The 53,571-nt window shown below is 72.2% G+C and carries 47 protein-coding genes and 2 pseudogenes; 26 read left to right on the top strand and 23 right to left on the bottom strand.

The annotated features are described in order from the left end of the window. The coding region (locus DI269_RS10805) for a FecCD family ABC transporter permease (protein WP_112135631.1) at positions 1-738 on the bottom strand (738 nt) is incomplete at its 3' end. A 136-nt stretch (positions 739-874) separates the two neighbouring features. On the opposite strand from DI269_RS10805, the gene DI269_RS10800 reads away from it, so the two are divergent. Then, positions 875-1,189, top strand: a complete 315-nt coding sequence (locus tag DI269_RS10800; protein WP_112135629.1) for a DUF6355 family natural product biosynthesis protein — start codon at positions 875-877, stop codon at positions 1,187-1,189. A 36-nt stretch (positions 1,190-1,225) separates the two neighbouring features. Here DI269_RS10800 and DI269_RS10795 read toward each other — a convergent pair whose 3' ends face one another. The 3 genes from DI269_RS10795 to DI269_RS10785 all read right to left on the bottom strand — a co-directional run bounded on the left by DI269_RS10795 (position 1,226) and on the right by DI269_RS10785 (position 6,595). After that, entirely contained in the window at positions 1,226-3,892 is a 2,667-nt protein-coding gene (locus tag DI269_RS10795; protein ID WP_112135626.1) for a tetratricopeptide repeat protein, read from the bottom strand. 31 nt (positions 3,893-3,923) lie between these two features. Then, positions 3,924-4,772: an SDR family oxidoreductase gene (locus DI269_RS10790; protein WP_112135624.1), complete on the bottom strand. Its 849-nt coding sequence runs from the start codon at positions 4,770-4,772 to the stop codon at positions 3,924-3,926. Positions 4,773-4,999: 227 nt separating this feature from the next. Further along, entirely contained in the window at positions 5,000-6,595 is a 1,596-nt protein-coding gene (locus DI269_RS10785; protein WP_112135622.1) for a serine/threonine-protein kinase, read from the bottom strand. 260 nt (positions 6,596-6,855) lie between these two features. Here DI269_RS10785 and DI269_RS10780 point away from each other — a divergent pair, with 260 nt between their 5' ends. The 5 genes from DI269_RS10780 to DI269_RS10760 are packed head-to-tail and all read left to right on the top strand — an operon-like array spanning position 6,856 to position 13,183. Next, positions 6,856-8,283, top strand: a complete 1,428-nt coding sequence (locus DI269_RS10780) for an HAL/PAL/TAL family ammonia-lyase (RefSeq protein WP_112135645.1) — start codon at positions 6,856-6,858, stop codon at positions 8,281-8,283. Then, positions 8,280-9,128, top strand: a complete 849-nt coding sequence (locus DI269_RS10775; RefSeq protein ID WP_112135620.1) for a hypothetical protein — start codon at positions 8,280-8,282, stop codon at positions 9,126-9,128. The genes DI269_RS10780 and DI269_RS10775 overlap by 4 nt, the downstream gene beginning before the upstream one ends. 11 nt (positions 9,129-9,139) lie before the next feature. Further along, the gene (locus DI269_RS10770; RefSeq protein WP_112135617.1) at positions 9,140-9,808 is read left to right on the top strand and encodes an O-methyltransferase; all 669 of its coding nucleotides are present in this window, start codon (positions 9,140-9,142) and stop codon (positions 9,806-9,808) included. Between the two features lies 1 nt (position 9,809). Further along, entirely contained in the window at positions 9,810-11,975 is a 2,166-nt protein-coding gene (locus tag DI269_RS10765) for an SDR family NAD(P)-dependent oxidoreductase (RefSeq protein WP_112135615.1), read from the top strand. After that, positions 11,972-13,183: a wax ester/triacylglycerol synthase domain-containing protein gene (locus DI269_RS10760; protein ID WP_112135612.1), complete on the top strand. Its 1,212-nt coding sequence runs from the start codon at positions 11,972-11,974 to the stop codon at positions 13,181-13,183. The genes DI269_RS10765 and DI269_RS10760 overlap by 4 nt, the downstream gene beginning before the upstream one ends. Before the next feature lie 6 nt (positions 13,184-13,189). On the opposite strand, the gene DI269_RS10755 is transcribed toward DI269_RS10760, so the two are convergent. Further along, a complete protein-coding gene (locus tag DI269_RS10755; protein WP_112135609.1) occupies positions 13,190-13,681 on the bottom strand; it encodes a VOC family protein in 492 nt (163 codons plus the stop codon). Between the two features lie 192 nt (positions 13,682-13,873). Between DI269_RS10755 and DI269_RS10750 the strand changes: the two genes are divergently transcribed. From DI269_RS10750 to DI269_RS10735, 4 genes are all read left to right on the top strand, one after another. Further along, entirely contained in the window at positions 13,874-14,791 is a 918-nt protein-coding gene (locus DI269_RS10750) for a LysR family transcriptional regulator (protein ID WP_157974897.1), read from the top strand. Positions 14,792-15,006: 215 nt separating this feature from the next. Then, on the top strand, positions 15,007-15,405 hold the full coding sequence (locus DI269_RS10745) for a hypothetical protein (RefSeq protein ID WP_112135605.1): 399 nt from the start codon (positions 15,007-15,009) through the stop codon (positions 15,403-15,405). Then, a complete protein-coding gene (locus DI269_RS10740; RefSeq protein WP_112135603.1) occupies positions 15,402-16,295 on the top strand; it encodes an NAD-dependent epimerase/dehydratase family protein in 894 nt (297 codons plus the stop codon). Before DI269_RS10745 ends, DI269_RS10740 begins: the two co-directional genes overlap by 4 nt. Before the next feature lie 57 nt (positions 16,296-16,352). Then, positions 16,353-17,516, top strand: a complete 1,164-nt coding sequence (locus DI269_RS10735; protein WP_112135600.1) for an NAD(P)/FAD-dependent oxidoreductase — start codon at positions 16,353-16,355, stop codon at positions 17,514-17,516. A gap of 46 nt (positions 17,517-17,562) precedes the next feature. Here DI269_RS10735 and def read toward each other — a convergent pair whose 3' ends face one another. The 4 genes from def to DI269_RS10715 all read right to left on the bottom strand — a co-directional run bounded on the left by def (position 17,563) and on the right by DI269_RS10715 (position 20,886). Beyond that, positions 17,563-18,120 (bottom strand): peptide deformylase, encoded by a 558-nt coding sequence (gene def, locus DI269_RS10730; RefSeq protein ID WP_112135597.1) that lies wholly within the window; start codon positions 18,118-18,120, stop codon positions 17,563-17,565. A 47-nt stretch (positions 18,121-18,167) separates the two neighbouring features. Continuing rightward, the gene (locus tag DI269_RS10725) at positions 18,168-18,722 is read right to left on the bottom strand and encodes a hypothetical protein (protein WP_112135594.1); all 555 of its coding nucleotides are present in this window, start codon (positions 18,720-18,722) and stop codon (positions 18,168-18,170) included. An 83-nt stretch (positions 18,723-18,805) separates the two neighbouring features. Beyond that, entirely contained in the window at positions 18,806-19,795 is a 990-nt protein-coding gene (locus tag DI269_RS10720) for an aldo/keto reductase (protein ID WP_112135592.1), read from the bottom strand. A gap of 104 nt (positions 19,796-19,899) precedes the next feature. Then, complete coding sequence (locus DI269_RS10715; protein WP_112135589.1) at positions 19,900-20,886, bottom strand: aldo/keto reductase; 987 nt, start codon at positions 20,884-20,886, stop codon at positions 19,900-19,902. Positions 20,887-21,018: 132 nt separating this feature from the next. Between DI269_RS10715 and DI269_RS10710 the strand changes: the two genes are divergently transcribed. Both DI269_RS10710 and DI269_RS10705 read left to right on the top strand, forming a co-directional pair. Continuing rightward, positions 21,019-21,525 carry a SigE family RNA polymerase sigma factor gene (locus tag DI269_RS10710; protein WP_112135587.1) on the top strand — a complete coding sequence of 169 codons (507 nt, stop codon included), beginning with the start codon at positions 21,019-21,021 and terminating at the stop codon, positions 21,523-21,525. After that, positions 21,525-22,877, top strand: a complete 1,353-nt coding sequence (locus DI269_RS10705) for a hypothetical protein (protein ID WP_112135584.1) — start codon at positions 21,525-21,527, stop codon at positions 22,875-22,877. Before DI269_RS10710 ends, DI269_RS10705 begins: the two co-directional genes overlap by 1 nt. 11 nt (positions 22,878-22,888) lie before the next feature. On the opposite strand, the gene DI269_RS10700 is transcribed toward DI269_RS10705, so the two are convergent. Continuing rightward, positions 22,889-25,672, bottom strand: coding sequence for an AfsR/SARP family transcriptional regulator (locus DI269_RS10700; protein ID WP_112135582.1), 2,784 nt, complete (start codon positions 25,670-25,672; stop codon positions 22,889-22,891). A 119-nt stretch (positions 25,673-25,791) separates the two neighbouring features. On the opposite strand from DI269_RS10700, the gene DI269_RS10695 reads away from it, so the two are divergent. Then, complete coding sequence (locus DI269_RS10695) at positions 25,792-26,253, top strand: hypothetical protein (RefSeq protein WP_112135580.1); 462 nt, start codon at positions 25,792-25,794, stop codon at positions 26,251-26,253. 127 nt (positions 26,254-26,380) lie between these two features. Here the strand turns inward: DI269_RS10695 and DI269_RS10690 are convergent, their stop codons facing one another. The 3 genes from DI269_RS10690 to DI269_RS10680 form a co-directional block, all read right to left on the bottom strand. Next, complete coding sequence (locus DI269_RS10690) at positions 26,381-26,845, bottom strand: hypothetical protein (protein WP_112135577.1); 465 nt, start codon at positions 26,843-26,845, stop codon at positions 26,381-26,383. 90 nt (positions 26,846-26,935) lie between these two features. Further along, positions 26,936-27,655, bottom strand: coding sequence for a TetR/AcrR family transcriptional regulator (locus DI269_RS10685; protein WP_112135575.1), 720 nt, complete (start codon positions 27,653-27,655; stop codon positions 26,936-26,938). Positions 27,656-27,687: 32 nt separating this feature from the next. Further along, a complete protein-coding gene (locus DI269_RS10680) occupies positions 27,688-28,905 on the bottom strand; it encodes an FAD-dependent monooxygenase (RefSeq protein WP_112135572.1) in 1,218 nt (405 codons plus the stop codon). Positions 28,906-29,108: 203 nt separating this feature from the next. On the opposite strand from DI269_RS10680, the gene DI269_RS10675 reads away from it, so the two are divergent. The 4 genes from DI269_RS10675 (at position 29,109) to DI269_RS10665 (ending at position 31,349) form a co-directional block, all read left to right on the top strand. Next, positions 29,109-29,609 carry a DUF6973 domain-containing protein gene (locus DI269_RS10675; protein ID WP_112135570.1) on the top strand — a complete coding sequence of 167 codons (501 nt, stop codon included), beginning with the start codon at positions 29,109-29,111 and terminating at the stop codon, positions 29,607-29,609. A gap of 48 nt (positions 29,610-29,657) precedes the next feature. Beyond that, complete coding sequence (locus DI269_RS26990; RefSeq protein WP_157974896.1) at positions 29,658-29,831, top strand: hypothetical protein; 174 nt, start codon at positions 29,658-29,660, stop codon at positions 29,829-29,831. A gap of 138 nt (positions 29,832-29,969) precedes the next feature. Beyond that, the gene (locus DI269_RS10670; protein ID WP_157974895.1) at positions 29,970-30,635 is read left to right on the top strand and encodes a GAP family protein; all 666 of its coding nucleotides are present in this window, start codon (positions 29,970-29,972) and stop codon (positions 30,633-30,635) included. Between the two features lie 102 nt (positions 30,636-30,737). Then, positions 30,738-31,349: a maleylpyruvate isomerase family mycothiol-dependent enzyme gene (locus DI269_RS10665; RefSeq protein WP_112135566.1), complete on the top strand. Its 612-nt coding sequence runs from the start codon at positions 30,738-30,740 to the stop codon at positions 31,347-31,349. Positions 31,350-31,430: 81 nt separating this feature from the next. On the opposite strand, the gene DI269_RS10660 is transcribed toward DI269_RS10665, so the two are convergent. The 4 genes from DI269_RS10660 to ligA form a co-directional block, all read right to left on the bottom strand. After that, positions 31,431-32,585 (bottom strand): FAD-dependent monooxygenase, encoded by a 1,155-nt coding sequence (locus DI269_RS10660; protein WP_112135563.1) that lies wholly within the window; start codon positions 32,583-32,585, stop codon positions 31,431-31,433. A 112-nt stretch (positions 32,586-32,697) separates the two neighbouring features. Then, positions 32,698-33,297, bottom strand: coding sequence for a TetR/AcrR family transcriptional regulator (locus DI269_RS10655; protein WP_157974894.1), 600 nt, complete (start codon positions 33,295-33,297; stop codon positions 32,698-32,700). A 102-nt stretch (positions 33,298-33,399) separates the two neighbouring features. Continuing rightward, positions 33,400-34,782 (bottom strand): serine hydrolase domain-containing protein, encoded by a 1,383-nt coding sequence (locus DI269_RS10650; RefSeq protein ID WP_157974893.1) that lies wholly within the window; start codon positions 34,780-34,782, stop codon positions 33,400-33,402. A 65-nt stretch (positions 34,783-34,847) separates the two neighbouring features. Further along, the gene (gene ligA / locus DI269_RS10645; protein WP_112135556.1) at positions 34,848-36,941 is read right to left on the bottom strand and encodes an NAD-dependent DNA ligase LigA; all 2,094 of its coding nucleotides are present in this window, start codon (positions 36,939-36,941) and stop codon (positions 34,848-34,850) included. 83 nt (positions 36,942-37,024) lie between these two features. Here ligA and DI269_RS10640 point away from each other — a divergent pair, with 83 nt between their 5' ends. Beyond that, entirely contained in the window at positions 37,025-37,972 is a 948-nt protein-coding gene (locus tag DI269_RS10640) for a DUF418 domain-containing protein (RefSeq protein WP_112135554.1), read from the top strand. Here DI269_RS10640 and DI269_RS10635 read toward each other — a convergent pair. The 3 genes from DI269_RS10635 to DI269_RS10625 form a co-directional block, all read right to left on the bottom strand. Continuing rightward, positions 37,936-41,031 (bottom strand): hypothetical protein, encoded by a 3,096-nt coding sequence (locus DI269_RS10635; RefSeq protein WP_112135552.1) that lies wholly within the window; start codon positions 41,029-41,031, stop codon positions 37,936-37,938. The two genes, DI269_RS10640 and DI269_RS10635, sit on opposite strands and share 37 nt — an antisense overlap. Positions 41,032-41,107: 76 nt before the next feature. Further along, positions 41,108-42,673, bottom strand: a complete 1,566-nt coding sequence (locus DI269_RS10630) for a multicopper oxidase family protein (protein ID WP_112135550.1) — start codon at positions 42,671-42,673, stop codon at positions 41,108-41,110. Further along, positions 42,666-43,130 carry a hypothetical protein gene (locus DI269_RS10625; RefSeq protein ID WP_198667318.1) on the bottom strand — a complete coding sequence of 155 codons (465 nt, stop codon included), beginning with the start codon at positions 43,128-43,130 and terminating at the stop codon, positions 42,666-42,668. Before DI269_RS10625 ends, DI269_RS10630 begins: the two co-directional genes overlap by 8 nt. An 85-nt stretch (positions 43,131-43,215) precedes the next feature. Between DI269_RS10625 and DI269_RS10620 the strand changes: the two genes are divergently transcribed. Continuing rightward, on the top strand, positions 43,216-44,097 hold the full coding sequence (locus DI269_RS10620) for a LysR family transcriptional regulator (RefSeq protein ID WP_112135547.1): 882 nt from the start codon (positions 43,216-43,218) through the stop codon (positions 44,095-44,097). Positions 44,098-44,110: 13 nt separating this feature from the next. On the opposite strand, the pseudogene DI269_RS10615 reads toward DI269_RS10620, so the two are convergent. Both DI269_RS10615 and DI269_RS10610 read right to left on the bottom strand, forming a co-directional pair. Then, a pseudogene (locus DI269_RS10615) lies at positions 44,111-44,572 on the bottom strand (NmrA family NAD(P)-binding protein); the annotation flags it as partial. A gap of 22 nt (positions 44,573-44,594) precedes the next feature. Next, complete coding sequence (locus DI269_RS10610; protein WP_112135544.1) at positions 44,595-45,173, bottom strand: CGNR zinc finger domain-containing protein; 579 nt, start codon at positions 45,171-45,173, stop codon at positions 44,595-44,597. A 47-nt stretch (positions 45,174-45,220) separates the two neighbouring features. Here DI269_RS10610 and DI269_RS10605 point away from each other — a divergent pair, with 47 nt between their 5' ends. Next, positions 45,221-45,937: a metallophosphoesterase gene (locus DI269_RS10605; RefSeq protein WP_112135542.1), complete on the top strand. Its 717-nt coding sequence runs from the start codon at positions 45,221-45,223 to the stop codon at positions 45,935-45,937. Beyond that, positions 45,937-46,560, top strand: a complete 624-nt coding sequence (locus tag DI269_RS10600; RefSeq protein WP_112135540.1) for a LysE family translocator — start codon at positions 45,937-45,939, stop codon at positions 46,558-46,560. The genes DI269_RS10605 and DI269_RS10600 overlap by 1 nt, the downstream gene beginning before the upstream one ends. A 63-nt stretch (positions 46,561-46,623) precedes the next feature. Here the strand turns inward: DI269_RS10600 and DI269_RS10595 are convergent, their stop codons facing one another. Continuing rightward, on the bottom strand, positions 46,624-47,535 hold the full coding sequence (locus DI269_RS10595) for a peptidase inhibitor family I36 protein (RefSeq protein ID WP_112135538.1): 912 nt from the start codon (positions 47,533-47,535) through the stop codon (positions 46,624-46,626). 283 nt (positions 47,536-47,818) lie between these two features. On the opposite strand from DI269_RS10595, the gene DI269_RS10590 reads away from it, so the two are divergent. The 5 genes and pseudogenes from DI269_RS10590 to DI269_RS10570 all read left to right on the top strand — a co-directional run bounded on the left by DI269_RS10590 (position 47,819) and on the right by DI269_RS10570 (position 53,239). Then, on the top strand, positions 47,819-48,508 hold the full coding sequence (locus DI269_RS10590; RefSeq protein WP_112135535.1) for an aspartate/glutamate racemase family protein: 690 nt from the start codon (positions 47,819-47,821) through the stop codon (positions 48,506-48,508). Between the two features lie 93 nt (positions 48,509-48,601). Further along, on the top strand, positions 48,602-50,620 hold the full coding sequence (locus DI269_RS10585) for a right-handed parallel beta-helix repeat-containing protein (protein WP_112135533.1): 2,019 nt from the start codon (positions 48,602-48,604) through the stop codon (positions 50,618-50,620). Positions 50,621-50,674: 54 nt separating this feature from the next. Next, the gene (locus tag DI269_RS10580) at positions 50,675-51,364 is read left to right on the top strand and encodes a hypothetical protein (RefSeq protein WP_198667317.1); all 690 of its coding nucleotides are present in this window, start codon (positions 50,675-50,677) and stop codon (positions 51,362-51,364) included. A 38-nt stretch (positions 51,365-51,402) separates the two neighbouring features. After that, positions 51,403-51,495, top strand: a pseudogene (locus DI269_RS29055) (short-chain dehydrogenase); the annotation flags it as partial. A gap of 208 nt (positions 51,496-51,703) precedes the next feature. Then, entirely contained in the window at positions 51,704-53,239 is a 1,536-nt protein-coding gene (locus tag DI269_RS10570) for a hypothetical protein (protein ID WP_112135531.1), read from the top strand. Positions 53,240-53,571: the final 332 nt, after the last annotated feature.

The raw sequence follows: 53,571 nt of genomic DNA, 5'->3' as shown, positions 1-53,571 counted from the left end.
GGTGAGGCCGACGCGGTGGCCGAGCCCGGCCGCGGTCTCCTCGCCCAGTTGCAGGCCGTCGAGCCCGCGCGCGGCCAGCAGGGCGAGCGCGAGGCCGCCCAGCACGAACGGGGCCATGCCGAAGGCGACGTCCGCGCCGCGCCCGGCGAGCGAGCCGACCGCCCAGAACCGGTACTGGTCGAAGGACTGCACGTCGGTCGCCAGGACCGCGTACACGACCGCCGCGAGGCTCGCGTCGATCGCCGCCCCGGTCAGCGCGTACGTCGCGGGCCCGCCGCCGGTGGTGCGGGCCGCCACCGTGGAGACGGCGTACCCGACGACCCCGGCGAGGAGCGCCCCGGCGATGCCGAGCCACACGTACTGGCCGATCCCGGTGAGCCCCAGGACGTTCAGGCCGATCACCACCCCCAGGCTCGCCCCGGCCGCGACGCCGAAGATCCGCGGGTCGGCCAGGGGGTTGCGGGTGAGCGTCTGCATGAGGACCCCGGCGACGGCCAGGCCCGCCCCGGCGAGGAGGCCGACGACGGTGCGCGGCAGGCGCTGGTCCCACACGACGGTGGCCGCGATCGGGTCGGCGCGGGTGAGCCCGGCCCACAGTTCGGCGGGGGACAGGTCGCGGGCGCCGAACGCGAGCGACGCGATGACGATGAGCCCCAAGAGGATCGCGGCCGCCAGGCACGCGGCGGCCCGGCCGCGGGCGGTGGCGGCGGGCCGGGGGAGTCGGAGGGCGACGGGCACCGTCCCACAATAGGGGAGGCTAACCTAACCGGCCAGCGGCACTGTCGCGAATGTGGCGATTGCCGCGAATATTTGTCCTAAATGCCCGGTGTTAGCCTGCTCGCGTCCATCGACACCGACGCAAGGAGCAATTCCGATGAGGATCATCCAGGCCGCGGCCCACCTGCTCGCCGCCAGCGCCCTGGCAGCCGCGGGCACCATGGCGATCGCCAGTCCGGCCGCCGCCCAGCACTGCGGCTGGCAGGGCGACGGCACCCAGGACTACAACCACTGCGGCGACACGAACGTGATGCTCACCGTCGAGCACGTCTTCGGCGACGACGACCACTTCTGCGCCCGGCCCGGCATGAACAACATCAACGCCGGCGACTCGCCCTACAACACCTGGCGCACGACGTTCGCGTACTACGCGGGCGGGCCCACCAACTGCTGGTACGGCTGGCACCGCTAGTCCGATCCGCGGCCCCGGAGCGCGCTCCGGGGCCGGCTACTCCCCGGCCAGGTCGTCCGGGACCGGGGCGCCGATCTCGGCGTACCGCGCGCGGGCCCGATCGCGGCGCCTCAGGAACGCCTCCTCGTCGCCGCCGGCCAGCGCGATGCGCGCGAGGAGCCGCAGGGACTCGGCCTCGCCGGGCTGGTGCCCGGTCTGCCGGTGGAGTTCCTCGGCCTTGGTCGCCCGGTCGGCGGCCGCGGCGGGCCGCCCCTCGTGCAGGTCGATCTCGGCGAGGACGTTGAGCGCCCGGCCCTCCAGGAACCGGTAGTCGGCCTCCCTGGTGGTCCGGAGCGCCTGCGCCGCAGCCGCTTCGGCGCCCGCGGCGTCGCCGCCGCGCAGCAGCGCCCCCGACCGCTCCACCATCGCCTCGACCCGGTGGAAGACCGTGGCGTCGTGCTCGGTCATCGCGAGCACGCGGTCGTAGAGGGCGACCGCCTCGCGGTGCTCGCCCATGCCGTCGTAGGCCGCGGCGAGGGTGACCATGTCGGCCGCCCGGTTCCGGTGGTCGTCCTCGCCGACCTGCTCGGCGACCGCCTGCTTCGCGAGTTCGAGTGCTTCGGCCGCCTCCCCCGAGGCCAGCAGGAGCCGCGCGGTCGCGCCGGGCAGGTCGCGAGTCCGGTCGATGCTGACGCTGCGGCGGCTCAGCTCGACGGCCTCCTCCAGGTGGGCCGCGGCCGCGTCGAGGCGGCCGCGGTGGATCTCGATCTCGGTCAGGTGCGTCAGGAACAGGACGGTGATCGGGTCGTTCCCGGTGTCCTTCACGATCTTCAGGCCCTGTTCGAGGTAGTCGATCCCCGTGTCGAGCTCGCCGAGCAGGGCGTGGTGGAGCCCCAGGAGGTTCAGGTTCGTCGACTCGGCGCGGTGCTCGCCGATCGCCCGGAACTCGTGCAGCGCGGCGTAGGCGTGGACCAGCCCCTCGCGCAGCCGGCCCTGGTAATAGCAGGCCTTCGCCAGGTTGCCCTCGGCCGACGCCGCGCCGGCGGGCCAGCCCGCCGTGCGCGCGAAGCCCGCGGCGGCGCGGAAGTGCTCGATGGTCTCGTCCATCCGGTTGCAGCGCATCAGCCCGCACGACAGCGCCATCTCCGCCGCGGCCTGACCGAGCGGATCGCCCGCTGCATTCGCCGCCGCGACGGCGGCCGTGCCGATGCGCACGCCGTCGTCGCCGAGCATGTGGAGCCAGAAGTAGCCGCGGGTCGCGTCGGCCACGAGCCACGCGAACCGCGGCCTGCCGTGCGCGGCGGCGACCTCGACGGCGGCGATGAGGTTCTCCCACTCGTCCTTCAGCCACCGCGCGGCCGCCTCGGCGGTCAGTTCGTATGGCGCGCTGCGGTTCTCAGGCAGCGGCAGCGCGACCATCGCCGGGTACAGCGCCGACCGGCAGGCGTCGGCGCCGTTGAGGTACCAGTCGAGCAGGCGGTCCAGGGCCGCGTCCTCCGGCTCGGCGTCGAGGAGTTCGGCCGCGTACAGGCGCAGGAGGTCGTGGAGGCGGTAGCGGCCGCCGTGCAGCGGCTCGACCAGGTGCGCCTCGGCGAGCGCGCGGAGCGCCTTCCGCGCGTCGGCTTCGGCGCCGCCGTGGAGACCGATGGCCGCGGCCGCGCTGAAGTCGGGCCCGGGGTTGAGCGCGAGCAGGCGGAACAGCCGTGCCGCCGCGGGCCCGAGCGCCTGGTAGGACCAGGAGAACACGGCGCGGAGGTCGACCGCGTCCTCCCCGGCGGTGAGGGCGTCGAGCCGCGAGGACGCCAGCTCGGCGGCGATCTCCCCGAGCGCGAGGCCCGGCTGCGCCGCGGCCCGGGCCCCGGCGATCGCCAGCGCCAGGGGCAGGTCGGCGCACGCGGTCAGGATCTGTTCCAGCGCTTCGGGTTCGGCCGCGAGCCGTTCGGCCCCGAGCTGGCGTTCGAGCAGCGCGGCCGACTCGTCGCGGTCGAAGGCCCCGAGCCCGATGATCCGCGCGCCGTGCGACGCGGCGAGGCCGACGAGCTGGTGGCGGCTGATGACCAGCGTGTGCACCTGCGCGGCGTCGGGCAGGAGCGGGCGCACCTGAGCGGCGTCGCGCGCGTTGTCGAGGATCAGCAGCCGCGGCTCGGCCCCGATGAGGCTGCGGTACAAGGCGAGTTGCGCATCGGCCTCGGCCGGGACGCGCCCCGGCTCCACCCCCAGCGCGCCGAGCAGCTGCCGGACGGCCTCAGCCGGCGCGGTCGGCGCCGCGCCCGGCGCGAACCCGCGCAGGTCGAGGTAGAAGCGCCCGCCGGGGAACCGGTCGGCCGCGCCGTGCCCCCAGTGCAGGGCCAGCATCGTCTTGCCGACGCCGCCGACCCCGGTCAGGACGACCAGCGGGCTCGACCCCTCGGCCGCCGCGTCCAGGCGCGCCAGGTGCTCCCGCCTGCCGGTGAACACGGCCGTGCCCGAAGGGAGCGTCATCGGGGTGACCTGCGGGGCCGGGGCCGCGTCCCCGGTCAGCAGCGCGCGGCCCTCCTCGTCCAGGTCGAGCGCTTCGATCAGGAGCCGCAGCGTCTTCGGCTGCGGCCGGACCTTCCCCGACTCGATGTCGCGCACGGTGCGGGTGCCGACGCCCGACTTGAGGGCCAGCTCTTCCTGCGTCATCATCGCCCGCAGCCGCAGCGGCCGGAGGTTGACGCGGGCACGGGGCAAGGGGTCGGCCATGCGCGCAATGATAGGCCGACCCGGGCGCCCCTCAGGCCAGGTGCGCCCAGGAGCCGGGCTCGGCGCGCAGGAACTCTTCGAGCGTCCAAGGGCGCGTGCCGGTTACGTGCTCTATGGTGTGGCTGGTCACGGAGGTCTCGCCGGTGGCGACGGCCTTGTACGACCCGGCCCATCCGTCGATCTGCCACTCCTCGGCGCCCGCGCGCGAGGCGCGGGCCTCCTCGTCGGTCTCGGGGGCGTACCGGATCTCGCGGCCGGTGACCTCGCCGAGGATGCGCGCGGACTCGTCCATGGTCAGCGGCACGGGACCGGACACGTCGTAGATCCGGTCGGCGTGGGCCGCGTCGAGCAGCGTCTCCACGGCGAGGCGGGCCACGTCCCGGCGCGCGACCCAGGCGACCCGGCCCTGCCCGGCCGGTCCGCGGATCACCCCGTCCTGGACGAAGAGCGGCAGCATGTCGGCGTACAGCGCGTTGCGCAGCGCGGTCAGGCGCAGCCCGGACTCGATGATCAGTTGTTCGGTCTGGGAGTGCTCGCGGGCGAAGGTGAACGTCGCCAGCGGCGAGGCGCCCATGAACGAGGTGTAGACGACCCGCTCGACCCCGGCCGCCACCGCCGCGCGCACCGCGCTGCGGTGCTCGGGCATCCGGTCGCGGCTCTCGTGCGCCGACACCAGGAACAGCGTGTCCACTCCAGACAGCGCGGTGCGCAGTGCGGCCTCGTCCTCGAACGAGGCGACCGCGACCTCCGCGCCGCTCAGCTCCGGCGCGCGCGAGGCGTCCCGCACGATCAGCCGCTGCGCCGCGCCGCGATCGGCGAGCATCCGGGCCACGCGCGACCCCAGTTGACCGGTGGCACCGGTGACGGCGATGGCTCCCACGCCCGAACCCCTTCCCTCTGCGTCCATGACCACTTAGCAGTACCAGAGTCCCGCGGCACCCGCTCGCGGACCGCGCACCCGGCCCCGATTCCTCACGCCTCGGGACGCCCGGCGAGGTCGTCGGCCATGCGCCGCTCCGGCGCCGGCTCGGTGAGGCGCTCGCCGGTCACGGTCCAGCCGGTGCGGAAGTCGTTGCGGTGACGTGAAAGCGAGGCATGGTTCGGAGGCTAGAAGAGCTCCCCGGTCCACGTGTAGGAGGGGTCGGCGTACCAGGACGATTCGCAGTCGCTCTGGGCGTAGCCGTCGTTCACGCACTCCTGGACGTAGACGTCCTTGTCGGTCGGCTCGTCGTCGCCGTAGAGCACCCCGGTCCAGGTGTAGGAGGAGTCGGCGAACCAGGACGCGTCGCACTCGGCCGCGCTGTAGCCGTCGTACTGGCACTCCTGGACGTAGACGTCGCGCTGGCCCGACACGTCGGACGAGGTCGTCTCCTCCGTCTCGTACGTTTCGTAGGTCTCATAGGTCGGAGTCGGCTCGTCGGTGTAGAGCTGCCCGGTCCAGGTGAGCGACGGGTCGTTCGGCCAGGACTCCTCGCATTCGGCCTCGGAGTACCCGTAGTCCCGGCATTCCTCCACATAGGTCGCATGCTCCGGCGACTGACCCTCGTCGTCATCGTCGTTGTTCGCCCGGTCGGCGGCCCACGCGACGGTCGAGATGACGGCGACGACGAGCACGACCGCCGCTCCGACTCCGACCCTCGCCGGCGTCGACGGGTCCGTCGGAGGCTTCGGCGGCTTCGGCCGATCGTCGATCGGCGGCCGGGGCGGGACCGGGGGAGCGACGGGCTCCGGCTGCGGGGGCTCGTCCACGACCCAGGTGCGCCGGTTCGGGTCCGTGACCAGCGTGGGGCCGTTGTCGATCCGCGTGGCGCCCTCCCCGGTGTCGTCGAGGAGCCGCGCGATCGCGGACTCCTGTTCCTCCGCCAGCGCCGTTACCGCGTCGGGCCAGGGCCGGGAGGACGGGGTCACCGGTCCGATGAGCTGAAGCAGCTCCGCCGGTGTCGGCCGGTCGCCGGGGTCGGCGGCCAGGCACCGCTCCACGAGGGCGCGGACCCGCACGGGCACACCGTCGAGGTTCGGATCCGCCCGCACGACGTTGTTCATCGTGGCCAATGTGGACGCGCCAGTGAACGGACCCGTTCCGGTGCAGGCCATCACGAGCACCGAACCGAGCGAGAAGACGTCGGATGCGGCCGTCAGCGGCTCCGACTGCGTCTGCTCGGGCGACATGAACCCCGGCGTGCCGATGAGCGCGCCGGTGCGCGTCAGGTCGGAGCCCTCGGCGGCGCGGGCGATCCCGAAGTCGATGACCCGCGGGCCGCTTCCCTCCAGGATCACGTTGCCCGGCTTGAGGTCCCGGTGGATCACCCCGGCCGCGTGGATCGCCTCCAGCGCCGAGGCCAGCCCGGCCGCCAGCCGGATCACCGCCGCCTCCGGCAGCGGACCGGCGCCCTTGACCGCCTCGTCCAATGTGGGCCCGCGCAGGAACTCCGAGGCGAGCCACGGGACCGGATCGTCGGGCTTGGCCTGGACCACCGCCGCGGTGTAGAGCCCCGAGACCTGCCGCGACTTGCGCACCTCCTCGCGGAAGCGGGCGAGGAACTCCTCGTCCTCCCTCAGCCATTCGCGGATCACCTTCACGGCGACCAGCCGCCCGTCGTGGCCGGCCCCGAGCAGCACCCTCCCCATCGCACCCCGCCCGAGCTCGGCGAAGACGCGGTAGGGCCCGATGCGGTCGGGATCGTTGGGTGACAAGCGCTGCATGGCATCTCCGAGCGGGCAATCCGGTTCCGGCACGTCCGGACGCTCCGGGCCGTGCCACGTCCGGACCACTCCACCACGTCCTGTCACAGATCCGTCCTCGCGGAAACCGCACACCAGATCGCTACGTTATGTAGTTAGATGACTACCAAAAGTGATCGCATCGATTCCGGGAGTGATGCCGCGTGACCTCGACCAGCGCGATCGAACGCAATGCCGCACGACTGCTGCACACCGACGGCACCGCCCTCGAACCCCGCGCCCTGGAATGGGCGGCATCGCCCCTGCGCGTGGAGGTCGCCGACGAGGAGCGCATCCGCCGCGGGCACCGCTTCTTCGAGGAATGCCTGCTCGACGGGCGGCCCGTCTACGGCGCCACCACCGGGTTCGGCCCCCTCGTCGTCTACTCAGGACGGTCCGATGCCGCCGACCAGTGCCGCAACGTCCTCGACCACCTCATCGCCGGCCAAGGCCCCGACCTCGAACCCGACCTGGTCCGCGCCGCCATGCTGGTGCGCCTCTGGTCGCTCGCCGCCGGCCGCTCGGGCGCCTCCATGCGCGTCATCGAAGCGCTCACCGCCGCCCTCGCCACCGACCTCGCGCCCGCCGTGCCGCGCCTCGGCTCCCTCGGCGCCAGCGGCGACCTCGTCCCGCTCGCCTACCTCGCCCGCGCCCTCGAAGGCCAGGGCCACGCCTACCTCGCCGGCCAGCGCATGCCCGCCGGGCGGGCGCTGGAGCGGGCCGGACTCCGCCCGCTCGTCTTCCAGGGCCGCGACGCCCTCGCGATGGTCAACGGCACCTCCCTCACCACGGCCGCAGCCGGACTCGCCCTGCTGTCGCTGCACCGCTCGGCGAAGGCCGCGGTGCTCCTGACCGCCGCGCTGGCCGACGTCCTCGGCTGCACGCCCGCGTTCCTCGACCCCGAACTGCTGACCGCGTTCGGGCACGGCACCACCGCCGACGTCGGCCGCGACCTGCGCGGCCTCCTCGCCGGCAGCGACCCGCGGCCCGACCGGCCGCTCCAGGAGCCCTACAGCATCCGCTGCACCCCGCAGCTGATCGGCGCGGCCGTCTCGGCCATGGGCTACGCCGACGAGGTGGTCCGCGCCGACCTCGGCGGGGTCAGCGACAACCCGCTGGTCTTCCCCGAGCAGGAGGCGGTCGCCCACGGCGGCAACTTCTTCGGGCAGCCCGCCGCGTTCGCCGCCGACCTGATGACGATGGTCGGCACGCAGCTGGGCAACCTCGCCGAGCGGCAGCTCGACCTGCTCATCGACCCGCGGCGCAACGGCGGCCTGCCGCCGATGCTCTCGCCCGACCCGGGGCGCCAGCACGCGCTCCAGGGCGTCCAGGTCGTCGCGACCGCGATGGTCGCCGACATGCGCCGGACCGCGCACCCGGCCTCGGTCCAGAGCCTGCCCACCAACTGGCACAACCAGGACGTCATCCCGTTCGGCACCCAGGCGGCGTTCAACGCCCTCGACCACGCCCGGTCGCTGCGCCTGCTCCACGGCGCGCTCGGCGTCGCACTGCGCCAGGCGGTCCACCTCGGCGAGCGCCCGACCGGGCCCGGGGTCACCGACCTGGTGGACCGGCTCTGCGCGGTCGTCGACCCCGTCGACGTCGACCGCCCGCTGGACGCCGACGTCCGCGCGGCCGCCGACGTCCTCGACGCCGCGGCCGGCTCATGACGGCCGGATGCCGCTCGATCGCACCGGCGCGCCCCGATGCGGCGATCGAGTCGCTGGTCCTGCCCGAGCCCGGCGAGCCCGTCGCCGACTGCCGCGGCTGCGACCAGCCCGTCGCCGCCGAGCACGCGCTGCTCGGCGGCCGCGAGGCCGAAGTCCTGCGCTCGCCGGCCGATCCGCACGAGCGCGCCCGCTACCGGTGGACCGTGGGGCACCAGGCCATGTTCTGCGTCTGGCGGCACCTGCGCGACAGTCTGGAGGCGCTCGCCGCCGCCTCCCCGCAGGAGGACATCGACTGGGCTGCAACGGGGTACGAGGTCGGGGCGGTGCTGTTCCTCTACAGCGGCGGATGCACCCGCGAGGAGTACGAGGCGACGGTCCGCCGCGACATGGCCGGGCACCACCCGGCCTTCAGCGGCGAATGGGCCCGGGACCACATCGGACTCCCGCGGCTCCTGCGCTCGATCCTCGACTGCCAACCCGAGCAGCGCACCGAGCGCCTGGCCCGCGCCGCCCGCGCGAACCGCGACGCCCACATGGCCGTCGCCTCGCGCCTCGTCCCCGGCGGCGGCTCGCTCCTCCAGAAGGCCGGACGCCGTCCCGGCACGGCGGCGAGCGCGGCCGAGCTCGACCTCCACGACGAGTTCTTCACCGTCCGCCGCGCCGCGGTCTGCGACGGGGCGCTGAACGCCCAGCTGACGCGCCGCCTCGCCCAGATCGCCGCCGACCTGTCGGCGCACGGCATGCCCGAGCCGCCGCCAGATCGCTCCGATGACCTTGCGCCCCTGCTGGAGCGCGTTCCCGACCTGTTCAACGACTACCTGCGACCGCTGCGACCGACCACCTGAGGAGTTCCATCATGGACGCCATCGCCGAGTTCAAGAGCATCATCCTGACCCCGCAGATCTACGGCTACCTGCTCGACCAGGCCGAGCCCCCGACCGCCGCCCAGCGCGCCATCATCGAGCGCACCGCCGCGCTCGGCGGCCCCGCCGAGATGCGCATCCCCCACGAGCAGGGCGTGTTCCTCACGCTCCTCGCCCAGATCACCGGCGCCCGCCGCGTCGTCGAGGTCGGCACGTTCACCGGCTACTCGGCCCTCAGTCTCGCCCTCGGCATGGACGAGGGCGGCACCGTCATCACCTGCGACGTCTCCGAGGAGTGGACCGGGATCGCCAGGGACGCATGGGAAGCGGCCGGGGTCGCCGACCGGATCGACCTGCGCATCGGCCCCGCCGCGCAGACCCTCCGGGCCCTGCCCCGGGACGCCGACATCGACCTGGTGTTCCTCGACGCCGACAAGACCGGCTACCTCGACTACTGGGAGCAGCTCGTGCCGCGCGTGCGCCCCGGCGGCCTGCTGCTGGCCGACAACGTGCTCTACGCCGGCGAGGCCGCCGAACCCGACGCGACCGGGAACGCCGCCGCGATCCGCGAGTTCAACGACCGCGTCCGCGCCGACGACCGGGTCGCCTCGGTCCTCCTGCCGATCGCCGACGGCTTGACCATCGCCCGGAAGCGCGCCTGAGATGCCCCGCCCGGGCACGCTCCCGCACCTGGTCGACCTCCGCGCGCACCCGGGCGACCGGCCCGCCCTCATCGAGGGCCGCACCGGCCGCGTCCACACCTATGCCCAACTGGCCCAAGCGGTCGAGGACTGCGCGGCCCGGCTCACCGCGGCGGGACTGCGACCGGGTGACCTCGTCGCCCTCGCCGCCGATGAGGCCGCGGCGTTCATCGCGGGCTACCACGGCACGCTCCAAGCCGGGGGCGTCGTCCAACCGCTGGACCCGCGAGCCGCGACCGAGCCGACTGCACAGTGGATGATCACCGACGAGGGCCTCGCCCGCACCGGCGCCGGTGCGGGCAAGGGCCCGGCCCCGGCCGCGGTCGTGGCCGCCTCCAGCGGCACGACCGGCGCCAGCAGGCATGTCGTCCTCACCCACGCCAACCTCACGGCCAACCTCGAACAGATCCACGAAGTCCACCAACTGAACAGCGACGACACCGTCCTGGCGGTCACGCCCCTGCGCCACATCTACGGCATGCAGATGGCCATGAACCACGCCCTCATGACCGGCGCGGCCCTGCTGACCGTCCCCACCCCGCTCGACCTCGACGTCCTTTTGGGACTGGCCCGCGAGCACCGGGCCACGGTCGCTTACCTCGTGCCCGCGGTGATCGCCCGGCTCGCCGAACGCACCGGCCCCGCGGCGCCGCTGCCGCACCTGCGCGCCGTCGTCAGCGGCGGCGCCCCGCTCACCGCCCCCGAGGCCCGCGCGTTCACCGCCCGCTGGGGCGTCCCGGTCCTTCAGGGCTACGGCTCGACCGAGGCCGGCTGTGCCCTCTTCGTCCCCGACAATGCCCCCGACGCCCCGCCCGGAACGGTCGGCCGCCCCCTCCCCGGCACCGAGGTGCGCCTCGCGCCCGACGGCGAACTGCTCGTGCGCGGCCCCCAGATCGCCGCCGCCCACCTCGACGGCAGCCCCGTGACCGACGAACACGGCTGGTGGCACTCGGGCGACCTCGCCCGAATCGACAACGGCTGGTACGCGATCAGCGGGAGGACCAAGGACATGATCAAGTACAAAGGACACCAGGTCGCGCCGCAGCGCCTCGAACAGCTCCTGCTCGCCCACCGGGCCGTCGCCGACGCCGCGGTCGTCGGCGTCCCCGACCCCCTCGACGGCGAACTCCCCAAGGCCTTCGTCGTCCTCCACCGACCGCACCCGCTCTCCGACCTCCTCGACCACGTCGCCGACGCCGTCCCGCCGCAGCAGCGCCTGCGCCTGATCGAAGCCGTGGAACAACTGCCGCGCAACGGCATGGGCAAGCTCCAGCGCACCGAACTCACCGACCGCCACCGCATCGACGGCCGATCGGTCGTCCTGACCGGCGCCGGCACCGGACTCGGCCGCGTCTACGCCCTCGCCCTCGCCGAACGCGGCGCCCGCCTGGTCCTCATCGGACGCCGCAAGGACGCCCTCGACGCGGTCGCCGCCGACATCCGCGACCAGGGCGGCACCGCCATCACCGTCCCGGCCGACGTCACCGACCCGGGTGCGATGGACGAGGCCGCCCGCCGCGCGGCCGCCGAATTCGGCGGCGTCGACCTCCTCGTCAACAACGCCGGCATCGCCGGACCCCATGGGCCCGTCTGGGAGACCGACGACGACGCCTGGTGGCGGGCCATGGAGACCAACCTCCACGGCACCGTCCGCGCCTGCCGCGCCGTCCTCCCGCACATGATCGCCCGCCGCCGCGGCCGCGTGGTCAACATCGTCAGCCACGCGGGCCTCGCCACTTGGCCGAACGCCAGCGCCTACTCCGTCTCCAAAGCGGCCGTGATCAAGTTCGGCGAGAACCTCGCCGCCGAGACCCGCCGCCACGGCGTCACCGTCCTCAACTACCACCCGGGCCTCCTCGACGTCGGGCTCACCCGCGAGCACCGCCTCAGCCCGCACTCGGGCAACGAGTGGAGCGACCGCCTCGGCGACTGGGTCAGGCGCGAGCACGCGAACGGCCGCTTCGACTCGGTCGACCGCTCGGTCCATCAACTGCTCCGCCTCGCCGCCGGCACCGCCGACTCGCTCACCGGCACCTACATCGCCGTCGGCGACGACATCGAGGACCGCCACCGCGAAGCGCTGCGCGCCAAGGAGATCGAACTCGACGGCAACTGGACGGAGGGATGACCGGCGGCCGATGCCACCGGACCTCCTCCGTCCTCGACGACGTCTTCGTCCAGTACGAGCGGTTCTGCGGGACGAGCGTGGCGATCGGCCTGCTGGCCCGCTTCCACGGCGCGCCGCCGACGCTGGAGCGGCTGCGGGACCACCTGCGCGCCCGGCTGGGCGGCACGCCGGAACTGCGGTGGACGTTCGCCGAATCCGAATCCGGCTGGCGCCGTTCGCGCTGGCGAGAATCGTCCGCAGTGGACTGGGCGGCGGCGGTCCGGGACCTTCCGGTCGCGGAGGGGACCGGTGAGGCGGGTCTGCGGGCGGCGGTAGAGCGGGCCTGCGAGGAGCATCTCGACCCGGCGCACCGGCCATGGCGGTGCCTGCTCGTCCGCGGCTTCGCCGACGGCGAATGGGCGCTCCTGCTCCAGGTTCACCATGCGCTGACCGGCGCCGTCGGACTGGTCGAACTGCTCCGCCGCGCCCTGGGGCGGGCGCCGGTCCGAGCGGCGCCGCCGGTCCCGCGCTCACCGGCGTCGCGGCTCCGGGCATGGGCGACACTGCTTCGCGACGGACCCGGGTTCCTCGCCCATGCGCGCCGCACCGCGGCGACGGCCCCGCCCGTGCCCGAGAGCGGCCGGCGGATCACCTGGCAGTCCCTCGACACCGATCACCTGCGTCTGCTCGCGCGCCGGCACGGCGCCACCGTCAACGACGTCGTCCTGGCACTCGCACCCGAACACCTTGCGGCGCTGCCGCTCACGGTGCGCCCGCGCCGCTGGCGGGCGCTCGTCCCCGTCGACTGCCGCGATCGGGCGGCCCCGGTCGGGCTCGGCAACCACCTGTCGCTGATGCGCATCGTCCTGCCGTGCGCGGGAGACGACCGGGGCGACCGCATCGCCGCCGTCGCGGCCGCGACGGCCCGCGCCAAGCAGGGGCCCGCCGTCCGGGCCGTCCGGGCGGCCGTGGAGGTCCTCCCGCCCCGGCTGTACCGGTCCTGCTTCGGCCAGGTCCTGGCCCCCGGCTACGCCGACCTGTTCATCAGCAACTGGGGCGCCGTCGAAGCCCTCGCCTACCAGGGCGAGCCCGTCCGCGAACTCGTCCCGCTCATGTGGCGGCCGAGAGACCACCGCCTCTCGACCGCCTTCCTCACCTACGGCGGCCGCACCTGCTTCAGCCGCACCGTCGCCGCCTACGAGACGGGCCCGGTCGTCCCCGGCGGCTGAGCCCGTTCAGTCGATGCCGGGGTCGTCCATGACCTGGGTCTGCGCGAAGGCATCGGCGTACGCCGGGTCGCCCATGCGCCGCATGACCTCCTCGGGCTCCGGCGCCTCGACGCGCTGCTGGAGCCACCAGAGGTTGCCGAGCGGGTCGCGCAGGCGGGCGATGCGGTCGCCCCAGGCCTGGACGTCGGTGACGGGGGTGACGAGGGTGGCGCCCGCGTCGAGGGCGCGGGCGAGGACGGCCTCGGCGTCGTCGACCCACAGCCGCATCATGGCCGGGGTGTCGGTGGTGAACGGGGAGTCGAAGGCCATGACGATCGCGTTCCCGATCCGGGCCTCGGCGTGCCCGATCAAGCCCGGCTTCGGGCCGGGCACGCGGCCGAGCTCCTCGGCGCCGAAGGCGGCCTTGAGGAAGTCGAGCAGTGCGGCGGTGTCCTTGGTGACGATCCAGGGCGTGACGGAGGTGTATCCCTCGGGGATCGGGTCGAGCGTCGCGGTCATGGCGGTCTCCTTCGGTAGGTCGGTCCTAATATCCGCCAGTTTAGCAGAACGGAATAATATGTTCCCTTAGGATGGCCGGCATTCCGATGGCCTCGCCCTCGTTCGACGAGCGCCGCGAGGGTCGTTCATACTCGGTGTTCAGAACGGCTGAGCGATTGTTCGGCGAGGTTGAACATCGAGGGAGAGTTTTCCGTGGAGCGCCAGGAGATCGAGACGTTTCTCGTGCTCTGCGAGGAGCTGCACTTCGGCCGCACCGCCAAGCGCCTCCGCGTCTCCCCGGCCCGCGTGACCCAGCTCATCCAGAAGATCGAGCGCCGCATCGGCGCGCCCCTGTTCGAGCGGAGCACGCGCGGCGTGACGCTCACCGACCTGGGCCGCCGGTTCCAGCGCGACCTGGCCCCCGCGCACGAGGCCGTCGAAGAGGTCGTCCAGCGCACCATCCAGGCGGCCAAGGGGATCAGCGGCGTCCTGCGGCTGGGCTTCCTCGGGGCCGCGAACGGGCACCAGCTGGTCGAGCTCGCCCGCCGGTTCGAGGCGCGCCGCCCCGGCATCGCCGCGCGCCTCGTCCTGGAGTCCGAGGTCGGCGACCACATGCGGCCGCTGCGCGAGGACCGCGCCGACGTCCTCGTCGTGCCCCTGCCCGTCCGCGAGGACGGCATCGTCGTCGGGCCGGTGGTCCTGCGCGAGCCGCTCTTGATGGCCGTCCCCGAGGACCACCCGATCGCGCGGCGCGGCCGCGCCACCCTCGAAGACCTCGCCGACAACCCGGTCGTCGTCGCGGCGGGCGACCCCGAGGACTACTGGATCGACACCTTCGTGCCGCCGCGGACCCCTTCGGGGCACCCGATCGAACGCACCCACCTTGTCGAGAGCCTCCAGGCGGGCATCCTCCTGGTCGTGTCCGGGAAGGGCATCGGCCCGATCCTCGCCCAGTTCGCCCAGTACAACCAGCGCCCCGGCATCGCGTACGTGCCGCTCCAGGACGGCCCGGTCGTCGAGTCGGCGCTGGTCTGGTCCGCCGCCCGCGAGACCGAACTCATCCGCGACTTCGCCCGGCTCGCCGAGGCCAACGGCCCGGTCGCACTCGACTGGCCGCCGACCGCCGTGTAGCGCACCCCGGCGCGCCGGTATGGCGTGATCGCGAAACAGTCCTTGAACCTCGGTGAACGCCATGTGCCGCCTGCCAGCGGCTTCACCGGCGCTGAACGGTGTGTTCAGCGCTTCGCCATTGCCGCCGCCTCCCGATGGAATTCACAGTGGATTCCGCAGGCCCGCATTCCGCGAGCCTGCGTCCACCGCAATCACGAAATCCATGAGGAGCCACCTTGGGCACGGGCAGAACCGATGCGGGACCGCGAAAGTCGGTCCCGGTCGTCGTCATCACCTTGCTGTGCGCCGCCAGCGTGCTGGTCTTCGGCGTCTGGGCCTTCTTCGCGCCCGTCAGCTTCGTCGAATACGTCAACTACGCGCCCTACAACGAGCACCTGACGCACGACGCCGGCGCCTTCCAGATCGGCATCGGCTTCGGCCTGATCGCCGCCCTGGTCTGGAACGACGCCCTGGGCGCGGCGCTGGTCGGCTTCGTCGCCGGCAGCGGCCTGCACACCTGGTCGCACTTCACCGACCGGCACCTGGGCGGGCACGGCACGGACGTGCCGCTGCTGGGCGCCACCACCCTGCTGGGCATTATCGCGCTCGTCCTGCTGACGCGGAGGAAGGCATGAGAGTCCTCCTGGCCGGCGCCAGCGGCGCCGTTGGAACCCCGATCGTCAAGGCGCTCATCAAGTCCGGGCACGAGGTCGTGGCCCTGACCCGCCGCCCCGGCGGCGCCCCCGCGGGCACCACCGAGCTGGTGGGCGACGCGCTCGACCGCGACGGGCTGCTCGCGGCCGTGCGCGGACTGGAGGCCGACGCGGTCATGCACCAGCTCACCGCCTTGAAGAAGGCCCCGATGCGCCACCGGGACCTGGCCGCGACCGACCGCCTGCGCACCGAGGGCACCGCGAACCTCCTCGCCGCCGCCCGCGCCGTGGGCGCCCGCCGCTTCGTCACCCAGTCGAACCTCTTCGGGTACGGCTACGGCGATCTCGGCCCGCGCGTCCACACCGAGAAGGACGTGTTCGGGCAGGGCGGGTACGGGCGCTTCGACCCGCACATCGCCGCGCTGCGGTCCACCGAGCAGCAGGCGTTCGCCGCCGAGGGCATCGACGGGATCGCCCTGCGGTACGGCGCCTTCTACGGCGCCCCAGGCGATCCGGTCATCGAGATGCTCAAGGGGCGGAAGCTCCCGGCCCTGAAGGGCGGCCCGATCTCATTCATCCACGTCGAGGACGCCGCCGCCGCGACCGTCGCCGCCCTCGAACACGGCCGCGACGGTGAGGCGTACAACGTCGTCGACGACGAGCCCTCCCCGTGGCGCGACTTCTTCCACTGCGCCGCCGCGCATGTCGGCGCCCCGGCGCCGATGTCCCTGCCCGGCTGGACGGTCCGGCCGATCCCGCTGCTCCACGCGATCATGACCGGCTCCTACCGCCTGTCGAACGCCAAGGCCAAGAGCGAACTCGGCTGGGCCCCTTCGCTGCCGACGTACCGCGAAGGCATCGCCGCGATGTGAGCCGGACGGCCCGCGTCCTAGAACCAACCCCGAACCCCGGAACGAACGGACACTGAAATGAAGCACCGCATCCTGATTCTCGGCGCCGGTTACACCGGCATGATGGCCGCGACCGGCATCGCCCTGCGCAACAAGACCTCCCAGGTGACCCTGGTCAACCCGACCGACCTCTTCAACGAGCGGCTGCGCCAGCACCAGGCCGCGGTCGGCCAGGACCTGGGCGCCCACTCCATCCCCGACCTCGTGGCCCCCGCCGGGGTGGCGTTCGTCAAGGGCCGCGCCGCCCGGATCGACGCCGAACAGCGCCTGGTGGTCCTTGAGAGCGGCCGCGAACTCGCCTACGACGTCCTGGTCTACGCCCTGGGCTCGGCGACCCCGCGGGTCGCCAACGCCTTCACCATCGACGACCCGGCCTTCGCCGAAACGCTGCGCGCCAACGCCGAAGGCGTCCTGACCGTCTGCGGCGCGGGCCTGACCGGCATCGAGGCGGCAGCCGAAGCCGCCGAGGCCTACCCCGGGATGCAGGTCCGCCTCCTCAACCGGGGCGAGCCCGCGGGCATGATGGGCCCGAAGGCCCGCGCCTACCTGCGCCGGTCGCTCTACCGGCTCCGTGTGGAAGTCCGCACCGGCGTCACGGTCGCCCGCGTGCTGGAGGGGGCGGTGGAACTCGAAGGCGGTGAACTCGTCCCGACCGATGTGACGCTGTGGACCACCGGCGTCGCCTACAACCCGCTCGCCGCAGAAGCCGGGATCGCCGTCGACGCGCACGGGCGCGTCGAGGTCGACGCGACCCTCCGGTCCATCTCGCACCCCGAGGTGTTCGCGATCGGCGACGCCGCCGCGATCCGCCAGGGCTACGGGGTCATCCACGGCACCTGCCAGTCGGGCATCCCCTCGGCGGCCCACACCGCCGAATCGGTCACCAGGGTCCTGCAGGGCAAGGCCCCCAAGCCGTTCCGCTTCGGCTACATCCACCAACCGGTCTCACTGGGCCGCAAGGACGCGGTCATCCAGTTCACCAACCCCGACGACACCCCCAGCCGCTGGTACCTCACAGGCCGCGCCGCCGTCGCCTACAAGGAAGCCGTCTCCTCCAGCCCGCTGAAGTTCTACCGGTCGAAAACCGCGATCCCGGCCCGCATGACCGGCCGCACCGGCGGCCGCCACAACCGCCTCGACAATGCGCCGGCGCCGACCGTCAGGACCCTCGCCTCACACTGATCCGCCAGGTCGCGAGGTCCGACGGACCTCGCGACCCGCGAGTGCGTCAGCTCGGCCAGGACTCCGGGTACCGCTTGGCGAGCTTGTGGTGCTGGCGGCGCAGGTCGCGGCGCTCGGCGCCCGTGAGGTGATCCTCCATGACGATGCCGTTCAGGTGGTCGGTCTCGTGCTGGAGGCAGCGGCCGACGACGCCGGTGCCCTTGACCTTGATCGGCTGCCCGAACTGGTCCTGCCCGTGGCAGATCGCGAAGTCGGGGCGCGAGACGGGCAGGTACGCGCCCGGCAGCGACAGGCAGCCCTCCATCAGGTCCTCGTCCACCGGGGCGGCCGCGAGTTCGATGCGCGGGTTGCACACCAGGCCCTGGTGGCGCCGGCCCCAGGCGTCGTGGCAGTCGTAGACGAACACCGCCAGGTCCACCCCGACCTGCGGCGCGGCCAGCCCCGCGCCCTCGGCGGCGGCCATGGTCGCGAACATGTCGCACAGCAGGTTCCACAGCTCGGGCCCGAACTCGGTCACCGGCTCGCTCGGCCGGTGCAGCACCGGCGTCCCCCACCTGGTGATCGGCCGCGCGGTCCCTGACGCGATCAGCTCTTCCAACGGCATGTCCAGCCACCCCTTCTCGTCGAAGCCCGATTCTATTTCGGGACCGGCTAGCCGCGCACCTTCCGGGTGAGCACCCCGATCACGATCGCCCCGACGCACAGCGCCACCAGCCCGACGAACGCGGCCACGCCCGTCCAGCCGACCGCGTTCAGGCTGCCGTTGACCAGGTCCGCGAACACCAGGCCGAGCTCATGCGTGCGCGGCGCGTAGCCTGCGTCGGCGGTGCCGAACCACCCGTAGAGCCCCGCCGCGTTCAGACCCGCCCCGGCCGCCGCCGGGTACGACAGCAGGTGGACGGCCTGCCTGGCCGACTCCTCGCCCGCCCGGAGCCCCGCCAGGCGCTTCCCGCCCACGACCATCAGCCACACCGCCGCCGCCATCGGCAGCAGCACCGGGAGGGACAGGAGCGCCCACGTCCCGAACGACATGTCCCACTGGTTCCCGATGTCGGGCTCGTTCATGTCGTGCGCGGTCGAGAGCGCGAAGTGCACGGTCGCGAGGACCACCACGACCGGCGCGGCGATGATCGAGCCGCGCAGCACGCGGGCGGCGGCGCCGAGCCGGTCCGTGGTGACTTCGAGTGCGGTTTCCGTTGCAGCCATTCGTATACGGCCTCTCTAGTCGGTTCTGGTCAGGCGCGACTAGGACGCGGCGGCCGCCGCATTCGGTTGCACGGGAGCCGGTGTCAGAGGTCCGTCAGCTTCTCCATGTATTCGGGGTAGCGGGCGCCGAGGACGGTGATCTTGGCGCTGGCGTCTTCGATGGCGGCCAGGTCGTCTTCGGTGAGGTCGATGTCGGCGGCACCGAGGTTCTCGGCGAGGCGCTCGGGCCTGCGGGTGCCGGGGATCGGGGCGATCCAGGGCTGCTGCGCGAGAAGCCAGGCGAGGGCGATCTGCGCGGGGGTCGCGTCCTTCTGCGCCGCGATCGTCACCAGAAGGTCGACCACGGCCTGGTTGGCGGCGCGGGCCTCGGCGGCGAAGCGCGGCATGTCGTTGCGGAAGTCGTCCTCGGCGAACACGGTGTCGGCGGTGATCGCGCCGGTCAGGAAGCCCCGGCCGAGCGGGCTGAAGGGGACCAGGCCGATGCCCAGCTCCGCCAAGGTGTCCAGGACCTCTTCCTCGGGGCGGCGCCACCACAGCGAGTACTCGGACTGGAGTGCGGCGACGGGCTGCACGGCGTGGGCGCGACGGATGGTCGCGGCCCCCGCTTCGGAGAGTCCGAAGTGGAGGACCTTGCCTTCGACGATGAGCTCCTTGACCGCTCCGGCGACGTCCTCGATCGGGACGTCGGGGTCGACGCGGTGCTGGTAGTACAGGTCGATCCGGTCGGTTCCAAGCCTCCGGAGCGAGTCCTCGACGACCTCGCGGATGTGCTCGGGGCGAGAGTCGAGACCGTTCTGCTGGCCCTCGGGCTTGATGTCGAACCCGAACTTGGTGGCGATGACGACCTGGTCCCGCACCGGCGCGAGCGCCTCGCCCACCAGCTCCTCGTTCACGTACGGGCCGTACACCTCGGCGGTGTCGAAGAGCGTGACGCCCTGGTCGACGGCCGAGCGGATGAGCGCTATGTGGTCGTCGCGGGTGCTGTCCGAAGGCCCATAGGCCTGGCTCATGCCCATGCAGCCCAAGCCGATCGCCGAGACGGTCAGGCCGTCTCCGAGTTGACGCTGTTCCATGTCCGCCCTTTCGATTCGCTTGACGGGTCCAGCATCCCCGACCCTGGGCGCCCCGGCCAGAGCTGGGAGGGGTACCGGCATCCCCTCCCTGACGATCGCACCGGTCAGGCCCCGACCAGCGCCTCGACCTCCTTGACCTGGTCGGCGGTGAGCGGGCCCTTCTCCAGCGCGCCCGCGTTGTCTTCGAGCTGCGCGACCGTGCGGCAGCCGGGGATCGGGACCGTGCTGCCGCTGACGCCCCACAGCCAGCCCAGGGCGCCCTGCGCGAGCGTGCGGCCGCCGCTGGTGAGGATCTCGCGGACCGCCTCGATCCGGGCGAGGTGCTCCGGCGACGGGCGACCGTCCTTCCCGAACAGCGTCATCCACTCCACGCCCGAACCGCGGACGTCCCCGGCACCGACCTGCGTGTCAGCCGTGTACTTGCCGGTCAGCAGCCCCATGGCGAGCGGGCCGCGGTTGATGGAGGCCAGGCCGTAGCGCTCGCACACCTCCAGGATCTCCCGGCGCGAACCGTGGACGACCGAGAAGTCGTGCTGGATCGCGGCGCAGTGCGCACCGTCCCGGCCCCAGGCCTCGGCACGGTCGGGCAGGTCGGTGCTCCAGCCGTAGGCGCGGATCTTGCCCTCGGCGACCAGCTCCTCCAGGACGCCGAGCAGCTCGGCCGCGCGCTCGACCGCGACGTCGCCGATGTGCAGCTGGTACAGGTCGATGTAGTCGGTCCCGAGCCGTTCGAGGGAGGCCGTGACCGCTTGGCGCACATAGGCGGCCGTGTCGTTCCCGCCGACCGCGTACTTGGTGTCCTCCTCGAACGTCCAGCCCCACTTGGTGGCGATCACGACCCGCTCGCGCCGACCCTTGACGGCCCGGCCCAGGACGCGCTCACTGTGGCCCGCACCGTAGACGTCGGCGGTGTCGAAGAAGTCGACGCCGAGGTCGAGGGCACGGTGAATGGTCCGCGTCGACTCGTCATCGTCGACCTCGCCCCACCCGCTGGGCCCGCTGTCGTTGTGGAAGGGACCGCCGATGGCCCAGCAGCCCATGCCGATCCCGCTGACTTCGATTCCGCTGTTTCCGAGGCTTCGTCGCATCATGTGGACGACGCTAGGCCCTGGAGTGCACTCCAACGCAAACCCCCAGCTCAGACCCGGTCCTCAAACCTCATGCAACCTCCGGGAGCCCTCATTCCGTAGAAACGGCGACGGCGACGCTATGAAAGGCCATGCATGACCCCCGAATCCGAGATCGAGTTCTGCGAGTACGTGGAGGACAGCCGCGATGCCCTGCTCCGGACGGCGTTCCTCACCTGCGGCGACTGGCACCGCGCCGAAGACGCCGTCCAGACTTCGCTGATCAAGCTGTACGGCGCCTGGAACCGGACCCGCCGCGAGACCGTCGACGCGTACACGCGCCGCATCCTCGCCAACGCCCTGATCGACCAGACCCGCCGCGGCTGGTTCCGCCGCGAACGCTCCTACGCCGACCCGCCCGAACTGGCCGGCGACGGGATCGCCGAGGACGGCCGCGCCGAAGCCGCCGCGATCCTCGCCCGGCTCCCGCTGCGCCAGCGGGCCACCCTCGTCCTGCGGTTCTGGGAGGACCGGTCGGTCGAGGAGACCGCCCGCATCCTGCGCTGCACCACCGGAACCGTCAAGAGCAACACCTCGCGCGGCCTCCAGACGCTGCGCGAGCACTACGCGGCGTCGAGCCTCGCCGGCCAAGGGAGCAAGTGATGAACGAGCACGAAGTCCAGAACCTCCTCACCGAGGCCGCCGCCGGCCCGGTCGACGTCGCCAAAGTGGACCCCATGACCATCCTCCGCGCCGGCCGCCGCCGCGTCGCCCGCCGCAGAAAGGCCGCCGCCGCCATCGCCGGCGGCGCGGCCGCACTCCTCGCAGTGACTGCGGCCGTAGGCATCCCGCTCGCCCTCGGCGACCAGGACCAGACCGCCCCGGGCGGCGCCGCCCCCGACGACCTCCCGACCGCCCCGGTCGACGAGGACTTCCTCGCCCAGTGGACCCGCGCCGACGGCGCCGACTGCCCGCTCCCCGACGACCAGACCGACGAGCAGCAGCGCATCGCCGCCGCCAACAACGCGGTCCTGTTCGATGCGCTCGCGGACCTCGACGCCGAGCCCAGGGGCACCTGCCTCACGACCCGGCCGGACTACGACGGGTTCTACTACTCCGACGACCAGACCGCCTACATGACCGAGGAGGCCGTGTTCTTCGGCGGCGACCCCGCGGACTGGGCGTACATGGTGGCGGGCTTCTGGGAGACCGGCGGCGTCGACTACGAAGCGATCATGTGGGAAGAGGAGTGCACCTACCCCGACACCGTGACCTGCACCTGGGACGACACCGAAGCGGGGAGGGTCCTGCTGATCGAAGGCGTCCGCAACGACTTCCTCAACCCCGACACCGAGGCGGACGGCTCGGCCCCGTTCCCGGTCGTGTCCGCGTTCCTGTTCCGCGAGGACGTCGCCGTCCAGTTCGACTTCGCCCTCCACTTCGAATCCGACCGGACCGGCCCGACCGTCGACCAGATCGTCGACCTCATCACTGCCCTCCCCCTGAACCAGGACGCCCCTGAAGTCGAGCCCCCCGCCGCGACCGACCTCGCCGCCGACCTGGCCGCCGCCATCGCCACCGAACTCCCCGGCGCCGTGGTCGACACGGCCTCGGCCGACCTTGTCCGCCTCAGCCCCGACATCGCCACCTACGGCGGGCCCGTCTACGGCACCGAGGCGACCCACATGCTGTTCGTCCTCGCCGAACTCGAATCCGGCGAGACCGTCCGCTTCTTCCTCCAGGCCGAACGGGTCGAAGACGCAGTGGACGCCGCCGAGGTGCCCGCCGAGACCGCCGCCCAGTGCCCGTCCGCTGAATGCGAGATCACCACGGACGATTCAGGGAGCGTTTCGGTGCACCGCACCATCGACGGCGACCGCCCGAGCCTGACCGCGTTCGCCTCCCCCGCCGGCGACGGCTGGGCGATCGGCGTCGGCGTCGAACCGGCCGACGGCACCGAAGCCCCGCCCGTGGACCTCGCAACGCTCGACGCGATCCTCGACGCCATCCGCTGACCGGTTCCGGTTCAGGGCGCGGCGGACTCGCCGCGCCCTGAACCGGCGAGCGCATCGATCCGTGCGCGGACCGCGGCGGCGTCAGGATGGCCGAGTTCGTCGAGAATGGACACGGCCAGCCCCCATGCGGTCCGCGCCGCCTCGGCGTGGCCGGCGGCGAGGTGGGCCTCGCCGAGGTTTTCCAGCGCCGAGGCGGTGAACTTCCGCTCGCCGAGATCGGCGCCGATCGCGACCGCGCGGCGGAAGTGGTCGACCGCCCGAACGTGCTCGCCGAGCTGCGTTTCGATGGCGCCCAGACTGTCGAGCACGTTCGCCTCGCCCAGTCTGTCGCGGATCCCGACCGCCAGGTCCAGGGCGGCGAGGCAGCGCTCGCGGGCCTGCCGGAAGTCGCCTAGCCGGGCGTGGCAGAACCCGATGTTGTTGAGCGCCCGTACCTGTCCGGCGGTGTTCCCGGTGCGGGAGTAGAGCTCCAGACCCAGGGTCGAGTGTTCGAGGGTGGAGGCGTAGTCCCCGGCGGCGGCGTCCAGGACGCAGAGCATCAGACGGGTGTCCGCCTCTCCGTTGCCGTCCCGGGCGGCGGTGAAGCACTCCAGCGCCAGCTTCAGGTTCGCCCGGGCCTCGGCCTTGTCGCCGTAGTGGGACTGGACGATGCCGAGTCCGAGGTGCGCCGAGGCCATGCCGTGGACGTCCTGGGCGCGGTGGGCGGCGTGCACGGCGACCTCGTGGACCCGCATCCGTTCGGCCGCGGCGTTGCGCAGGCGCAGATGGGATTCCAGGCTGCGCGCCAGCCGCCAGGCGTAGGCGTCGAACCGCTGCGCGTACGCCGCGTTGACCGCGCCGAGCAGCACCTCGCGCTCGGCATCGAACCATGCCGCGGCCTGGTCGTGCCGCTCCCCGTCGATGGCGACCTGACCGGTGTTGAACGGCGTCAGCACTGCCGCCGCCGCTTCGGCGGACCGGAGCAGCCAGTCGAACAGGCGCTCCGACGCGTCTCGGCACGCCTCCTCGCCGTCCTCCTCCGCGGCCAGCTCGGCGGCGTACGCGGTCAGCAGGTCGTGGACGCGGAACCGCCTGGGCCTGAACTCGGCCGCGAGCCCCATGCGGACCAGTTCGCCCAAGGTCCCGCGGGCCTCGTCCGGAGGTTCCCCGACGAGGGCCGCCGCCGCACAGCCGGTGAAGTCCGGTCCCCAGTGGAGTCCAAGCAGTCGGAACATCCTTGCCGCCCTGGGACTCAGGGCGCGGTACGAGCAGTCGAAGGCCGAGCGCAGGTCCAGTCCGGTGTCGGTGAGCGCGAATCCGTCGAGCGGAGCGGGCTGCGCCTCCAGCTCGTCCGCCAGCGCCGCCAGAGGGAAGTCCGGGAGGCCGACCGCCCTGGCCGCGACGACCGCCAGCGCCAGCGGCAGTCGCGCGCACCGGTCGACGATGCGCGACACCGCGTCCCGGTCCGCGTCGGTCCGGTGCGTCCCGATCCTCCCTGCCAGCAGGTCCCGGGCCTCACCGCTGCCGAGGACGTCGAGTCCGACCAGGTGGGCGCCGTGCGTCACGGCGAGTCCGGACAGCCGGGTCCTGCCGGTGACCAGGACGCAGCAGGTGCCCGAACCGGGCAGGAGGGGGCGGACCTGGTCCTCGTCGCGGGCGTTGTCGAGCACGACCAGGATCCGCCGGTCGGCCATGAGGCTGCGGTACAGCGCCGCCCGGTCCTCGGTGCGCACGGGAGTCTGCACCGGCGGAACCCCAAGGGCCTCAAGGAAACCGCCGAGCGCCTCGCCGGGGTCGAGCGCGTGTCCGGCCGGGTCGAAGCCGCGCAGGTCGGCCCACAGGTGCCCGTCGGGGTACCGGTCGGCGGTGCGGTGGGCCCAGCGGACGGCCAGGGTCGTCTTGCCCGATCCGGGGATGCCGGTGACGACCGCGACGGGGTTCCCGGCGGCGGCGTCGAGGTGCGCCAGGGCCTCCTCGCGGCCGGTGAAGCCGACGAGGTCGCCGGGGAGCTGGCGCGGCACCGGCCGGTCGAACGGCAGAGTATCCTCTTGGGACTGTTCGAGTAGGCGGCGGTGCTCCTGCTGGAGTCCGGGACCGGGCTCGACCCCGAGCTCGTCGACCAGGCGCCGCCGGGTCGACCGGAACAGCTCCAGCGCCTCGCCGGTGCGTCCTGACGCGCCGAGCGCCGCCATCAGCAGCTGCACGGGACGCTCGCGCACCGGATGGCCGGCGACGAGCGCGGACAGCTCCGGGACCACCTCCCGCGCTTTGCCCGCGTCGATGTCCAGCGCGATCCGGTCCTCAAGCGCCGCGAGCCGCTCCTCATCCAGGCCCGCGCGCAGCGACTCGCGCCATTCGTCCCCGGCGATGTCGGCCACCGCCGGACCGGTCCACAACTTCAGCGCCTCGTTGAGGAGTCCGGCTCGTACCGGCCCCTCCTCGCTGCGGGCCCGGGTGACGAGACCGCGGAAGCGGTACAGGTCGACTCGGGCGGGATCGCAGTCCAGCCGCCAGCCCTGGCCGACCGTCGCGACCGCCACCGCCGGATCCCCGGCCACGAGTCGGCGCAGCCGGGTCACGTAGACGCGCACGGTGTTCATTGCGGACACGGGCGGCTCGGCCGGCCACAGCGCCGCGATCAAACGATCGGCGGGAACCACCCGGCCCAGGTCGAGCAGCAGCAGTGCGAGCACGCACCGCAGCTGCGGGGTGGTGGGGCCGTCGGTCCGACCGCCGCGGACGACCTCTACGGGCCCGAGCACCCGAAACTCGATGCGCGGGAAGGTGATCGCTCCTGCTGCCGGTCGTCTGTCCATTTGCCGCCAGCCTAGAACACGGTGGGGGACCGGTAAATCGCCGGTTAACGCCCCGTCAAACAAGGGCCGTGACACTGGACGGACCGCACGACCGACCAGTCATCCGAGGAGAATCCGAGATGAAGCTTCGCCGCGCCCTGGTGGGCGCCCTGGTGGCCCTGATGGCCGCCGCCGGGAGCCTGGCCATCGCGTCACCCGCGCAGGCCATCCCGTCCGTATGCACGAACAACTACTACGCCAACGGCCGCACCGTGTACGCGGACAACGAGAACAACGGCGGTGGCGCCTTCGTCCACGCCAACATCTGCTGGGACCCCGATGGTTTCGGAATGTACGACACCTATGTGGAGTGGACCGTCACGGACACCGCGGCCAACGGCGCGGGAGCGACCATCCGCATGGAATGGCTCGACCCCAACGGCGTGAAGCACTATGACGTCCCGCCGTCGGGCGAGCGCGCCTGGACGGCCTGGGACACCGCCACCGGAAACTGGGACCGGATGAACATCGAGGGCCTGTACATCCGGGCCTGCCTGACGAACACGGACAGCGAGGGCCACCACTGCGGGCCCACGTGGTAGACCGGGCGCCTTCCGGGCCTGTCTGATCGGCACGGGCACTGCAGCGCACCACTGCGGGCCGGAGGAACGGACCGAACGACCGGCGAGCGGGAGCGGCAATGCCGCTCCCGCTCGTCTTCGGCTTGCTCTAACCCTTGGCTCCGCAGTGGTGGCCTTCGCTGTCGGTATTGGTCAGGCAGGCCCGGACGTACAGCTGCTCGATGGAGTTCCGGTCCCAGGTGCCCGTGGCGGATTCGTCGAGGGCCCAGGCGCGCTGGCTGGACGGCGGGACGTCGTACCGCTTCACTCCGCTGGAGTCGAGCCATTCCATGCGGATGGTCGCACCGGCACCGTTGGCCGCCGTGTCCGTGACGCCCCATTCCACATAGGTGTTGTACAGACCGGAGCCGTTGGCCTCGAAGCACACGAAGGCGCTGACGAAGGCGCCGCCGCCGTTGTCGTCGTTGTTCAAGTAGACGTGGCGGCCGTTGTCGTAGCCGAGGGTGTTGCACTTGGGGGGCACGTCCGCCTGGGCGGGAGCGGCGAACGCCAGGCTCCCCGCGAGGGCCAGCATGGCGGCGAGGGCGCCGATGACGGCGCGTCGAAGCTTCATTCTGAGTTCTCCTGTTGCACTGCTCGGGATCAGGGTCGCTCAAGTCTCGACGCCGCCGTTTGACCGCTGATTGATCCGCGTTTAACCCGCTCAGGCTCCGGGGACCTGGGTGCGTCCGATGAGGTCGAGGACGGCGTCGCGGGTGCGGTTCACGGCCGCGGCGACCTCGGTCGCCGCAGCCGCCAGGGCGGCGTCGTCCGGGGCCGTGGCGGGTTCGAGGAGGCGGGCGACGGCGTCGGCGAGGATCGCCTCGGGCTCGCCCGCGGGACGGGGCGCGGCGTCCGGTTCCAGGACCGCGTCGCCGAACCCGGTGAGCATGGCGTGCATGGCGAAGGCCTGGTCGGCCAGGGGCCGGTCGTTGCGGAGCAGCCCGTGCCGGTGGAGGACGGGCATGACCGCCTCGCACAGGGCCGCGGGCATGACGTCGGCGAACAGCTCGCGGGCGCCGGACTGGCGGACGAGCTGGCGCAGCAGGTCGAAGTCGCCGGCGGTGAGCCGGTTGGCCAGGGTGATCCTGCGGCCGGTGCTCACAAGCAGCGGGGCGAGGCGGCTGGGGAGCACCGATGCGGGGTCGGCGTCCAGACGGGCGACGAGCGCCTCCAGCAGCGTCAGCGCCTCCCTGGCGAACAGGCCCACGATGAGGTCCTCTTTGGAGGGCCAGTACAGGTAGACGGTGCCCTTGCCGACCCCGGCGGCCTTGGCGATCTCGGCGACGGTGAGCTTGCGGATGCCGTGGTCGAGCACCAGCTCGCGGGTGCTCTCCAGCACGCGGGCCGCCTTGCGCGAGCGGTGCTCGACCAACTGGCTCATCGTCTCGGGTCCTGTCCTGCGGTGGCGGCGGGTCAGACCGCCGCGATGTCGATCGCCTTGTGCTCCATGCCCGGAGGCTGCGCGCGCCGGCCCAGGACCTTGCCGAGGACCGGCGAGCCCATGAGCTTCATCATCGCGGCGCGCGCGATGAACTCCCTGCGGTCGTGGGGCGTGAACAGTCTACGAGTGGTGAACGCCGACTCCTGCTCGGTCGCGATGAACGGCCGCAGCCGCGCCTCCCACTCCCGCAGCGCGCCCGGCACGTCCCTGTCGTGGCGTTCCAGCATGGTGCCCAGCAGCTCGCCGCCGGCGATGCCGCTGGAGGCGCCCATGCCCGCGTACAGCGTGACGCACCAGGCGGCGTCTCCGACCAGGACGACCCGGCCGTCGTGCCAGCGCGGCATCCGCACCTGGTTGACCGAGTCGAAGAGGTGCTCGTCGGCCTCCTCGAACCGGGTGAGCAGCTCGTCGAGGATCGGGCCGGGCGGCCGGGGGCCGAACGCGGCGCGGATCGACTCGATCGGCGCGCGCCCGAACTCGGCGTCGACGTCGTCCGTGCGGTAGGAGAACAGCAGGCTGGGGGCGTGGTCCTTGAACGGGAACGTCCACGCCGACCGGCCCGGTTCGGCCAGGATCACGCCTTCGGCCGGCCCGAATCCCGTCAGGGGCCGGTCGAGCAGGGTCACGCCGATCATGTAGTTCAGCGGGTGCAGGTGGTCGCCGGGGCCGAAGGCGAGCCGGCGCACGGTCGAGCGCATCCCGTCGGCGCCGACGACCAGGTCGAACCGCTCGGTGGCGGTCGTGCCGGCGGCGGTATCGCGGAGGTCGACCTCGGCGGCGTCCGCGCCCTGCTCGATGCGGGTCGGGACGGTCGAGTACCGGATCTCCACGTCGCCAGGGAGCGCGTCGAACAGCGCCCGCTCGGCGTCGCCGCGCAGCAGCAGCCGCGGCGGGTTCGGGCCGAGGCTCGCCGGGTTCATGCCCGGCGCGCGGCGCCCGGCCCGGTTGACGGAGTAGCTGCGCACGTCGGCGCTGTTGCGGTTCCCGATCGCGTCCAGGACGCCGAGCCGCGCTGCGGAGGCGGCCCCGGTGCCGAACAGCATGATGAAGTACCCGCCCGAACGCCGCGCCGGGGCCCGTTCGACCACGACCGGCTCCCACCCGATCTGCCGCAGCCGCAACGCGGTCGCCATGCCCGCGATCCCGAGTCCGACCACGAGTGCGCGGCGGGGTCTGGCGTGGTGGTCCATGGCGTCTCCCTTGCCGGTGTCGCTGGTGTCGACACGACCATAACACGAACTGACCAAAACGTTCCTATTGGTCAGTTCACGTCGCTGACCAGGACCGGATGTCGGATTCACGACGCCCGCCCCCGCGATTCCGCGAATCGGCGGCACCGCTCCGGCCGCAGGTGAAGGATCGGCGCGGACACCGAACCGCCGAAGGAGCGACCATGCGTTCACATGCAGCCAAAGCCATCACGTCGGCCCTGGTCGGAACCGCGACCGCGCTCGTCTGGGCCGCCGCCCCCGCGCAGGCCGGGCCCGCGCACGAGGAGGGCTATCCGAGCGGAGGCGACATCATCGGATGCGCCGCGGTCGGCCCCATCGACTGCGGGATCGCCCAGGCCAACGCCAGGGACGCGGAGGAGGCCGCCAACGAACTGGTCGCCGACGGCGTCTTCGCGGGCGACTCCCTGCACAACGGGAAGGCCGACGCGTTCCGGCACTGCTTCTGGAACGCGCTCATGGTCCACTACATCGGCCTCGACCAGGCCAAGATCGTCGCCAACCGCCACGAGGCGAATCCGGACCTGCCCCAGGACGAGGTCAACATGGACCTCCACAACAACATGGTCGGCCGCGACATCGGCCTGCAACAGACACACGACCTCGAAGCCCAGGACGAGTGCAAATGGTCGGCCCTGGACGGCCGCCTCATCACCTTGAAATGACCGGACCCGCCCCGGTGCTCCGCCGCCGTCCTCGACCTCGAACGCGCCATGGCCGCCGACTTCGCCGCCTGCGGCCAGGACACCGGCCTGCGCCTCGCCCTCGAAGAGGGCTGGGCCGCAATGCTCGTCGAGGCCTACGAGCCCATCGAAGCCGACATGACCGCCTGGCAGCAGGAGATGCAGGCCCACCTCGACGACGCCCAGGACTACCTCACCGAGTAGCCGCCCGCGCCCACCGGCTCGGCGCAGCCCCAGGCCGAGGCGGGTACTGTGCGGTCGGGCGGCGCCGGCCGCCCTTGAGACGACTTGCCGAGCGGGAGGGGCGCGCATGGGCCGCGGCGGGGAACGGGGCGGTGGCCGGTGACGGGCGGACTGCTGTGGGGGTTGACGGGGCTGGCGCTGCTCGACTCGGTCAATGCCGCGACGATCTGGATCGTCATCGTGATCCTGTTGGGCGCCAAGCGCCCCGCGCCGACCGGGTGGGCGTTCATGCTCGGGGCGGCGGCGTCGTTCCTGGCCTTCGCCTTGTTGTTCTACTTCGGACTGGGGTTCGCCGACTCGGTGCTGGACGGGTTCGCGCTCTGGCTGCGCCGCGTGCTGTTCGCCGGACTGGCGGTCGCCCTGGTGGTCATGGGCGTGCGCAGGCTCAGGCCCCGCGAGCGCAAGGGCTACACGCTCCCGGCGTGGGTGAACGCCCGCAGCGCACTGCCGTTCGGCGTGCTCGCCACGGTCGGCGACCTCCCCAACGCGTTCCCGATGGTCCTGGCCGTCGAGCGCCTCATCGACGCTGATATCGCGGCCCCCGCCGCGGTGGCCGTCCTCGTCGGCTACACCCTCGTCTACGCGCTGCCCGCGGCGCTGATCCTCGCGGCGGGCCTGGCGTTCAACGCGGAACTGCGCGAACAGCTCCAGTCGATGCTGAGCGGCCGCACCACCGGGACGGCCGGACCGAGCCCGAAGGCCGCCGCGGCCTGCTTCGCGGGGGCGGCCGCGAGCCTCGCCGTCCTGTTCCTGTGGGTCGGCTGAGCCGGCGTCTCGTCCGGATCTTCGGCATACTCTTGCTCATCGCGGCCATGGCATTCGTGGGAACCCTCGGATAGCGGCCGCCGCGCGAGAGGGAGGCACCGAATGGGCGCTGCACGGGAGTCGGCACTGCCGCTGGATGCGCGGGAGCGCCTGGAGTTGTGCGACCTGCTGGCCGAGGTCGGGCCCGACGTCCCGACCCTGTGCGAGGGCTGGACGTCGCTCGACCTCGCCGCGCACCTCGTCCTGCGCGAGCACTTCTCCAAGTGGACCGACGAGAAGATGGCGGCCGAGAAGGCCAAGGGCCTGCCCGCCCTGATCGACCGCCTCCGCGCCGGAGCGCCGCTGGTGCCGTGGCGGATTCCGGGGCTGCGCACGCTCATGAACGGCACCGAGTACCTCATCCACCACGAGGACGTCCGCCGCGCCAACGGCCTGGGCCCGCGCACCGACCGCCCCGACCTCGACGCGATCGCCTGGCAGATGAGCCGCCTCTCCGCCTGGTCGGCCGCCCGCAAGATCCGCCCGCACGGCCTGGAACTGCGCACCCCCGGCGGCCTCACCCGCCACTTCGGCCCCGACGGCGGCGCCGTGCTCACCGGCGACCCGGTGGAGCTCCTGCTCTACTTCAGCGGCCGCCGCGACGCCGCCGAAACCGAACTCACCGGAGCTCCTGAAGCCGTGGCCGCCTTCATGAAGGCCCAGACCGGCGCCTGAACGCATCGGCACTGCTTTGGGCCCGGCGACGCCGGGGCTTCCGGCGCTCGCCTCCCGCGCGCCGATCGATGCGGGCGCCGTTCACCGGGTCTGCTGACGTGACGCCTGCCTGCCGCCGTGGTGCATGAGCCTGCGGCGGAGGTGGGCGATGAGGTCGTTGCCGGGGGCGAAGATGTGCCGCTTGAACTTGACGGCGAACTGGTTCTTGCGGACCAGGGGCCGCATGCCCTCCTCCCAGACGGCGAGTGCCGCGGGCAGGTTCCCGGGCTGTCGTTCGATCGCGTCGCCGAGCGCGAGCCCGCCGCACAGGCCGGCGGAGGCGCCCATGCCGGAGTAGAGGGTGAGGCACCAGGCGGCGTCGCCGACCAGGACGGTGCGGCCGGTGTGCCAGGCGGGCATCTCGACGAGGTTGACCGAGTCGAATAGCAGCTCGTCGGCGTCGTCGAGTTCGCGCAGGACGTGCGCGACGGCCTCGGAGTGCCGGATGTCGCCGTAGACCCCGCGCAGGACCTCCTTGGCGGGCCGGGTGAACTGGGCGTCGATGTCCTTGGCCTGGTAGGTGAACAGGGCGGTCGGCGCGCGGTCTTCGAGCGGGAACACCCACAGGGACCGGCCGGTCTCGGCCAGGACGAGGCCGTCGTGCGGCGGGACGTAGGGGACCTGCTCGCGCAGTTGGAACGCGCAGATCATGCGGCTGAGCGGCTTCATGAACCGCTCGTGCGGCCCGAAGACGAGGCCGCGGACGGTCGACCGCATCCCGTCGGCGCCGACGAGCAGGTCGAAGTGCTCGATCCGCTCGGTCCCGGCGGCGTCGTCGCGCAGGGCGACGGCGACCGACTCCGGCCCCTCGTCGACGGCGGTCGGGACCGTCCCGAAGCGGATCGGGATGTCGCCCAAGTGGTCCCAGAGGGCCTGCTCGATGTCGCCGCGCAGCACCGCGTCGGGTTCTCCGGGCCGCTCCAGGAGCCCGAAGCCGCGGCTCCGGTTGCCCTCGCTGTCGATCTCCCAGGTGCGCATCCGCTGCGGTGTGCGGGTGTGGAGGTCGTCGTAGACCCCCAGACGCTGCGCGGCCTCGCGGCCTTCGGGGTAGAGCCCGATGAAGTAGCCGCCGGTCCGGCGTTCGGGCGAGCGCTCGACGATGACCGGGTCCCACCCGATCTGGCGCAGGCGGATGGCGGTGGCCATGCCTGCGATGCCGGCGCCGACGATCAGCGCCCTGCTGCGTTGCGGTTTCATGTCGCCTCCAGTTTTTACGACGGAACGTCGCAATAATATGCGACGGGGCGTCGTAAAAACTAGGGGTATTCGTCCCTTCGGCGATGAATGTGGCAGATGCCACGGGCGGAGGCTAGGCCCGGATGGCGTGGAGGATCAGCGTCTTCGCCTCACCGGTGACCGCCTCGGCGGACCGGTCGCCGCGCCCGAGCGCCCTGACCGCGGCCTCCAGCGCACCGGACATCATCGCGACGGTGAGCGCCAGATCGTCGATCGGGCGGAACTCGCCGGCCGCGATCCCGTCCCCGATCACCTCCGCGATCCGCTCGCGGAGCCGCTCGGCTGTCGGCAGCGCCTCCTTGACCTCGGCCGGAGGCGCGCCCTGCAACGCCTGGAGGACCAGGAGCCGCGGGGCGCCGCGCGTGAACCCCTCCATGAGCCGGTCGATGACCGAGCACAGCCGCGCCTCGGCCGAGGCCCCGGCGCTCGCCGGCCCGTCGAGATCGGCCTCCACCGCCTGGAGGGCGCGTTCGACGGCGATGTGCAGCAGCGCCTGCTTGTCCTTGGCGTAGTTGTAGACCGTGTTGCGGGCGATCCCGGCCCGCCCGGCGACGCCCGCGAGCGTCAGCGCGGCGAACCCCTCGCTGTCGAGCGCGGCCTCGAACGCGTCCAGCAGCCGCGCCATCGTCTGATCCCGGTGCTCGCCGACGCTCGACGCGTTGATCCGAGGCACGCCCTAACACCCCCGCCCCGGACGCAGGGCGGTGCGGGCACGGAATCCAGTCATCGCTCGATTGTCGCAGAAACCGCCGAAACCGCGTCGGGCATCGACGGCTCAGGCCTCCGCTCGGGGGACCGAGCGGCCGCCGAGGTGGAGGAAGCGGGCGGGGGAGTCGGCGGTGTCGAGGAACCGGGCGTAGCGGCCCGATTCGGTGACGAAGGTGCCGGGTTCGACCTCGCGCAGATGGAACGTCGACGGGGCGGACGGGAGGCCGGCGCGCTCGATCATCTCGGCGGCCGCGCCGGTCGACTCGATGACGGCGGTGAGGCCGTCGCCGTCGGCTGAAACCTGGATTCGCTGGGTGGCGTTGGCGTACAGGCCGACGTACGCGCCGGGATCGGTCCTCGTCTCGGCCGGTTCAAGGGCCGGGCCCGAGAGACGCAGGTTCGCGACCTGCTCGACGAGCGGTTCCACGAGGTCGCGGATCAGGGCGTTGACGTCGCCGCCGTTGGCCAGCAGCACGACCGCCGTCCGGTGCTCGGGGACCACGTGGAGCATGGCGCCGAACCCGAGCGCGCCGCCGCCGTGGCCGACGACGGCCCCGTCGCCGTACACCTCCCAGCCCAAGCCGACTGCCTTGGGAGCCACCGGGGTGGCCAGGACCGGGATCCTGGATGCGCGCATGGCCCGGGCCGAGGCTTCGGAGAGGACCTGCTCACCGCTCGGCGCCCTGCCGTCGGCGGCGTGCATGCGGCCGAAGGCCAGAAGCGCCCGCGCCGACATCGCCAACCGGTTTCCGGCGGCAGGGTTCGACTCGGGCATGGTCGCCCACACCGGGAGCGGCCACATGCCGCGGTCGCCTTGGGGGACATGGCCGATGGCGGTGTTGAAGCCAAGGGCGTCGTTCGCGTCGAAGGCCAGCTCGGTGATGCCGAGCGGCTCGGCCAGCCGCCGGCGCAGCGCCTCGGCCCAGGTCAGGCCGCGCTTGACCTCGACCAGCCTGCCGAGCACGGCCATCCCTGCGCTGCAATAGGAGTAGCGAGCGCCCGGCTCCTCGGGCTGCGGCAGGCGCGGGACCTCGTCCTCGACCAGCCGCTGGAGCGCGTCGTCCCCGGCGGTCGTCGCCGTCCACAGGTCGCCTTCGAAGCCGCCGGTGTGCGTGAGCAGGTGCTCGACCGTGACGCGGGCGCTCGCGGCGGGATCGGCGGTGCGGAACTCCGGCAGGTGGTCGCGGACGCGGTCGCCGAGGGCGATCAGGCCGTCGTCGACCAGCTGCAAGACCAGCGTCGCGGTCCAGACCTTCGTGACCGACTGGATCTGGAACACCGCCTCCGGCGTCACCGGGACGCCGGTCCGCCGATTCACGACCCCGGTCGCGGCCTCGGCCGTCTCGTCGCCGACGGCGACCGCGACCGCCGCCCCCGGCACACCGTGCTCCCGGGCCAGGCGGTCCAGGTCGGCGCCGAGCCGCTCGCGGACGTCGTCGATCGAGAGCATGGCCGCCTCCTGCGTGGTCCCGGAAAAGGCAAGTCTCCCACGGTGATCGGCCACGGCCCCATCGATCATGCGGGTGCGGCGAGGAACTCGGCGATGCGTTCGGCGAACTGCTCGGGGGTGATGGTCTCGATGCCGAGATCGGCGGCTTTGGCGAGCTTGCTGCCGGCGTTCTCCCCGGCGACGACGAGGCCGGTCTTCTTGGAGACGCTGGAGGAGGCCTTGCCGCCGGCGCGGGCGATGAGCTCGTTCATCTGGGTGCGGGTGTAATCGGCCAGCGGCCCGCTCATGCCGCCGGTGACGACGACGGCCAAGCCCGCCAACGGGAGTCCCTCGCCCGGCTCCGCATCGGACTCGGCGTCCGGGGCGGCGGGCGGGACCCAGCCGGGCTGGTCCAGGTTGACGCCGGCGGCCTTGAGCTTGGCGATCACGGGCGCCAGTTCGGCGACCTCGGCGACGATGACCGGGGCCTTCTCGCCGCCGATGCCGTCGACCAGCTCCAGCGCCGCCGCGTCGGCGGCGGTGATCGCGTCCATCGACCCGAAGTAGGTGGCGATGCGCAGCGACATCGACCGGCCGGTGCCCAGGACGCCGAGCGCGCAGAACACGCGGTTGAGCGGCCGCGTCTTGGCCCCGGCGATGGCGTCGACGAGCTTGTCGGCGCTGACCTCGCCCATCCGGTCGAGGTCGAGCAGCTGCCCGCGGGTGAGGGTGAAGAGGTCGGCGAAGTCCTCGATCAGGTCCTTCTCGACCAGCTGCACGACGATCTTCTCGCCGAGCCCCTCGATGTCGAGGCAGTCGCGGGCGACCGCGTACCGGATCGCCTCGACCTGGCCGCACACGCGGCCGCGCTCGCACCGCCACCGCTCCTGGCTGCGGTCGATCCCCGCGCCGCAGCGCGGGCAGGCGTCGGGGAACTCGATGACCTGCTCGGCCCCGGTGCGCAGCGTCGTCATCGCGCCCTCGACGCGGGGGATGACCTCGCCGGCGCGGTAGACGGTGACCTGGTCGCCGATCATGAGGTCGCGGCGGCGGATGTCGGCCGGGTTGTGCAGCGTCGCGTACGTGATCGTGGTGCCGCCGACCTCGACGGGTTCGAGCACGGCGCGCGGCGCGATGACGCCGGTGCGGCCCACGCTCCACTCGACCGCGAGCAGCGTCGTGATCTTCTGCGCCGCAGGGTACTTGTACGCCGTCGCCCAGTGCGGCGTGCGCGAACCGAACCCGGCCTCGGCGCGGTCGGCGGGCAGGTCGGCCTTGATGACGGCGCCGTCGAGCTCGTACGGCAGGTCCGGACGCAGCGTCCCGATCGCGGTGATCCGCGCCAGCACCTCGTCGAGGTCGGCGCACGCGAACGTGCCGACCGGCGTCCCGAGCGTCGTGCCCAGGCCCAGTTCCTCAAGGCGCCCGATGAGCTCGGAGTGCGGCAGGTCCGCCAGACCGGGATCGCTGGTGTGGGCCGGGTCGGTGAGGGCGTCGTAGGCGAAGAAGGTCTGCTGGACGCGGTAGGGGCGGTCCTTGGCCCGCAGCGATCCCGAAGAAGCGTTGCGGCGGTTGGCGAACACCGCCCCGCCGTGCGCGGCCCGCGCCTCGTTCGCGGCCGCGAACTGCGCCTCGGTCATCAACACCTCGCCGCGGACCTCCACGGTGACCGGCTCGGTCAGCTCCTGCGGCAGGCCGGTCAGGTCGCCGATCACGTGCGAGACGTCCTCGCCGGTGCTCCCGTCGCCCCGCGTGACGAGCTGCACCAGCTTCCCCTCGCGGTACCGGGCCGCGAGCGCGACCCCGTCGAGCTTGGGCTCCACCACCCACGCCGCGACCGCGCGCCCGCCCAGGCGCCGCTCCACACTCGCCGCCCAATCGCGCAGGTCCTCCTCGGAGAACACGTTGCCCAGGCTCAGCATCCGCACCGCGTGCTCGACATCGCCGCTGGTCACTCCGGCCGCGACCTCGCGCGTGGGGGAGTCGGCGGCGACCAGGTCGGGATGCTCGACCTCCCACGCGGTGATCCCGCGCAGCAGCCGGTCATAGGTGTCATCGTCCATACCGGACTCACCGGACCCGTAGTAGGCGTCGGCGGCCTGGCGGGCGCGAGCCACCGCATCCAGATAAGCGGCCTCATCGGCGAGAAGATCGGCCGGAGCCGAGGGGATCGTCGTCATGCCACCATGTTGCCACTAGGGTCCGACACTTTTCGGCTCGCCTGACCTGCGACGGAACCGGAAACCGGTGGCGGCGGCTCCGGATGCGAGGGACACCGGCCCGCGGGTTCATGCTGCTGCTCATCGCCATGGCGTACGCCCCGGTCTACACGACCAGCGGCGAGGCCGGCGGATACGGCCGCCGGCCCGGCGGCTCCGCCCTCGACCAGTCGGTGAGCTTCGTGTCGACGCTCGTGGTGGAGAACCGGGCCTTCCCGATGTTCGGCGTGCTGTTCGGCTACGGCCTGGTCATGCTGGTCGAAGGCGGCCGCCGCAGGGGCCTGAGCGAGCAGGAGAACCGCCGCATCCTGCGCCGCCGCAGCCTGTGGCTCCTGGTCTTCGGGACCGTCCACACCGTCCTCGCCTACACCGCAGAGATCCTCGCCGCCTACGGCGTCGCGGGCCTGACGATCGGGCTGCTCGTCTTCAAGCCGCACCTCAAACTCGGCAGGATCCTGGCGATCCTGGCCCCGATCTACCTGGCCACCTCACTGGTCATGATGTCGGTCCTGGTCGCCGACGGCGACTCGCTCGTCCACCCCGGCTACGCCACCGCCGAGGACTGGATCCTGCGTCTCGTCGGCATCGTCGTCGGGCCGCTGGCCAACACGGTCATGTTCCCGATGTTCGTCTTCGTCGTCATCGGCATCTGGGCCGCACGCAAGCGACTGCTCGACCGCCCCGCCGACAACGCGCCCCTGCTCAAACGCCTTGCCGTCATGGGCGTCTCGGTGTCACTGGCCGGAGCGCTGCCCCTGGCGCTGGCCGGTGCCGGGGTGATCGGAGTCGGCGACGTCGTCGGCAAGGCCGGCGCGGTCGGAGTGGCGCTGGCAGTCTGGTCGATCGGCGTCCTGGCGGCCCGGGTGCTCGATGCCGAAGGCGGGCAAGGGCCTGCCGAGACCCTGCTCCGCAGGCTCGTCTACAAAGGCTCACGCCCCCGAGGATCGACCCGGCGTCACCAGCTGCCGCCGCCGTACTCGTCGGCGGTGTAGACCCCGAACGCCAGAACTCGCACCATCGAGGACGGGTGGGCGCGCAGGCGCCGCAGCAGTTCCCGCCAAGGATCGTCCCACTGGTCGGCGCTCGCGGCGCTCTCGATGATGCTCGCGGCGATGACCGCAGCGTGGAGGTCGCCGGAGTCGGCCAGGGCGGTCACGAAGCCGAGCGTGAACGTGTGGGACCCGTAGCTCATGCGCTCGTCGAGGGCCTCGCCGATCAGCCGGGCCTCGACCGGGTCCTGGGCGCGGCCCGCCAGCGCGACCGCCGCATCCGCGTCCCAGCCGATCGTGCCCGCCAGGAGCTTCGTCCCCAGGTGGGAGGGCAGGCGCTCGACGAGCGCCGCGACGACGGCCGCAGGCGGGGTCGGGCCGCCGTACAGCGGGGACAGGACCGAGACGATCCGCTCGAAGCGCTGGCGGATCGGCAGGTCGCGGTCCTCCTCGGCGTTCGGTTCGTCGGTTTCGGCGTTCAGGTCGTCGACGACGCGCAGCAGCGGCCCGGGGTCGCCGCCCGCCGACACGTTGGCGCACAGGGCGTTCATGGCGGCGGCCCACACGTCGGCCGCGTCGAGGTCGGTCGCGAGGCCGACCAGGGCGTCGGCGGCGCGCGGCTCGTAGCGGGACCAGCGGGCCAGGCCCTGGGAGCCGGTGACCTGGAGTCGCGCGTCGTCGTCGGAGGCGGCCGCGGTGAGCAGATCGGTGTAGCGCGAACGGAAGTCGGCCGGGACCTGCTCGGGCGCGAGGCCGAGCGCGGCGGCCTGGACGTCCGGGAGGTGCTCGTCGACAGCAGCGACGATCGCCTGCGCCCAGGGCTCGGCGAGGCGGTCGGCGGCGGCCGCGGCGACGGCCTCGCGGACGCTGGGATGCAGGTCGGCTTCGGCCCAGAGCCCGGTCAGGATCTCACCCGCGCCCGCCACGCGGTGGCGGGACAGGACCCGGACGACCTGCTTGCGGACGGTCACCTTGGGGGAGTTGAGAAGCCGGGCCGCCTGGGCGGCGATCACCGCGGGCTTGGAGACGTGCGCGAGCCGGTCCATGACCGCGGCGGCCGCGGGCGCGTTCTTCGAGTCGAGGAATTCGGGCAGGACCTCCCAGACGGCCTCGGCCGGATGGGCGCGGTGGAGGTCCGACAGCGCCACGGTCGTGACGTGCGGGTTGTCGCCGCGCAGCAACGGCAGGAGCGCGTCGAGTGGGAGCCCGGGAACGCGGGCCAGGGCGCGCACGGCCTGGCCGCGTTGGGCGTCGGTGCGGCGGTCGTCGGCGGCGATCGCTTGCAGCGCTTCCCGGTAGGCGTCGAGTGCCGCCTGCGGCCACCGGCCGAGAACGGTCGGGTTCCGGGCCTGGAGCAGGACGCCGGGCACCTCATCCCGCTTTGCGGCGAGCCAGGCCGGGACGAGGTCGCCGCGGTGCAGGGCGAGCGCCGGGAAGAGCTCGGGCAGTCCGGGCCGGAGGGCGGCGAGTTCGGCGAGACGGTCGTGGCGGCCCTGCGGAATCGCGGCGAGGACGCGGATCGCTTCGCGGGCGTGAGCGAGCTTCTTGGAACCCGCCACCCGGTGCAGCAGGGCCACGAGTTCGGGGACCTCCGCGAGCCTCCGGCCGAGCGCACTCGCGATCGTCCACAGTAGCTGGTGTTCGCCGATCTGGGCCTTGACGGCGAGCGCGGGCGCGGCCCGCCGGGCCAGGTCGACCGTGAACCGGTGGGGGAGTGCGCGGAGGGCGGCGGTCAGCTGCCAATGGGTGGTCTCGGTCAGCAGGCGGTCGAACTCGTTCTCGCCGTAGGCGACGAGGTCAGGACGGTTCGCGCTGAGCCCCGCATTCACTGCCCGCGTGGCCAGGGCGACGATGAGCGCGACCGTGGTCGACGACCGCGCGGGCGCGGTCAGCCACGTCCCGGTCAGGTCCGCGAGCTCGTCCAGGTGCGCCGAGGTCCAGTCCTGCGTGCGGACCTTCGCCAGGGCCCGGAGGATCGCGTCGTGCACCGGGCCCTGGTCGCCCTTGGCGCGCTTGAGGCGCCCGAACAGGTCGGTGAGCGCGTCGGGACCGTTGCCGCAGGCCGCGGCCACCAGGTGGCCGTAGGCCCGCGCCCGCTCCTCGACGTCTGATCGCCTTGTCGCGGCGGTGAAGTCGTCCCGGACCTCCTCGTACGGCAGGTGGGCGCGGACCGCCTCCCGACGCGCGGCGTTGCCCGCGATGCGGCGCTCTTCGAGCAGCCCGCGGGCCGCTTCGATCCGGGCCCTCTGCGGCAGGACGTCGAGGATGATCTGGTCGTCGACATGGATACCCGTGCCGCGGATCGCGTCGAGCACCTCGATCCGGCGTGACGGCGCGACATAGCGCAGGACTCCAGGGACGTTCGCGTCCTCGCCGGCCCGGGCGGCCAGCGCCGCAATGAGATCGGCGGGTTCGGCGGCGATCCGGCGCAGGTGGGCGTTGCGCGCGAACAGCGAGGCGAGCAGCTCCTCGCGGCGCGGGTCGAGCAGAAAGACCCACGTGCCGTCGCGGTCGGCGGCGAGCAGAACCGGAAGGGCCTTCAACACCGCTCCACTGTCGACGATCGCCGCCGGGTACCGCACGAGCAGGTCGAGCCACGCCTTCGGCGCGCGCTCCAGCGCGGCGCCGAGCCCGGTCCGGTGGTGGCTCCACCAGTCGCCCCACTGGTCGGGAGTCCGCTCGGCGAGGGCCGCGGTCGCATACGCGGTGAAGACCTCGGTGTGGTGCTTGGCGTACGTCGACCAGGTCGCCGTGTACGCGGCGAACGCCGGGAGCTCGGCGGTGACCACCGCCGAGGAGCACGCCGGCAGCAGCCGCTCGGCCTCCTGCATCCCGTACCGCTCCTTGACGACCGGCAGCAGCCGGTCGGCCAGCGCCTCGTCCCGGTCCCGGCGCAGTGCCTCGTACGCGGCCAGGCGCACCGCCTTCGCCTGGTCCGGCAGCGCCGCGGCGACGGCCTCGCCCATCCCGCCGATCCTGATCGCGGTCGTGAACGCGCCCTTGGCCTTCCCGGCGTCGGACTCGTCCAGGGCCGCGGCATCGGGCAGGGTCGGCTTCGGCATCACAGGCTCCAGTCAGGATCGGCGAGGTACCGGCCGATCCTGCCACAGCGCGCGCGTTCGGTGAGCGAACGGCGCCTCAGGCGATCTCGAGGTTCGCCATCATGCCCATGTCCTCGTGTTCGGCGTTGTGGCAGTGGAAGAGATAGCGGCCGCGGTAGCCGTCGAAGCGGGTGATGATCTCGGCCGACTCGCCCGGGCGCAGGGAGATCGTGTCCTTGAGCCCGGCGTCGTGGGGGAGTGGCGGGCCGCCGCCGCGGGAGAGGACGCGGAAGCCGACGAGGTGCAGGTGGACCGGGTGGTGGACGTCGGCGATGAGCCGCCAGATTTCGACGTCGCCGAGGCGGGCGGCGACGTCGGTGCGGGCGGGGTCGAACGGGAGGCCGTCGACGACCCAGCCGTGGCGGCCGTCCTCCATCCGGCCCGCGCGGAAGGCGAGGTCGCGGACGACGGCGGCGTCGGCGCGGTCCCATTCGGGGAGGTCGTCGGCGAGGGCCTCGGGGATCGGGGCGCTCGTTCCATTGCGGACGATGTCGAACCGCATGACGTCGGCGGTGCGGCCCGAGCCGAGCCGGTTAGCAAGGCGCACTGAAGAACCGACGGGAAGGTCGCCGAAGTCCACGAGCAGGTCGTAGCGTTCGGCGGGCGCGATGGGCAGGCGCTCGTGCCGCACGGGCGCGGCGAGGAGGCCCTGGTCCGCGCCGATCTGGACCAGCGGGAGGACCCGCCCGTCGTCGGCGACGGCTTCGAGCTCGTAGTGCCTGGCGTTGGAGCCGTTGAGGATCCGCAGGCGGTAGAGGCCGGTGTCGGCTTCGTGCACGGGCCAGGGGGCGCCGTTGACGAGGACCGTGTCGCCGAGGACGCCGGCCAGATACGGCTCCCGGACGCCGTGCTCGCCGGTCAGCGACGGGTCGACCGAAGGGTAGGCGAGCTGCCCGTCCGCGTCGAAGGCGCGGTCGGCGATCATCAGCGGCAGTTCGTGGTCGCCGCGGGGCAGGTCGAGGGCGTCCTCGACGTCGTCGCGCACGAAGTGGAGCCCGGCGAGGCCGCGCCAGATCGCCGGGGCGGTGAAGTCCATGCGGTGGTCGTGGTACCAGAGCATGGTCGCGCGCTGGTCGAGCGGGAACCCGTACTCGCGCTGGACGTTCGTCACCACCGCGCGGTCGTCCACCATGGAGTGGGAGTGCTGGCCGGTCCAGCCGTCGGGGAGGACGAGGTCGGTCGGGTAGCCGTCGGAGGCGGCCGGGGTGCGGCCGCCGTGGAGGTGGACGACCGTGGGGACGGGGAGTTCGTTGCGGTGCAGCACGGTCACGGGCCTGCCGCGCCGGGATTCGATGGTGGGGCCGGGGAACGAGCCGTCGTAGGTCCACAGGCGGGTCGCATGGCCGGGCAGGATCTCGGCGTCGATCTCGCGCTGGACCATCTCGTACCGGTCGCCGTCGGGCCCCGAGGAGACCGGGACGGCCATCGGCGGGATCGGCAGCGGCACCGAGAACGCCTGCGGCAGTGGGACTTCGCTCGTCAACTGGTCGCCGGTCTCGGCGGGGCGGCGCGCCCAGCCGGCCGACAGCGCCAGGCCGCTCGCGGCGATGGCGCCGATGCCCGCGCCGATCCCCAGCAGCCGCCGTCGCGACACCTCAGGCATCGGCCCGCACCTCCTTGCGCCGGCGCGGCAGCGGCCGCATCCACACCGCGATGAAGCCCACGGCCAGCGCCGCGATCACCGCGACGCCCAGCGGCAGGTGGAGCCACAGCGCCCCGTCCATGCCCGCCAGGTACTGCGCGGTCTCGGCCGCGACCAGGGCGAGCGAGAGCCAGAACGGCCAGGCGCGGCGCACCCGCAGCCACACCGCCGCGGCGGCCGCGACTTGCAGGAGGCCGATGGTGAACACCACGTCCGCGCCGAGGCGGTGCCAGGCGATGCCGTCGTAGTCGCCGCTGAGGAAGACCCCGGCGAACACCGGTTGGGCGAAGGCGGCGGCGATGTGCACGGTCGCGACCGCGCGCAGCACCCAGCCGCTGGCCGCCGTCCGTTCCGATCCCGGCGCCGTGCCCGCCCCGGGCGGCACCGCGGCCGCGGCGATCGTCGATTCTCGTTGCATGACGCCAAGGTTATGATCTCTTGGTTAAGTCATCAAAGACCAATATCGCTATGATGCTATATCCGCAAAGGCATGGGAGGCACCGGTGGACTTGAACACGCTGCGCCAGTTCCTGGTGGTCGCGCGCCTGGAGCACCTGAGCGGGGCCGCGGCCGAGCTGCACGTGGCCCAGCCCTCGCTGAGCCGCAGCATCGCCCGCCTCGAATCCGAACTCGGCGCGCCCCTGTTCGAGCGGGCGGGTCGCTTGCGGCTCAACGACACCGGCAGGATCTTCCGCGACCACGTCGAGCGCTCGCTCGGCGAACTCGAAGCCGGACGCCGCGCCGTCGCCGAGTCGCTCGGCGGCGGACCGGGCAGCGTCCGGCTCGCCTCGGAGACGTTCCTGCCGCTCACCGGCCCGCTCCTGGCGTTCAAGGCCGCCCACCCCGACGTCGAGGTCCACCTCCGGCAGATGGCCCCCGCCGAGATGGAGCAGGCCCTGCGCGCGCAGGAGATCGACCTCGCCCTGGCCTCGCAGCCGATGCACGCGCCCGGCACCGAATCCGCGGTCGTCCACGTCGAGCAGGTCTGGCTCGCGACCCCGCCCGACCACCGCTTCGCCGCCGCGGAACGGGTGCGGATCGAGGACCTCGCCGACGAGCCGTTCGTGGCCACGCGGCCCGGCCAGTGGCAGCGGCGCCTCCTCGAACGGCTCTTCGCCGACCGCAACCTGGAGCCCCGGATCGTCTGCGAGACAGACGAACCCGCCGCGACGTTCATGCTCGTCGGCGCCGGGCTCGGCCTGTGCCTCTTCCCCTCGATCGCCCGCGCCAGCGGCGCGGCCGCGGGCGTGGCCTGGGCGGCCGTCGATCACCCGCAATGCAACCGCACCCTCAGTCTCCACTGGACGGATGAGCAGCGGCTCCCGGCCGCGGCCCGGCTCATGCGCTCCCAGATCCTCGAATGGGACTGGGACGCAAAAGCATGAGCTAACGGACGTCGTTCATCCACTGGTGGGTGGCGCCCATCGGGTGCATGCCCGCCGCGAGCGCCTGCTCCTCGGTCATGTCGGGCGCGTGCAGCCTGGTGCCCAGCGCCTCGGAGAGCACCTCGGCGATCTCGGTCATCGACAGGTGGTCGCCCGCGAGTTCCAGCTCGACGCCGTGGAACCGTTCGGGATCGGTGAAGGCCGCCGCTGCGGCGGCGCCGATGTCGTCCACGGCGATCAGCGACAGCCGGGTGTCCGGATCGAGGACGCTCACCAGGCCACCCTCGATCCCCAACGGGAACAGGAACCTCATGGACGGCAGGAGGTTCTCCATGAAGAACCCGGGCTTGAGAATGGTCCACTGTGAAAATCCGGCGGTGCGGACGAGGTCCTGCACCGCGGCCTTGGCCCCCAGCGTGGGCGCCATGTACGACCAGCGGCCCTCGTCCCAACCGGGCGTCTCGGTGTGCTGACCGGTGCACAAGTCCCTTGTGGGTTCAGCGGTGCCGTTCGGCGAAGCGGGCTGCTCGGGCGCGGTTGCCGCATGAGGCCTTGCACCACTGCTGGCGGCCGTGATCCTGCACGAAGTAGCGCACGCAGCGCGGCGCCTGGCAGGAGCGCAGCCGCGGTGCCAGTGGGCCGGTGAGGAAGTCGGTCACGGCGAGCGCGAGCGTGCCCTCCACCAGCGTCTGACCGGTCGCCGCGGTCGCCGACTCCCAGCGGACGCCGTGCTCGCCGATGGTGAAGGCCGGCTTGGCATCGAGTGCCGCCAAGGCCGCGGTGAGCAGCTCGCCGGCCTCGCGGTCGCTCATGCGCCGCTGCCGTTCGACGCGGCTGGCCGGGTGCGGGGCGACCGCGGCCGCGAACGCCGAGCGAGCGGCGAAGCGGAGCGCGCGCAGGCGCTCGGCCTCGTCGTGGCGGCGCGGCGCCAGACCGGGGAAGTGCTCGGCGAGCCACGCGTCGACCTGGTGGTCCTCGGCGAAGTGGTCGGCGACGCCGCCCTCGCCGTCGTGCGCGATGGTGCCGACGAGGGCGAGCGCGAGCCTGCCGTCGGCGCCGTCCGGAAGCGCGGGCATGTGGACCACCTAACGGTAAATCAGAATTTAGTGTTAGCGTAGCGCACATGAGTCCCACCCTGCTCCACCTCAGCGACCCGCACCTCGACGGCGGACCCGAACGCGCCGAACGGCTCCGCGCCGTCCTCGACCTCCTGCCCGCCTCGCGGCGACCCGACGCGATCGTGGTCACCGGCGACGTGGCCGACACCGGCACCGCCGCGGCGTACGAGCAGTTCAGGGCGGTGCTGGACGGACGCGGGCCCTGGCTCGCCGCACCGGGCAACCACGACCACCCCGACCGCTTCGCCGACGCCTTCGCCGGCGGCCGCCCAGTGAACGCACTCGACGTGGGGGACCTGCGGATCATCGGCATCGACGTCACGGTGCCCGGCAGCGACCACGGCGAGCTCCGCCCCGAAGTCGCCGACCTCGCCGCCGCCCGCGCCGAGGGGGCGGGCACCACCGTGCTCGCGTTCCACCAGCCGCCCATCCGGATCGGCCACGCCTACATCGACTCGATGCCGCTGGTCAACCCCGAAGCGCTGGCCGACCTCGTCGAGCGGATCGGCACGGTCGCCGCGATCCTGTGCGGGCACGCCCACACGCCCGTGGCCTCCACGTTCGCCGGCGTCCCGCTGCTGCTGGCGCCGGGCATCGTCTCCGCGCTGCGCACCGACCCCGACCACTCGCCGCTGACCGACCGCGAGCACCCGCCCGGACTGGCGCTGCACCGGTTCGACCGGGACGGGACCGTCACCTCCTCGTTCCACTTCGCGCCCTGATGCCCGAGGCGCTGTTCGCGTTCGCGCTGGCGATCGTGCCCGTCGTGGTCACGCCCGGCGCCAGCTTCACCCTCATGGCGACCCGCGTCCTCGGCGACGAGCACGGCGTGGTCCGCCGCGTCGCCGCGGGGACCGCCGCGGGCATCCTCACCCACGCGGTGCTCGCCGCCTGCGGCCTCTCGGCGCTGGTGATGCAGTCCGCCGAGCTGTACCGCGCGGTCCAGCTCGCCGGGGCGGCCTACCTCATCGCGCTCGGCATCGTGACGATCGCCCGGCGCGGCCGCCCGGCGACGGCACCCGAGGCGCCGGCCGGTCCACGCCTGCGCCTCCGGACCGCGTACCTGGCCAACCTGCTCAACCCGAAGGCCGCGGCCGTCTACCTCACGCTCGCGCCGCAGTTCCTCGACCACCGGACCTTCACGGCCGCAAACCTTCTCGCGCTCGCAGCCGTCCACGCCGCGCTCACCGCGCTGTGGCTGGCCGTCTGCGCGACCCTGCTCCGCTCGCTCGGAAGACGCGCGCTCGCCTTGCCGCGCAAGGCCTTCAATGTCGTCGGCGGCGCGGTCCTCATCGCGCTCGGCCTCCGCACCCTCGCACAGGCCCGCGGCGGCGCACCGGCCTGAGGACGAGAAAAAGCCGCGGAAGGCCATGGCCCTCCGCGGCTCTTCGCTTGCGTCAGAGCGGATCTAGCCGAACTGGCAGCAGGTGTTGTAGCCCCTGGCGGTCCAGAAGCTCGTCGGGTTCGGGTTGGTCAGCGTGGGGTCGCCGACGCTCGGGGCCGCGGCGGTCTGGCGGCCGTTGCGCATCTCGACGTGCGTGTGGGCGCCGCCGGAGGAGCTGATGCCGCGCCAGTCCTCGACGCCGATCCGCTCGCCCACGGAGATGGCCGTGCCGACGCCGACCGTCGGGTCCAGGTGCAGGTAGACGACGGTCTTGTCGAGGCTTGAGTTGTAGACGGCGAGGGTCGACAGGCCGCCGGAGCCCCGGGAGCCCTCGGTCATGCGGACCACGGTGCCGGAGACCGGCGCGTAGACCGAGGCGCCGACGGCGTGCGCGATGTCGACGCCCTCGTGGCGGCCCGACGTGGTGGTGTACCCGTCGAAGTAAGCGGTGATGTTCGCCGACGACGTGTGGTAGACGGCGTATTCGAGGTTGTCGGTGGCGTCGCCGCTGACGCCGAGAAGGTGGGCGGCGTTCTCGTTCTTCAGATAGGCGCGGAGGTTGGCCTCCGACCCCGGGCTGAAGTTGTCGATCGGCCCGCTGTAGCCGCTGTTGTAGAACACCGTGACGTACCGGCTGGTCCGGTTCCAGGCCGAGGCGGCGTTGTTCTTGACGCACTGCCCCTGGCCGGCACCGGCACTGACGAACTTGTAGCAGCCCGAGCCGGTGCCGTAGTCGCTGACGGACCCGCCGAAGTCGCTCACGGACCCGGAGGTGTCGCTGTTGTAGTAGAGGCAGAACTCTCCGGACTCGCACACGCCATTGCGTGCCGTCGCGGCCTGGGCGGGCGCGGCTCCGGCGAGCGCTGCCGCGAGACCCATCACGGCCGCCGCGAACAGCGCGAGCAAGGCCCGCCGCTTCGATCTGATCCAACTCATGACTGCTCCTTGTTGAAGGGGGGTGGGAAAGGAGGTCGGGCGCTTTTCATCATGGGGTCGAACGATGCCCGGTGGGATGGACTCGAATCGAAGCGATTGTGACGCTTGGGAATCCATTCCCGGTCCGACCGGACCTCATCCAGGATCTGACAGGAAACTCCACAAGTCAAGCAATCCATGAAGAAATTCTTCATGTCGGACCCGATGGTCCGGCGCCCGGAAAGCCCAGGTATCGGCAATCGTCGAACACCGGTGCGGTCGACCGGTCGGGCACAATGGTGCGATGCGCACCATCGGACTGATCGGCGGGATGTCCTGGGAGTCCTCGGCCGAGTACTACCGCCTCGTCAACCAGGACGTCCGGGCCCGGCTCGGCGGGCAGCACAATGCCAAGAGCCTCATGGCCACCGTCGACTTCGCCGAGATCGAGGACATGCAGCGCGCCGGCGACTGGGACGCCGCGGGCGATCTCCTCGCAGCTGCGGCCGCCGCGCTCGAACGCGCAGGCGCCGACTGCATCGCCCTGTGCACCAACACGATGCACGTCGTCGCGGACAAGATCGAAACGGCGGTGACCGTGCCGTTCGTCCATCTCGTCGACGCGACCGCCGAACCGATCCAAGCCGCCGGACTGACCCGGATCGGGCTGCTCGCCACGCGGTTCACCATGGAGATGGACTTCTATCGCGAACGCATGGCCGCGCACGGCATCGAAGTCGTCGTGCCGAACGAAGCGGACCGCACCACGATCCACGACATCATCTACAAGGAGCTCACCCTCGGCGTGCTCCGCGACGAGTCCCGCGAGGAGTACCGCGGGGTCATGGCCGACCTCGCCGAGCGAGGATGCCAGGGGATGATCTACGGCTGCACCGAGATCACCCTGCTCGTGGACGCCTCCGACAGTCCCGTCCCGGTCTTCGACTCCACGCGGCTGCACGCGGAGCGCCTGGTCGACCTGGCGCTCGCCTGAGCGGCCTCCTCGAACATGCGAACCACGCGAAGCGGCGTCATACGACAGTGATCGGTCACGCACCGGTGCGGGCCCGAGGCTAAGGTTTGCGGCGTGGAATTGCATGTCGCGAAGTCCGGGTCCGATACCGCCGCCGGAACCGCCGAGGACCCCCTGCTCAGCATCGGCGCGGCCGCGGCGCTCGCGCAACCTGGCGACACCGTGGTCGTTCACGAAGGCGTGTACCGGGAATGGGTGAACCCGCCCCGCGGCGGCACCGCCGCCGCGCCGATCACCTACCGGGCCGCGCTGGACACCGACGGCCGCTACGTGCCGGTCACCATCTCCGGCGCCGAAGCGATCGCCGACTGGCGCCCCCACCCCGGCGCCGCGGGCGTCTGGACGGCGACGGTGCCGAATACCCTGTTCGGGGACCGCAACCCGTACGCCGAGCGCATCGGCGGCGACTGGTTCTTCGACCAGGTCAACACCTGGCACACCGGCGAGGTCTACCTCGACGGCAAGTCCATGTACGAGTCCCTGACCCTCGACGGCGTCGAACACCCTGTGGCCACAGAGGACTCGTTCGACCAGGCGGGCTCCCTGCTGACCTGGCACAGCGAGGTCGGCGACGACGCCACCGTGATCTGGGCGAACTTCGGGGGCGCCGACCCGGCCGACCACGAGATCGAGATCAACGCCCGCACATTCGTCTTCTGGCCCGCGGCAACGGGAATCGACCACATCACGGTCCGCGGCTTCACCCTGACCAAGGCCGCCACCCAGTGGGCGCCGCCCACCGCCCTGCAAGAGGGCCTGATCGGCCCGCACTGGTCCAAGGGCTGGGTGATCGAGGACAACACGATCACCGACTCGAAGAACGTCGGCGTCTCCCTCGGCAAAGAGGCCGCCACCGGACAGAACGAGTGGACCGCGGGATCGAAGGGCGACAAGGGCGGCACCCAGCGCGAACGCGAGGTCATCCAGCGCGCGCTCGCCCTGCGCGGACCCGACGCCGGCGAACCGCACCCCTGGCATCGGGACCACGTCGGCTCCCACACGGTGCGCCGCAACACGATCCGGGACTGCGAACAGGCGGGCATCGTCGGGCATCTCGGCGCGGCGTTCTCCACGATCGCCGACAACCACATCTCCCGCATCCACGTGAAGCGGCAATGGCACGGCGCCGAAGTCGCCGGCATCAAACTGCACGCCGCCATCGACACCGTGATCAGCGGAAACACCATCCACCACACGCATCGGGCCCTGTGGCTCGACTGGCAGGCCCAGGGCACCCTGGTGCGGCGCAACGTCTTCTACGCCTCCACCGCCGAAGACTTCATGGTCGAGGTCTGCCACGGTCCCTACCTTGTGGACTCGAACCTGTTCCTCTCACCGTGGTCGGTCAAGGACATGTCCACCGGCGGCGCCTACGTGCACAACTACTTCGCGGGCCGCATCGCGAACTGCACCGAGTACCAGCGGTACACCCCGTACCACCTTCCGCACTCCACGGCCGTCTACGGCGTCTCGAACATCCTCGGCGGCGACAACCGGTTCTACAACAACGTCTTCGTCGGCGACGGGGAACCCGTACGACCTCAGACCGAACCGGCACTGGCGAGCTTCTGGAACGGCGCGATCGACATCGACGGCGTCCCCGGCCAGGCCACGTTCGTGCCCACCCCGGTCGGAACCTCGCAGTACGACGCCTACCCGACGCCCGAGGAGTACCCGAACGAGCAAGGCAGCGCCCTGGCCGGGCCGCGCCTCCCGGTCCGGGCTGAAGGCAACCTGTACACCGATGGCGCCGAACCGTTCCGCGCCGAACCTGCGCCCCTTGTCCTCGGCACGTCACCGGTCCGCGTCTCGGTGCACGACGCCGACGCCGGAGCCGTTCGCGTCGAGACGGCCGACGCCGTGGCCGTCGACACGGTCACCCCCGTGACGACCGCGCGCCTCGGCACGAGCTACCAGGCCGAAATGGGCTACACCAACCCCGACGGGTCCGACCTGGACCTGAGCACCGACATCACCGGTCTCCCACGCGACAAGCCGGTGCCCGGCCCGTTCTCGTCATCAGTTCCAGGCACCCGAATGCTCTTCGCGCCGACCCCGAACCGTCAGGGCTGACGGTGCCTGCAGGCCCGGCCGATGGGAGTGCTCCGCGTTCGGGATGATCGGCATGTGACAGCGACCAGTGACGACGAGGCGGACTGGGCCCGAAGGATCGGGTACACCGACGGGCTCACCAGTGCCGACCCGAGCGAGCGGGCGATCGCGCTCGCCCACCTCACCGCCGCCCGCGAGCGCGTCAACGAAGCGCTCGACCGCTTCAACGAAGGCTGGTTCCAGGCACAGAGTCTCGACCGCCTCCCGGAGTGGTACCGCGAACCCGAGTCCCGCCGGCTGACGGCCGCCCATTCCGAGGCGCAGCGCCACGCCTATCCCGACGCCCTGTGGCACCGCCCTCACGGCCCGCTCATCGACTGGCCCGGCCTGCCGTACGCGCTCCGGTACCTGGAGTGGGAGGCTCGGTTCCCTCGGGAGTGGACGCTCCACGCCAAGAAATGGGGCACCAAGCAGGACCTCATTCGCGACCTCGCTAGAGACGGCCACCGAGAGCCGTTGCGCGCCAGGCTCGTCCAACTCGTCACCGCAGCGGTGTCGCGCGCCTACCGCTGCAAGGACCGCGAGTACGTCCGTATCGCCCGCGCCGTCGACGGCGACGACCTTCGCGCCGCCCTCACCACCGCGGCGGACTCGGACAACCCGTGGGCGCGGCTCCACGCCGGCTACGTCCTGCGTCTCCTGGACGATCCCGCCCTCCCCAACTCCCGCCGCACCTGGCGGATCTGGTGCGAGCACCTCGCCTGACCGGCCGCACAGGCGCCCGCTGAGCAATTCGCGAGATCGCCGCCGCCCTCTACCTGGCGGTCGACGCGACCTTCACCACCGGCGTCGAACTCCCCGTCGACGGCGGCTTCGGCAAAGGCCTCGGCCACTGATCGCACCCGGCGCGGGTCTTCCACTGCTTCAGGCGAAGCGGATGAGGTGAAGAAAAGATGAACAAGATTGCAACCGGTAACGAGTCGGATGCGTTTAGTACATGTCCGGCCCCGGGCGGCGCCGGAGTCCCGGCGACCCGGCCACGCCTCCAGAGGAACTCCCATGTCTTCGCGATCGCCTCGAAACGCCAGTCTGCCGTTAATCGCCATGCTCGGTGCGGCCGTGCTCGGGGCGGGGGCGTTCGCGCTCCCGGCCGCCGCGCAGGCCGCCCCGCCTGAGGTCGTCGTCGACTTCCCGAGCCCGCTCCGGAACGACACGTCCGCCGAACAAGGCTCCATCGCCATCGAGTTCGGCGACGACTGGATCGCCGGCGAGCACGATGTCACCGCAGTGCTCGAACTCGACGACGCCTTCATGGCCTGGGCCGGCGACGGCGTCTGCACCGGAGACAACACGCTCACGTGCCTCGCCGAAGGCGCCGAGGCCTCGGTCCTGTTCGCCTTCGGCGTCCTCGCCGAGGAGAGCGCGGACCCGGGCGAATACGGGTACACGGTCACCGTCGGGGTCGACGGCGAGGACGTAGCGGTCGTCGACGGCACCTTCGAAGTCGTGGCGCCTCCCGGAACGACCGACGACTGGAGGCCCTTCCTCCACGGCGACGTCTCCTTCGTCGACGTGACCGCCGGCGACATCGCCGAGGTCCGGCCCGCCTTCCTCCAGGAACTGCCCGTTCCGGACGATGCCGCGGCCGTGGCCGTGGTCTTCCGAGGAGTGGACGAGTACCGCTCCAACACCACCGTCAAGGTGGTCTCCGGTTACGACAACTGCATCGATTCCAGCGGCGAGAACGAGATCGAGGCCACCTGCTTCGTGACCGACTTCGCGGACTCGCCGGGCACCGTCTTCCGGCCCACCGGCCCGGTCTCCTACACGGTCGCGGCCGACGCCCCCGGACCGTTCGCGTTCTGCGCGTGCGAGTACAGCGTCTTCGCGATGCATCCCGAGGTCTTCGACACGTACGGCGGCGAGTTCTGGGATGCGGGCTCGGACAACCTGTTCGGCCTGATCGAGGCGGACTCCGAAGGGCCGTTCGAGGGCCCCTCGTCCGGCGAGGTCCGGATCGAGACCGCCGAGAACCCCTACGACCTGACCGTCGGCGGGGTGAACATCGAAGGCGCCGAAGGCGACCAGGTTCCCGTCACGATCCCGATCGGCAATGAGGGTCCCGCGGGGACCTACGGGGTCTTCCTCGCGCCGGGCTCCTATGCGATCTTCGGCCAACTGCCCGAGGGCGTGGAGCTGTACCGGAACGAGACCGACACCGGAAACGCCGGCGACTGGGACTGCATCGTCTCGGGAGACGACTACTGGAGCGACTGGGAGTTCTACTTCCCCGACGTCGACCTGGCCGATCTCGACTTCGCCTGCTTCTTCGACCGCATCGAAGTCGGCGGCGAGTACAGCCTCAAACTCCACGTCAACATGATCGACCCGGAATCGACCGACACGGGATGGGTGGAGATCCGGGCGCTCCAGGACGGCGACTACCCGGGCTACATCGACGCCGACCTGTCGAACAACACCGCCGAGCTCACCGTCAACGGGGAAGGCTCGGAACCGCTCCCCAGGACCGGCTCGCCGCTGGCACTCGTATTCGGAGCGGCCGCCCTCGCCCTGTTCGCGGGCATCCTGCTGTACGTCCTGACCCGCCGCCGCAAGGCGGGTGCGACGGCCGGCGAGTAGGCCGGTGTCGAGGCGACCCGAAGTCCCGACCAGACCCGCACGGCAGAACAGGCCGAACCTGCAAAGGTTCGGCCTGTCTCCATGGCGCGGACCAGCTTCGAAGACCGGGATTCGGCGCATGAGCCCGCACCGGGCCTCCGTCACGGCAGCTGTTGACGGAGGCCGGTCGCGGCGGCGGAGGATCACCGCGGCCCGGCGGCTGCGGGAGGGCGACGCGCCGCTCTGAGCCGGTCGCGGGCCCGCGAGCGGCGGGGTGCCGTCGGGTGGGGGAGCGCCGGTCGGCGTCGTATCTTGGAGGCCATGAGCAGCCCACGCGATCCCGAGGCCGATGA

The organism is Glycomyces dulcitolivorans (assembly GCF_003265355.1).
Lineage (GTDB): Bacteria > Actinomycetota > Actinomycetes > Mycobacteriales > Micromonosporaceae > Glycomyces > Glycomyces dulcitolivorans.
The sequence above is the reverse complement of the archived record's forward strand: the minus strand, read 5'-3'. Positions and strand labels throughout refer to the sequence as shown.

Bases quoted from the DNA above. Each gene is read 5' to 3' on its own strand.
- DI269_RS10800 (WP_112135629.1), top strand. From the start codon at position 875: ATGAGGATCATCCAGGCCGCGGCCCACCTGCTCGCCGCCAGCGCCCTG.
- DI269_RS10795 (WP_112135626.1), bottom strand. From the start codon at position 3,892: ATGGCCGACCCCTTGCCCCGTGCCCGCGTCAACCTCCGGCCGCTGCGG.
- DI269_RS10785 (WP_112135622.1), bottom strand. From the start codon at position 6,595: ATGCAGCGCTTGTCACCCAACGATCCCGACCGCATCGGGCCCTACCGC.
- DI269_RS10775 (WP_112135620.1), top strand. From the start codon at position 8,280: ATGACGGCCGGATGCCGCTCGATCGCACCGGCGCGCCCCGATGCGGCG.
- DI269_RS10770 (WP_112135617.1), top strand. From the start codon at position 9,140: ATGGACGCCATCGCCGAGTTCAAGAGCATCATCCTGACCCCGCAGATC.
- DI269_RS10765 (WP_112135615.1), top strand. From the start codon at position 9,810: ATGCCCCGCCCGGGCACGCTCCCGCACCTGGTCGACCTCCGCGCGCAC.
- DI269_RS10760 (WP_112135612.1), top strand. From the start codon at position 11,972: ATGACCGGCGGCCGATGCCACCGGACCTCCTCCGTCCTCGACGACGTC.
- DI269_RS10755 (WP_112135609.1), bottom strand. From the start codon at position 13,681: ATGACCGCGACGCTCGACCCGATCCCCGAGGGATACACCTCCGTCACG.
- DI269_RS10740 (WP_112135603.1), top strand. From the start codon at position 15,402: ATGAGAGTCCTCCTGGCCGGCGCCAGCGGCGCCGTTGGAACCCCGATC.
- DI269_RS10735 (WP_112135600.1), top strand. From the start codon at position 16,353: ATGAAGCACCGCATCCTGATTCTCGGCGCCGGTTACACCGGCATGATG.
- def (WP_112135597.1), bottom strand. From the start codon at position 18,120: ATGCCGTTGGAAGAGCTGATCGCGTCAGGGACCGCGCGGCCGATCACC.
- DI269_RS10725 (WP_112135594.1), bottom strand. From the start codon at position 18,722: ATGGCTGCAACGGAAACCGCACTCGAAGTCACCACGGACCGGCTCGGC.
- DI269_RS10720 (WP_112135592.1), bottom strand. From the start codon at position 19,795: ATGGAACAGCGTCAACTCGGAGACGGCCTGACCGTCTCGGCGATCGGC.
- DI269_RS10715 (WP_112135589.1), bottom strand. From the start codon at position 20,886: ATGATGCGACGAAGCCTCGGAAACAGCGGAATCGAAGTCAGCGGGATC.
- DI269_RS10710 (WP_112135587.1), top strand. From the start codon at position 21,019: ATGACCCCCGAATCCGAGATCGAGTTCTGCGAGTACGTGGAGGACAGC.
- DI269_RS10705 (WP_112135584.1), top strand. From the start codon at position 21,525: ATGAACGAGCACGAAGTCCAGAACCTCCTCACCGAGGCCGCCGCCGGC.
- DI269_RS10700 (WP_112135582.1), bottom strand. From the start codon at position 25,672: ATGGACAGACGACCGGCAGCAGGAGCGATCACCTTCCCGCGCATCGAG.
- DI269_RS10695 (WP_112135580.1), top strand. From the start codon at position 25,792: ATGAAGCTTCGCCGCGCCCTGGTGGGCGCCCTGGTGGCCCTGATGGCC.
- DI269_RS10690 (WP_112135577.1), bottom strand. From the start codon at position 26,845: ATGAAGCTTCGACGCGCCGTCATCGGCGCCCTCGCCGCCATGCTGGCC.
- DI269_RS10685 (WP_112135575.1), bottom strand. From the start codon at position 27,655: ATGAGCCAGTTGGTCGAGCACCGCTCGCGCAAGGCGGCCCGCGTGCTG.
- DI269_RS10680 (WP_112135572.1), bottom strand. From the start codon at position 28,905: ATGGACCACCACGCCAGACCCCGCCGCGCACTCGTGGTCGGACTCGGG.
- DI269_RS10675 (WP_112135570.1), top strand. From the start codon at position 29,109: ATGCGTTCACATGCAGCCAAAGCCATCACGTCGGCCCTGGTCGGAACC.
- DI269_RS26990 (WP_157974896.1), top strand. From the start codon at position 29,658: ATGGCCGCCGACTTCGCCGCCTGCGGCCAGGACACCGGCCTGCGCCTC.
- DI269_RS10665 (WP_112135566.1), top strand. From the start codon at position 30,738: ATGGGCGCTGCACGGGAGTCGGCACTGCCGCTGGATGCGCGGGAGCGC.
- DI269_RS10660 (WP_112135563.1), bottom strand. From the start codon at position 32,585: ATGAAACCGCAACGCAGCAGGGCGCTGATCGTCGGCGCCGGCATCGCA.
- DI269_RS10650 (WP_157974893.1), bottom strand. From the start codon at position 34,782: ATGCTCTCGATCGACGACGTCCGCGAGCGGCTCGGCGCCGACCTGGAC.
- ligA (WP_112135556.1), bottom strand. From the start codon at position 36,941: ATGACGACGATCCCCTCGGCTCCGGCCGATCTTCTCGCCGATGAGGCC.
- DI269_RS10640 (WP_112135554.1), top strand. From the start codon at position 37,025: ATGCGAGGGACACCGGCCCGCGGGTTCATGCTGCTGCTCATCGCCATG.
- DI269_RS10635 (WP_112135552.1), bottom strand. From the start codon at position 41,031: ATGCCGAAGCCGACCCTGCCCGATGCCGCGGCCCTGGACGAGTCCGAC.
- DI269_RS10630 (WP_112135550.1), bottom strand. From the start codon at position 42,673: ATGCCTGAGGTGTCGCGACGGCGGCTGCTGGGGATCGGCGCGGGCATC.
- DI269_RS10625 (WP_198667318.1), bottom strand. From the start codon at position 43,130: ATGCAACGAGAATCGACGATCGCCGCGGCCGCGGTGCCGCCCGGGGCG.
- DI269_RS10610 (WP_112135544.1), bottom strand. From the start codon at position 45,173: ATGCCCGCGCTTCCGGACGGCGCCGACGGCAGGCTCGCGCTCGCCCTC.
- DI269_RS10605 (WP_112135542.1), top strand. From the start codon at position 45,221: ATGAGTCCCACCCTGCTCCACCTCAGCGACCCGCACCTCGACGGCGGA.
- DI269_RS10600 (WP_112135540.1), top strand. From the start codon at position 45,937: ATGCCCGAGGCGCTGTTCGCGTTCGCGCTGGCGATCGTGCCCGTCGTG.
- DI269_RS10595 (WP_112135538.1), bottom strand. From the start codon at position 47,535: ATGAGTTGGATCAGATCGAAGCGGCGGGCCTTGCTCGCGCTGTTCGCG.
- DI269_RS10590 (WP_112135535.1), top strand. From the start codon at position 47,819: ATGCGCACCATCGGACTGATCGGCGGGATGTCCTGGGAGTCCTCGGCC.
- DI269_RS10570 (WP_112135531.1), top strand. From the start codon at position 51,704: ATGCTCGGTGCGGCCGTGCTCGGGGCGGGGGCGTTCGCGCTCCCGGCC.